Below are 57,671 nucleotides of genomic sequence, written 5' to 3'. Positions count from 1 at the left end.
AGGTAAATAGATAAAATCCAAGTAATTGAACCGACCAGAAGAGAGAGGGCGTAGAGCCAACCGTAACCGAGATAAGGAGAGATAAATCGATAGAGGAGAGGCAAATCTTTCACTACAGGGGTGAGTGAGAAGATAATAATGATACTCAAGATAAAGACGATATAGCTTAAGATGGACCAGACAAGACCTCCTAAGAGTTTTGCGATGATGATTTGGTGCTCAGAGACAGGCAAGGTCAGGGTCAAGTACCCTTGGCGGTCATAAACACTCCCCTTGAATCTTCGGATGATTAAAAAGATTGTTGCAATCCAAAGAGTGACGCTGAGTCCTCCAAAGACTAGTACTAAAAAGAAGATGAAATAAACAGCATTGTTAGAATTGTAACTCTGGCTAAGGCTACCAAGAAAAGCTCCAATCAAAACCGAAATTGCAAGCACAGCACCGTAGAGAGCTAGATACCATTTGTTAACATTTTTAAATTCATAACGAACTAAATTCCAAAACATAATAATCTCCTTTGTCTAAGCTTTGAACTCCTGGCGGAAGAGCTGGTCAATGGATTCACCTGACTCGTAACGAATATCATCCACATTTCCTTGACGAACAACTTTTCCGTTATTTAGGAAGATGATTTCGTCCAAGATCGGCTCAATATCTGAAATCAAGTGGGTAGAAATCAAGACAGTTGAAGTTGGTGAGTAGTTGTTGATGATGGTGTTCAAGATATAGTCACGGGCAGCTGGATCCACACCACCAATCGGTTCGTCGAGCACGTAGAGACGAGCTTCACGGCTCATAACCAGGATGAGCTGAACCTTTTCCTTGTTTCCTTTTGACAATTTCTTGAGACGACTGTTTTCATCAATGCCAAGATCTGCTAAAAGGTGCTGAGCCCGCTCAAGATTGAAATCTTGGTAGAAAGTTTTAAAGTAGGTCAGTGCTTCTTTGATTTTCATCTGTTCATTCAGATAAGTCGTGTCTGGTAGATAAGAGACAATGGCTTTGGTAGCAGGACTTGGGTCCATGTTGTTAATGAGGACACGACCTTGGTCTGGTTGGAGAAGTCCGTTGATCAGCTTGATCAAGGTTGTTTTTCCAGATCCGTTTGGACCGAGAAGCCCGACGATTTTTCCAGCTGAGATCTCTAGTGAGATATTGTCAAGTGCCGCAGTTGCTCCATATGATTTTGATACATTTTCAAGTGCTAGTAGTGTCATAGTCTTAAACTCCTTTAATATAGTCGCTTAATACATTTGGCAGTTCTTCTTTTTTGTAGCCAAATTGAAGCATGCAAGAGACGAAGTGTTGCAGTTGCTCCTCGGAAAGTTGTTTGCGGGACTGAACGATGAGGTCCAAATCCTCGGTGACAAAACGACCAGTTGTTCGCTTGCTATAAACGAAGCCCTCGCGCTCAAGATCAGACAAAGCGCGCTGAATGGTATTGGGATTGACCCCAGCCTCACTCGCTAGTTCCCTTACGGTTGGGAGCTGTTGGTTGGGTTCCAGTTCATGGGAAACAATCTGTAATTTGATTTTTTCCATAATCTGCAAATAAATGGGTTTTGTATTATCAAATGACCAGGACATCATAGTCTCCTTTCTTTCTCTTTATTGTTCTAATTAAATAATACAATAAAACAAAAAACTTGTCAAGTAAAAATAAGAATTGTTTTGGGAATTGCTCAAAAAATGGTATAATGAAAAGAAAACGACAAGGAGGAAAAGCATGCGTTGTCCAAAATGTGGGGCTACCAAGTCTAGTGTTGTTGATAGTCGACAAGCCGAAGAAGGAAATACCATCCGCCGAAGACGTGAGTGCGACGAGTGTCAGCATCGTTTTACAACCTATGAACGAGTAGAAGAAAGAACGCTGGTTGTCGTCAAAAAAGACGGTACGCGAGAGCAGTTTTCGAGAGATAAAATCTTTAATGGGATTATCCGCTCAGCCCAGAAGCGTCCTGTGTCAAGTGATGAAATCAACATGGTGGTCAATCGTATCGAGCAAAAACTCCGTAGTCGCAGTGAGAATGAGATCCAAAGTGAATATATTGGGTCTTTAGTCATGGAAGAATTGGCGGAGCTGGATGAGATTACCTATGTTCGTTTTGCCAGCGTTTACCGTAGTTTTAAGGATGTGAGTGAGTTGGAGAGTCTGCTCCAGCAGATCACCCAGTCCTCTAAAAAGAAAAAGGAAAAATAAATGAAGCCAAATGACCGTTTTTCTTTTCTAAAGAATAATCGGGTGTCACAAGATACCTCTTCCCTGGTGCAGTGCTACCTCCCGATTATCGGTCAGGAGGCGCTGAGCCTCTATCTATATTCCATAACCTTTTGGGATGGAGGGCAAAAGGAGCATCTCTTTTCCCATATCCTCAACCACTTAAACTTCGGCATGCCTACCTTGCTCCAATCCTTTAAAATTTTATCTGCTTTGGATTTGTTGACTCTTTATCAGAAGGGGGAAGCTTATGAATTGCAGCTTCATTCTCCCCTCTCCAGTCAGGAATTTCTAAGTCATTCTGTCTATAGCAGATTATTAGAGAAAAAGATTGGGGATACAGCTGTTTCTGCTATGAAGCAGGTTCCAAGTGAGGGAGAAGAACTCTCTGTTTCTTTAAGCCAAGTATTTCCAAACCTGACCGAAGAAGTGACTCCAATTGAGTCTAAAATCAAGATGAAAAATGATTTTGACTTGGAACATTTTCAGCGTCTGATGGCTCGAGATGGTTTGCGTTTTGAAAATGAGCAGGCAGATGTTTTGGAATTGTTTGCCATTGCAGATGAAAAAAAATGGACCTGGTTTGAAACCTATCAATTAGCCAAGGCGACAGCGGTGGCTCAGGTTATTTCAGTCAAACGCATGCGTGAAAAGATTGCGCAAAAGCAGGTTTCTTCTGACTTTAGCCCCAAAGAAATGACCATTATCAGGGAAGCCAAAAATAAAACTCCCCTGCACTTTTTAGCGGAAATCAAGCAAACGCGTAAGGGGAACATCACCCAAAGTGAAAGAGAACTTCTTCACCAGATGGCGTCTTTAGGTTTGTTGGACGAAGTCATCAATATCGTCTTACTTTTAACCTTTAACAAGGTTGATTCGGCCAATGTCAATGAAAAATATGCTATGAAAGTTGCCAATGACTATGCTTACCAAAAAATTCGAACAGCAGAAGAAGCCGTGCTTCGGATTCGAGAACGTCAGCAAAAAGGCCAGGAAGTCCAGAAATCGAAAACTAGCTCAACTAAGACAAATGTTCCCAAGTGGAGTAATCCAGAATATAAAAACCAAACCAGCGAGGAAACTCGTTTGGAACTAGAACGTAAAAAACAAGAAATGTTAGCCCGATTAGAAGAAGGAGGAGACTAGATGGAAAGTGTGGGTGACGTAATCAAACGTCAGACAAGTCGTTTTCAGTATCAGGACCTAGTCCAGCAGATTATGAAAGACCCAGATGTAGCGGCTTTTATCCTGAAAGAATCCCTCAGCCCAGAGGAGTTGAATCGTAGCATCTCCAAGTTCAACCAATATATCACAGAGCGGGATAAGTTTCTTCGTGGGGATGCGGACTATATAGCGCGAGGATACAAGCCTATCTTGGTCATGAATCACGGTTATGCGGATGTATCTTATGAAGAAACACCAGAGCTGATCGCGGCTGAAAAAGAGGCGGCCATCAAGAATCGACTGAAGTTGATCAATCTACCAGCAAGTCTCAAGAAAGCGAAATTGGCTCAGATTGACCTAGATGATCTAGGACGGTTGCCAATTTTTGAGAGACTCTATGCCTTTGTTGACCTTTACCCAAGTATCCGAAAAGGTCTCTATCTTTACGGAGATTTTGGTGTCGGTAAGAGTTTCATGATGGCAGCTTTGGCTCACGACCTATCTGAAAAACGTGGCGCTTCAACAACGATTCTCCACTATCCAAGTTTTGTCATTGATGTGAAAAATGCCATCGGTGAAGGATCTGTGAAGACCTTGGTGGATGAGATCAAATTAGCAGAAGTCTTGATCTTGGATGATATTGGTGCAGAACAGTCGACCCCTTGGGTGCGTGATGAGATTCTCCAAGTTATTCTCCAGTATCGCATGCAGGAAGATTTGCCGACCTTCTTTACTTCCAACTTTAATTTCCAAGATTTGGAAAAACATTTTGCCAAAGGAAAGAATGGAAATGATGAGACCTGGGAAGCTAGACGGGTTATGGAACGAATCCGTTATTTGGCTGAGGAAACGAGACTAGAAGGAGAAAATCGCCGATGACAGAAACCATTAAACTGATGAAAACTCATACTTCGGTTCGTCGCTTTAAGGAGCAAGAGATTCCTCAGGCAGACTTGGAAGAGATTTTGACTGCTGGGCAAATGGCGTCATCTTGGAAAAATTTCCAATCCTACTCTGTGATTCTTGTACGTAGTCAGGAGAAAAAAGATGCTCTTTATGAATTGGTTCCGCAGGAAGCCATTCGCCAGTCAGCAGCTTTCCTACTTTTTGTAGGTGACTTGAATCGAGCTGAAAAGGGAGCAAGCCTTCATACGGACACTTTCCAACCTCAAGGGGTAGAAGGTCTCCTTATCACGTCTGTAGACGCGGCGCTTGCTGGGCAAAATACCTTGCTTGCAGCTGAAAGTCTGGGATATAGTGGTGTTATTACCGGTTTGGTCCGTTACAAGTCAGAAGAAGTGGCAGAGCTTTTTAACTTGCCTGACTATACCTATCCCGTTTTTGGGATTGCACTCGGTGTGCCAAATCAACAACATGATGTCAAACCAAGACTGCCTTTGAACCAAGTAGTTTTTGAAGAAGAATACCAAGAACAGCCAGTTGAAGCGATTTTGGACTATGACCAAGTACAGGCAGACTATGCTGGTGCGCGTGCGACGACCTCTTGGAGTCAGCGTTTGGCAGAGCAGTTTGGTCAAGCCGAACCTAGTTCAACTCGGAAGAATCTAGAACAGAAAAAGTTATTGTAGAAAGTGAGAAAACATGGCCTTACCAACTGTTGCCATTGTAGGACGTCCCAATGTTGGGAAATCAACCCTATTTAACCGAATCGCTGGTGAGCGAATCTCAATCGTAGAAGATGTCGAGGGTGTGACACGTGACCGTATCTATGCAACGGGTGAGTGGCTCAACCGTTCTTTCAGTATGATTGATACTGGAGGGATTGACGACGTCGATGCTCCCTTCATGGAGCAAATCAAACACCAGGCAGAAATTGCCATGGAAGAAGCAGATGTTATCGTTTTTGTGGTGTCTGGCAAAGAAGGAATTACGGATGCGGACGAGTACGTGGCTCGCAAACTCTATAAAACCCATAAACCTGTTATCCTTGCCGTTAACAAGGTTGACAACCCTGAGATGCGAAATGATATTTTTGATTTCTATGCGCTAGGATTGGGTGAACCGCTGCCAATTTCGTCCGTTCACGGTATCGGGACAGGGGATGTGCTGGATGCCATTGTGGAAAATTTGCCGCATGAAGTTGAAGAAGAAAATCCAGACGTGATTAAATTCAGCTTGATTGGCCGTCCTAACGTTGGAAAATCAAGTTTGATCAATGCTATTTTGGGAGAAGACCGCGTGATTGCTAGTCCAGTGGCTGGAACAACGCGTGATGCCATTGATACCCATTTTACAGATGCGGATGGTCAAGAGTTTACCATGATTGATACAGCTGGTATGCGTAAGTCTGGTAAAGTCTATGAAAATACAGAGAAATACTCTGTCATGCGTGCCATGCGTGCCATTGACCGTTCTGACGTGGTCTTGATGGTCCTCAATGCAGAAGAAGGAATCCGTGAGTACGACAAGCGTATCGCAGGTTTTGCCCACGAAGCAGGTAAAGGGATGATTATCGTGGTCAACAAGTGGGATACCCTTGAGAAAGACAACCACACCATGAAAAAATGGGAAGAAGATATCCGTGAGCAGTTCCAATATCTGCCTTATGCACCGATTGTCTTTGTATCCGCTCTTACCAAGCAGCGTCTCCATAAACTGCCTGAAATGATCAAGCAAATCAGTGAAAGTCAAAACACGCGTATCCCATCAGCTGTCTTGAATGATGTGATTATGGATGCCATTGCTATCAACCCAACACCGACAGACAAAGGGAAACGCCTCAAGATTTTTTACGCGACCCAAGTGGCAACCAAACCACCAACCTTTGTCATCTTTGTCAATGAAGAAGAACTCATGCACTTCTCTTACCTGCGTTTCTTGGAAAATCAAATTCGTAAGGCCTTTGTCTTTGAGGGGACACCGATTCACTTGATCGCAAGAAAACGGAAATAAACAAGAAGATCTGGGAAGACATTTCCAGATCTTTTTGATAGAATGAAGTCAAAGAAAACGTTATCAAAAAGAGGTGTGTGATGGAAAAATTTTTTATATTATTACTATTATCACCTTACTTTTACTTTTTCCATTGGATTGAGAAGGCGGATAAAGACAGTAAATATTTCGCATTAGTTTATTACTTTTACTGGATTTATCTTTCTCTTTTTGCTGTATTTAGTCTAGCTTTTACCGTTTTTTCATTCTTAATTTTCAATATTGTCTTGAAAAATCCTGCTGATTTAACAATTTGGGGGATAGGGATTCTTTTAGTCTTTTTGTCTCTTGTGAATGACTGGAAAGTCTATGACTGTCTAAAAAGAATGGTCAAGCTGAAACAGAAGAACAAAATGGGGTCAACTATCAATAGCTAGAGTTTATAGGAGGTTCCGAATGCTCAAAATAAAGCAGTTCATTCATCAATACTACAAAACCTACATTCTTACGATTTGCTTGTTATGGATGCTGGTCTTTTGTCTTCCATGGGATTTGCAAATAGGAGGAGTTTCGATTTATTTCTTCATCATGAAAAAACTCTTTGTCGTCTTTGGTGTATTGGCAATCTTTTTCTCAGTACTGACTAAAAAGATGAGTCTCTTCCTCTTTGGAGTGCTATTTTGCATGGCCTTCTGGATCAATTTTTTCCTGATTTTTGGAATTTTGCCAGCTCTGCTTGGCAATTAACTATTTGTGTGAAATGTAGTCCATAAAAAGCCAAGAGACTGACCTAGAAGTTAGCCTCGTTTCCCTGTTGAAACGCGGATTCTTTCTTGAAAAATAATAGTAAATATGCTAAAATTAAAAGAACATTCTAAAATATTCAGAATCTAAAGTAAGGAAAATAATGGCTAATATTTTAAAAACGATTATCGAAAATGATAAAGGAGAACTTCGTCGTCTGGAAAAGATGGCAGACAAGGTTCTCAAATATGAAGATCAGATGGCAACCTTGACGGATGACCAGCTAAAAGCAAAAACAGATGAATTTAAGGAACGTTACAATAAGGGTGAATCGCTGGATTCATTGCTCTATGAGGCTTTTGCAGTAGTACGTGAAGCTGCCAAGCGTGTTCTTGGACTTTTCCCATATAAAGTTCAGGTCATGGGTGGGATTGTCCTCCACCATGGAGATGTGCCAGAAATGCGTACAGGTGAAGGAAAAACCTTGACAGCGACGATGCCTGTATACCTCAACGCTCTAGCAGGTGAGGGGGTTCACGTAGTAACGGTCAACGAGTATCTAACCGAACGTGATGCGACTGAGATGGGTGAATTGTACTCATGGCTTGGTTTGTCAGTAGGGATTAATTTGGCTGCTAAGTCACCAATGGAGAAGAAAGAAGCCTATCTCTGTGATATTACCTACTCAACCAACTCAGAGATTGGTTTCGACTACCTTCGTGACAACATGGTTGTTCGGGCAGAAAACATGGTACAGCGTCCGCTCAACTATGCTTTGGTCGATGAGGTTGACTCGATCTTGATTGATGAGGCTCGTACTCCTTTGATCGTTTCAGGAGCCAATGCTGTGGAAACTAGTCAGCTGTATCATATGGCGGATCACTTTGTCAAATCTTTGGACAAAGATGACTATATCATTGACATCCAGTCTAAGACTATTGGTTTGTCTGATTCAGGGATTGACAAGGCTGAAGGCTACTTCAAACTGGAAAATCTCTACGATATTGAAAATGTGGCTCTTACTCACTTTATCGATAATGCCCTTCGTGCCAACTATATCATGATTCTCGATATTGACTATGTGGTTAGTGAAGAGCAGGAAATCTTGATTGTCGATCAATTTACAGGTCGTACCATGGAAGGTCGTCGTTATTCTGATGGCTTGCACCAGGCGATTGAAGCCAAGGAAGGTGTGCCAATTCAAGACGAAACTAAGACTTCAGCTTCTATTACCTACCAAAACCTCTTCCGTATGTATAAGAAATTGGCAGGTATGACGGGTACTGGTAAAACAGAAGAAGAAGAATTCCGCGAAATCTACAACATTCGTGTCATCCCAATCCCAACCAACCGTCCAATCCAACGTATTGACCACTCAGACCTTCTCTATGCAAGTCTTGATGCAAAATTCAAGGCTGTAGTTGAAGATGTGAAGGCACGTTATCAAAAAGGTCAGCCAGTCTTGGTAGGTACGGTTGCCGTTGAAACCAGTGATTTTCTTTCTAAGAAACTGGTCGAAGCAGGTGTTCCTCACGAAGTCTTGAATGCGAAAAACCACTACAGAGAAGCGCAAATCATCATGAATGCTGGTCAACGTGGCGCAGTTACCATCGCTACCAACATGGCCGGTCGTGGTACTGACATCAAGCTTGGTGAAGGGGTTCGTGAACTTGGTGGACTTTGCGTCATTGGTACAGAACGCCACGAAAGTCGCCGGATCGATAATCAGCTTCGTGGACGTTCAGGACGTCAAGGAGACCCAGGTGAGTCACAATTCTACTTGTCTCTTGAAGATGATTTGATGAAACGTTTCGGTTCAGAACGTTTGAAAGGTATCTTTGAACGACTCAACATGTCTGACGAAGCCATCGAATCCCGTATGTTAACGCGTCAAGTGGAAGCAGCTCAAAAACGCGTTGAGGGGAATAACTACGATACACGTAAACAGGTCCTTCAATACGATGATGTCATGCGTGAACAACGTGAGATTATCTATGCACAGCGTTATGATGTCATTACTGCCGACCGTGATTTGGCACCTGAGATTCATGCTATGATCCGTCGTACCATTGGCCGTATCGTGGATGCACATGCTCGTTCGAAAGAAGATGAAAAACTGGAAGCAATCCTGAACTTTGCTAAGTATAATTTGCTTCCAGAAGATTCAATCAGTCGTTCAGATCTTGCAGGTTTGTCAGACCAAGCTATCAAAGATGAGCTTTTCCAACGTGCCTTGAAAGTCTATGACAGCCAAGTTGCTAAACTTCGTGATGAAGATGCAGTGAAAGAATTCCAGAAGGTCTTGATCCTACGTGTTGTAGACAACAAGTGGACAGACCATATCGATGCTCTTGACCAGTTGCGAAATGCTGTTGGTCTTCGTGGATATGCTCAAAACAACCCGGTTGTAGAATATCAAGCAGAAGGTTTCCGCATGTTTAACGACATGATCGGATCGATTGAGTTCGATGTGACCCGCTTGATGATGAAAGCACAAATCCACGAACAAGAACGTCCTCAAACTGAACACAATATCAGTACAACTGCGACTCGTAATATTGCAGCACAGCAGACTCATCTTCCAGCAGATGTGGACTTGAGCCAAATCAGACGAAATGACCAATGTCCATGTGGATCTGGTAAGAAATTCAAGAACTGTCATGGTAAGAGACAATAATATGTGATAAGATACAGGCGGATACCTGGTGAAAATCATTTTTTACTTGGTGTCCGTTTGCTTTATAAGGAGATGAATCATGGTATTTACAGCTAAAAGTCCTAAAATTAACATTGAAGAAGTTCGTGCCTTGTCTAAATTAGAAGGAGCAGCTCTTGCAAGAAAAAACCAACGTGATCAGGAATTGGAAGCCATCATCCGTGGAGAAGATCAGCGTATTCTTTTGGTCATTGGACCATGTTCATCTGATAATGAAGAGGCAGTCCTCGAGTATGCCAAGCGTCTGTCTGCTTTGCAAGAAGAGGTCAAAGACCGTATTTTTATGGTCATGCGTGTCTATACAGCCAAACCTCGTACCAATGGAGATGGCTATAAGGGCTTGATTCATCAACCAAATGCGACAGAAGCACCTAGCTTGATCAATGGGATCAAGGCTGTTCGTCAGCTCCACTACCGTGTGATTACCGAGACTGGTATGACAACTGCTGACGAAATGCTCTACCCGGAAAATCTTCCTTTGGTGGATGATTTGATTTCTTATATGGCTGTTGGAGCTCGTTCTGTAGAGGATCAACAGCACCGTTTTGTAGCGAGCGGAGCAGACTTTTCAACAGGATTTAAAAATCCAACATCTGGAAATCTCAATGTTATGTTTAACGGGATTTACGCAGCGCAAAATAAACAGAGTTTCCTTTTCCTCGGTAAAGAGGTGGAAACAACAGGGAATCCATTGTCCCACGCCATTCTTCGTGGTGCCTTGAATGAATACGGGAAAAATATTCCCAACTACTACTATGACAATTTGATGGATACCATTGCCCAGTATGAAAAGATGGGCTTGGAAAATCCCTTTATCATCATCGATACCAATCATGATAATTCAGGCAAGCAGTACATGGATCAAATCCGTATCGTTCGTCAGACCTTGATCAACCGTGACTGGAATGAGAAAATCAAGAAATATGTTCGTGGTTTTATGATCGAGTCCTATCTAGAAGATGGACGTCAAAATGAACCAGAGGTTTTTGGTAAGTCCATTACAGATCCGTGTCTAGGATGGGACAACACAGAAGCACTTGTTCGTGAAATTTACCAAACGCTAGGAGAGTAAGATGGCATTTATCGAAAAAGGTCAAGAAATTGACATTGAAGCAATCAAGGCTGCGACCCAGTTGTCACCTGAAGCCTTGCGAAAGAAAGAAGCCCGCGATAGAGAGTTGGCAGCCATCATCTCAGGTGAGGACGACCGAATCCTTTTGGTGATGGGACCTTGCTCTTCGGACAATGAAGAAGCAGTGCTCGAATATGCTCGTCGCTTAGCAGACTTGCAGAAAAAAGTTGCGGATAAAATATTTATCGTGATGCGTGTCTATACGGCTAAACCTCGTACCAATGGAGATGGCTATAAGGGTATGATTCATCAGCCAAATACCAGCGAAGCGCCTAGTCTCATCAATGGTTTGCAGGCTGTTCGTCAACTTCACTACCGTGTGATTACGGAGACTGGTTTGACGACAGCTGATGAGATGCTTTATCCGTCAAATCTCGTTTTGGTAGATGATTTGGTCAGCTACCATGCGGTAGGGGCTCGTTCAGTGGAAGATCAAGAACACCGCTTTGTAGCCTCTGGGATTGATGCTCCGGTTGGGATGAAAAATCCAACATCTGGGAACCTTGGGGTCATGTTTAATGCCATCTATGCGGCTCAAAACAAGCAAACCTTCCTTTACCATGGGCAAGAAGTGGAAACTTCAGGAAATCCCTTGACCCACGTTATCCTTCGTGGCGCCATGAACGAATATGGAAAAAATGAACCGAATTTCTACTATGAAACCCTCTTAAATGCCATCAATCGCTATGAGACTATGGGGCTTGAAAATCCCTTCATTATCATCGATACCAATCATGACAATTCAGGTAAGCAGTATATGGAACAAATTCGCATTGTTCGCCAAGCCTTGCTGAATCGTGACTGGAATGAAAAGATTAAAAAGACGGTTCGAGGCTTTATGATCGAATCTTACCTAGCAGATGGCCGCCAAAATCAACCAGAGGTCTTTGGTTGCTCCATTACTGACCCTTGTCTAGGTTGGGAGAATACAGTAGCCTTGGTAGAAGAAATTTATACTACCTTAACAAAATAAGTGAAAAGGATGGAGTTGGGGGAATCTCAGCTCCTTTTATGAGTATGATAGTTGGACACGGAATTGACATCGAAGAATTGGCTTCGATAGAAAACGCAATTACACGACGTGAGGGCTTTGCTAAGCGCGTGCTGACTGCTAAAGAGATGGAACGCTTTACCAGTCTCAAAGGGCGCAGGCAGATCGAATACTTGGCAGGCCGCTGGTCGGCTAAGGAGGCTTTTTCCAAGGCTATGGGTACAGGAATTGGCAAGCTGACTTTTCAGGATTTGGAAGTCCTGAGCAATGAACGCGGGGCTCCCTATTTTAGTCAGTCACCATTTTCAGGAAAGATTTGGCTGTCTATTAGCCATACAGATCAGTTTGTGACAGCCAGTGTCATTTTGGAGGAAAATCATGAAAACTAGTCCGCATAGACCAACTAAGGCTCTGATATATCTGGAAGCCATTCGACAAAATATACAACAAATGGGGGCTCATATCCCTGAAGGGACGCTCAAGTGGGCAGTGGTCAAGGCCAATGCCTATGGTCATGGGGCTGTTGCCGTTACAACGGCAATCCAGGATGATGTTGATGGATTTTGCGTTTCGAATATTGATGAAGCCATTGAACTCAGACAGGCTGGGGTCAGCAAGCGAATCCTTATTTTAGGAGTTTCTGATCTAGAAGCTATTGACCTTGCTAAAGAATACGACATCACCTTGACTGTGGCTGGGTTGGAGTGGGTTCAAGCGCTGTTAGATAAGGAAGCAGATTTAACTGGATTGACAGTCCACCTCAAGATTGACTCAGGAATGGGACGGATTGGTTTTAGAGAGGCCAGTGAGGCTGATCTGGCTCAAGACTTGCTCCAACAACACGGTGCTCGTGTTGAAGGGATTTTTACCCACTTTGCGACTGCAGATGAAGAATCAGATGCCTATTTTAATGAGCAGTTAGAACGCTTTAAAGCTATTTTGGCAAGTATGAAGGAAGTCCCAGAACTGGTTCATGCCAGCAACTCTGCAACGACTCTCTGGCATGCAGAGACTATTTTTAACGCCGTTCGTATGGGAGATTCCATGTATGGTCTTAATCCAAGTGGAGAGGTCTTGGACTTGCCTTATGCCTTGACACCAGCCTTGAGTTTGGAATCTGCCCTGGTTCATGTCAAGACAGTTCCAGCTGGAGCTTGCATGGGCTATGGAGCCACCTATCAGGCGGATAGTGAGCAAGTCATTGCGACCGTGCCAATCGGCTATGCGGATGGTTGGACACGAGATATGCAAAATTTCGCTGTTTTGGTAGATGGGCAAGTTTGTCCAATCGTCGGACGGGTTTCTATGGACCAAATCACCATTCGTCTGCCTAAGGTATACCCGCTCGGAACAAAGGTAACCTTGATTGGTTCCAATGGGGACAAGGAAATCACAGCAACTCAGGTAGCGACCTACCGTGGAACCATTAATTATGAGGTGGTTTGTCTCCTCAGCGATCGCATTCCGAGAGAATATCATTAACCTAAAGAAAGGAGTGGAGCATGAATCTACATCAACCCTTGCATGTCTTGCCTGGTGTGGGACCAAAGTCAGCAGAGAAATACGCTAAACTAGGAATTGAAAACTTGCAAGACCTCTTGCTCTACTTTCCTTTCCGTTATGAAGATTTTAAGACCAAGCAGGTCTTAGATCTGGAAGATGGCGAAAAGGCTGTTCTTTCTGGTCAGGTAGTAACTCCTGCCAGTGTCCAGTATTATGGTTTTAAGCGTAATCGCTTGCGTTTTAGCCTCAAGCAGGGAGAAGTCGTTTTTGCGGTGAATTTCTTTAACCAACCCTATCTAGCTGATAAGATAGAGTTGGGAGCAACCCTTGCTGTCTTTGGGAAATGGGACCGTGCCAAGGCCAGTCTGACTGGGATGAAGGTTCTGGCTCAGGTGGAAGATGACCTCCAGCCTGTCTATCGTCTGGCTCAGGGAATCAGTCAGGCCAGTCTGGTCAAAGTCATCAAGACGGCCTTTGATCAGGGACTGGACCTCTTGATAGAGGAAAATCTTCCCCAGTCTTTGCTGGACAAATACAAACTCATGTCTCGTTGTCAGGCAGTCCGCGCCATGCATTTTCCTAAGGACTTGGCAGAATACAAGCAGGCGCTTCGCCGTATCAAGTTTGAGGAACTCTTTTATTTTCAAATGCAGTTACAGACGCTCAAGTCTGAAAATAGAGTTCAGGGAAGCGGTTTGATTCTGAATTGGTCTCAGGAAAAAGTGATGGCTGTCAAAGAAAATCTGCCTTTTGCCCTGACCCAAGCTCAGGAAAAGAGTTTGCAGGAAATTTTGGCTGACATGAAGTCTGACCATCACATGAATCGTCTCCTACAAGGAGATGTGGGGAGCGGGAAAACAGTGGTCGCTGGCTTGGCCATGTTTGCGTCGGTGACGGCTGGTTACCAAGCTGCTCTCATGGTACCAACAGAAATCCTAGCAGAGCAACACTTTGAGAGTTTGAGGAGTATTTTTCCGGATTTGAAATTGGCTCTTTTGACAGGTTCCTTGAAAGCTGCAGAAAAAAGAGAAGTCTTGGAGATCATTGCCAAGGGTAAGGCTGATTTGATTATCGGAACCCACGCTCTGATACAAGATGGGGTGGATTATGCTCGCCTTGGTTTGATTATCATCGATGAGCAGCATCGTTTTGGTGTGGGACAAAGGCGTATTTTACGGGAAAAAGGGGACAATCCTGACGTTCTCATGATGACGGCGACGCCCATTCCACGAACCTTGGCTATCACAGCCTTTGGTGATATGGATGTTTCCATTATCGACCAGATGCCAGCAGGACGAAAACCTATTGTGACACGCTGGATCAAGCATGAGCAATTGCCTCAGGTCTTGACTTGGTTAGAGGGAGAAATTCAAAAAGGTTCGCAAGCCTACGTCATCTCTCCCCTGATAGAGGAATCTGAAGCTCTGGATTTGAAAAATGCCATTGCCTTATCAGAAGAGTTGACAGCTCATTTTGCAGGCAAGGCCGAAGTAGCTCTTTTACACGGTAAGATGAAGAGTGACGAAAAAGACCAGATTATGCAGGAGTTCAAAGAGAGAAAGACAGATATTCTGGTTTCGACGACAGTTATTGAGGTTGGGGTTAATGTCCCCAATGCGACCGTCATGATTATCATGGATGCCGATCGCTTCGGTCTCAGCCAACTTCACCAGCTCAGAGGTCGAGTTGGTCGGGGAGACAAGCAGTCCTATGCTGTTCTCGTTGCCAATCCCAAGACTGAGTCAGGGAAGGACCGCATGCGCATCATGACAGAAACGACCAATGGATTTGTTCTTGCTGAGGAGGATTTGAAAATGCGCGGTTCTGGTGAGATTTTTGGAACCAGACAGTCAGGACTCCCAGAGTTCCAAGTGGCTGATATTATCGAAGATTTTCCGATTTTAGAAGAAGCCAGAAAGGTTGCCAGCTACATTAGTTCTATAGAAGGCTGGCAAGAGGATCCAGAATGGCGGATGATTGCTCTCCATCTAGAAAAGAAAGAACATCTAGATTAATACTCTTCGAAAATCAAATTCAAACCACGTCAACGTCGCCTTGCCGTAGATATATGTAACTGACTTCGTCAGTCTTATCTACAACCTCAAAGCAGTGCTTTGAGCAACCCACGGCTAGTTTCCTAGTTTGCTCTTTGATTTTCATTGAGTATAAGTTTTCTCTAAGGAAAACTTAAGCTAGCTTTTAGGTTTGGGTCTTATACTAGAGTCATCAAAAAGAAACGAGGACTCTCACATGACTATTAAAGTGACCTACCAAAAGAAATTCCAAACCGTCAAACTAGAGAAAGGAGCTAGCACCTATTGATACACAAAGAGCGGAAACGCTCTTTTTATTTTAAAAACTACTTTTAGATGATAGGTTTGAGGAAAGAGAATCTAAATTCACTTTCTGTTTACCGTTCATTCTTGCATTGCCTTCCTAGATATGCTACAGTTATGATAGCGATTACAAAACTAAAGGAGCATGCTATGAAAAATCCAGCTTTGTTAGAAGAAATCAAGACCTATCTAGGACGGGATGAGATTCCAGTAGACTTTGATGCTTTCTGGGATGAAGAAGTCAAAAAAGTTTCATCTCTTCCAGCCTACCAGTTGGAGGAAAGGGATTTTCATATTCCTCAAGTCAAGTGTTATGAACTGACCTTTGAAGGAACTAATGAAGGCAAGGTCTATGCACGAATCGTCCTTCCAAAAAGTGAAGGGAAAGTTCCAATAATTTTCCATTTCCATGGTTATATGGGACGTGGCTGGGACTGGGCTGATATGTTGGCCTATACTGTGTCTGGTTACGGTGTTGTTTCCATGGATGTGCGAGGCCAGTCGGGCTATTCGCAAGACGGCTTGCGCTCTCCACTAGGAAATACGGTGAAGGGGCATATCATCCGTGGTGCTGTGGAAGGTCGGGAGCATCTCTTTTATAAGGAGGTTTATCTGGATATTTACCAGTTGATCGAAATTATTGCCAGTCTGCCTCAGGTAGATGAGAAAAGACTTTCTAGCTATGGTGCCTCACAAGGAGGGGCTTTAGCTTTGGTTGCAACAGCGCTCAATCCTCGGATTCAGAAAACAGTTGCCATCTATCCCTTCCTGTCAGACTTTAGACGAGTGCTTGAGATTGGCAATACCAGTGAAGCCTATGACGAACTTTTCCGTTATTTCAAGTTTCACGATCCCTTCCATGAAACAGAGGAAGAAATCATGGCGACCCTTGCCTATATTGATGTGAAAAATCTTGCCCATCGTATCAAGGGTGAGGTCAAGATGATTACGAGCTTGGATGACGATGTTTGCTATCCTATTACCCAGTTTGCAATTTACAACCGTCTAACTTGCGACAAGGGCTATCGCATCATGCCTGAGTATGTTCACGAAGCCATGAAGATCTTTGTCAATGACTAAGCCTACAACAGGCTCTGTGGTAGTGAGATTCCTTTTAAGTACGTAAGATAATGAATGAGAGAGCTCGCGAGCTCTCTTTTTATATCAAAATCCTGAAAGTACTTTCTATAAAATTACAATATTAAAATAGTTTTAAAAGTAGAATCTATTCTATATCAATTTAGCTATGAAGTTCAAAGTTTATTGTATAATGAGGGAAAGACATTATGCGAAAGGAGGAAACTTTCCGCTGTTTGGTCAGAGAGTAAGAGCAGTGGACGTTTGAAGAATGGGAGGTCTCATTCAGTCGGTTATTTTCTTTTCACTTGTTTAGTTGGAGGAACTAAAAATTTTAAGAAAAAAAGAAAGCGCTTTATTTTTGTGAAAAATGAAAGGACAAACATGAATTATAAATCTTCACATCGGAAACAGCGATATGGCATTAGAAAATTTGCAGTTGGGACAGCTTCTGTACTAATTGGCACAGTTGTATTTGGAGTTTCGCCAGTTTTAGCCCAAGAACAGGGAAATGTAGTGGCGCCAAGTACTGAAAATGTGGAAAAAGGCAAAGACCAATCATCAGAAGAGGTACCCAAAGAAGCCGCGGTAGCAAATGCATCTGATGCTGATAAGAACGCTGTTGGGACTGAACTAGATCAAGATAAGCTCAAGAAGCAGGTAGAAGAAAAGATAGTAAATGCAACGGAAACAGCCCTAAAGGAAGAAGAAAAATCAACAGACTCGAATGCTATTCCTCGTGATTATTATTCAAGGGATTTGCAGAATGCCACTCCAGTCCTAGAAAAAGAAGATGTTGAAACTAATGCTTCAAATGGTCAGAGAGTTGATCTTTCAAGCGAATTAGAAAAGCTAAAGAAACTTGAAAACGCAACAGTCCACATGGAGTTTAAGCCAGATGCCAAAGCTCCAGCATTCTACAATCTCTTTTCTGTGTCAAGTGCTACTAAAAAAGATGAGTACTTCACTATGTCAGTCTACAATCAAGTAGCCTTGATTGAGGGGCGCGGTGCCAAAGGGGAACAGTTCTATGATAAGTATACGGATGCTCCTTTACAAGTACGCCCTGGACAATGGAATTCAGTGACTTTCACAGTTGAAAAACCGACAGCAGAATTACCAAATGGGCGAGTGCGCCTCTACGTGAACGGGGTATTATCTCGAACAAGTCTGAAATCAGGCAACTTCATCAAAGATATGCCAGATGTAACGCATGCTCAAATTGGAGCAACCAAGCGTGCCAGCAATACAGTTTGGGGATCCAATCTACAAGTTCGAAACCTAACCGTCTATAATCGTGCCTTAAGCCCAGAAGAAGTTCAGACGAGAAGTCAACTATTTGAAAGAGGTGATTTGGAGAAGAAACTTCCTGAGGGTGCGAAAATCTCAGAGAAAGAAGACGTCTTTGAAGGCGGAATGAACAACCAACCAAATAAAGATGGCATCAAGAGTTATCGTATTCCAGCTCTTCTCAAGACAGATAAAGGAACTCTCATTGCAGGTGCAGATGAACGCCGTCTTCATTCGAGTGACTGGGGCGACATCGGTATGGTCATAAGACGTAGTGAAGATAATGGTAAAACTTGGGGGGATCGAGTAACTATTACTAACTTACGTGACAACCCAAAAGCCTCTGATCCATCGATCGGTTCACCGGTGAATATTGATATGGTGTTGGTTCAAGATCCTGAAACCAAACGAATCTTTTCCATCTATGACATGTTCCCAGAAGGAAAAGGAATCTTTGGTATGTCTTCGCAAAAAGAAGAAGCCTACAAAGAAATCAATGGCAAAACCTATCAAATCCTCTATCGTGAAGGAGAAAAGGAAGCTTATACCATTCGAGAAAATGGTACTGTCTACACACCAGATGGCAAGGCAACGGACTACCGCGTTGTTGTAGATCCTGTCAAACCGGCCTATAGCGATAAGGGTGATCTATACAAGGGTGACCAGCTACTAGGCAATATTTACTTCACAACAAACAAAACGTCTCCATTTAGAATTGCCAAGGATAGCTACCTATGGATGTCTTATAGTGATGATGACGGGAAGACCTGGTCAGCGCCTCAAGATATTACTCCGATGGTCAAAGCCGATTGGATGAAATTCTTGGGTGTAGGGCCTGGAGTGGGATAACCCTTCGTACTGGACCGCATAAAGGTCGAATCGTAGTTCCAGTCTATACGACCAACCGAGCTAACCACCTCAATGGTTCCCAATCATCTCGAATCATCTACTCAGACGATCATGGTAAAACATGGCATATGGGTGGTGGTGTCAATGACAATCGTAAACTTTATGATGGTACCGTGGTTGATTCAAGCACCATGAACAATTATTATGCTCAAAATACCGAGGCTTCAGTTGTTCAGTTAAACAATGGAGATCTCAAACTCTTTATGCGTGGATTGACAGGAGATCTACAGGTTGCAACCAGTCATGACGGTGGTCTCACTTGGGATAATCATGTTGATCGCTACGATGTACCAGATGTTTATGTTCAAATGGCTGCGACTCATACGGTTCAAAATGGTAAAGAGTATATTCTCTTGGCAAATGCGAACGGTCCAGGTCGTAAAAATGGTTATATTCGAGTGGCTCGTGTAGAAGAAGATGGCCAGTTGACTTGGTTACACCACCATTTGATTCAAGAAGGTGAGTATGCTTATAACTCACTCCAACAGATCGGGCCAGATGAATTTGGGCTTTTATATGAACACCATGCTCCTGGAGGTGTTCCATATACACTCTCCTTCAAGAAATTCAACTGGGATTTCTTGGCCAAGGATTGGATTTCTCCTAAGGAAGCAAAAGTGAAATACGCGATTGAAAAATGGCCAGGCATCCTTGCTATGGAGTTTGATTCGGAAGTATTGGTCAACAAGGCACCAACCCTTCAATTGGCAAATGGTAAAACAGCACGTTTCATGACCCAGTATGACACAAAAACTCTCCTATTTACAGTAGATTCAGAGGATATGGGTCAAAAAGTTACAGGTCTGGCAGAAGGTGCTATTGAAAGTATGCATAATTTACCAGTCTCTGTAGCGGGCACTAAGCTTTCGAATGGAATGAATGGAAGTGAAGCCGCTGTTCATGAAGTTCCAGAATTCACAGGCGGTGTAAATGGTGAAGAGGCAGCTGTTCATGAAATTCCAGAGTATACAGGTCCATTAGGTACAGCAGGTGAGGAACCAGCACCAACAGTTGAAAAACCAGAATTTACAGGTGGGGTTAATGCTGTTGAGGCCGCAGTCCATGAAGTACCAGAGTATAAAGGTGGTGTCAATGGCGCTGAGGCAGCTGTACATGAAATCGCAGAATACAAGGAAATTGATTCACTTGTAACTCTTACTAAAAAAGAAGATTACACTTACAAAGCTCCTCTTGCCCAGCAGACACTTCCTGAAACAGGGAACAAGGAGAGTGAACTCCTAGCCTCACTAGGACTAACAGCTTTCTTCCTTGGCTTGTTTGCAATGGGGAAAAGGAGAGAACAATAAGAGAAGAATTCTAATCATTTGGCTTTGTAAAAATAGAAGGAGATAGCAGGTTTTTCAGCCTACTATCTTTTTCTTTCGACTCAAGATGTGCTAATAAGGAATTCTAAGAGGCCTGAAACTACTTTCAGGAACAGCTGTTCTATAAAATAGTTTTGAAACTGAAATCTATTCTACCACAAGCTATTGAAAGCGCTTAATAAATGATATATAATAAGCCTATAAGAACAAGAAAGGGAGGAAAGAGGATGCCACAGATCAGCAAAGAAGCCTTGATTGAACAAATCAAAGATGGAATCATTGTCTCTTGCCAGGCACTTCCTCACGAACCGCTTTATACAGAAGCGGGAGGAGTCATTCCCTTGCTAGTCAAAGCGGCTGAGCAAGGAGGAGCAGTTGGTATCCGAGCAAACAGTGTTCGCGATATCAAGGAGATCAAGGAGGTTACAAAACTCCCGATTATCGGGATTATCAAACGTGACTACCCGCCACAGGAGCCATTTATTACAGCTACTATGAAAGAAGTTGATGAACTGGCTGAACTAGATATTGAGGTCATTGCTCTGGATTGTACCAAACGTGAACGTTACGATGGTTTGGAAATCCAAGACTTTATCCGACAAGTCAAAGAAAAATATCCGCATCAACTCTTGATGGCTGATACCAGTACATTTGAAGAAGGAATTGCAGCAGTTGAAGCAGGTGTTGATTTTGTTGGAACAACCCTATCAGGTTATACCTCTTACAGTCCGAAAGTAGATGGTCCAGACTTTGAACTGATCAAAAAACTGTGTGAAGCGGGGGTGGATGTCATCGCTGAAGGGAAAATTCATACACCAGAACAAGCCAAACAAATCCTTGAATATGGGGTGCGAGGTATCGTTGTTGGTGGAGCTATTACTAGACCAAAAGAGATTACGGAACGCTTTGTTGCCGGTCTTAAATAATACAATCTCAAAACAGAGGAGAGTGGTCGATGCGTCGAATGAAATGAAAACGTATACAAATAGAAGGTTACTCACTATCCAATATGGACACGCTTAACAATTAGGAGAATACAAATGAAATTTAGAAAACTAGCTTGTACAGTACTTGCGAGTGCTGCGATTCTTGGTCTTGCTGCTTGTGGTAATTCTGGTGGAAGTAAAGATGCTGGAAGTTCTAGTAGCGATAGCGGAAAAACAGAAATCACTTGGTGGGCATTCCCAGTCTTTACACAAGAAAAAACGGGTGACGGTGTTGGAACTTATGAAAAATCAATCATCGAAGCTTTCGAAAAAGCAAATCCAGATGTAAAAGTGAAATTGGAAACCATCGACTTCAAGTCAGGTCCTGAAAAAATCACAACAGCCATCGAAGCAGGAACAGCGCCAGACGTACTCTTTGACGCACCAGGACGGATTATCCAATACGGTAAAAATGGTAAATTGGCTGAGTTGAACGACCTCTTCACAGACGAATTCGTCAAAGATGTGAACAACGAAAACATCGTACAAGCAAGTAAGGCTGGAGATAAAGCTTACATGTATCCAATCAGTTCAGCTCCATTCTACATGGCCATGAACAAGAAAATGTTGGAAGATGCTGGCGTTGCAAACCTTGTCAAAGAAGGTTGGACAACTGATGACTTTGAAAAAGTTTTGAAAGCGCTTAAAGATAAAGGATATACACCAGGTTCATTGTTCAGTTCTGGTCAAGGGGGAGACCAAGGAACACGTGCCTTCATCGCAAACCTTTATGGCGGTTCTGTAACAGACAAAGACGTAACCAAATATACAACCGACGATCCTAAATTCGTCAAAGGTCTTGAAAAAGCTGCTAGCTGGATCAAGGACGGTTTATTGAACAATGGTTCACAATTTGATGGTGGGGCAGATATCCAAAACTTTGCGAACGGTCAAACTTCATACACAATCCTTTGGGCACCAGCTCAAAACGGTATCCAAGCGAAACTCTTGGAAGCAAGTAAGGTAGAAGTGGTAGAAGTACCATTCCCATCAGACTCTGGTAAACCAGCTCTTGAATACCTTGTAAACGGATTTGCAGTATTTAACAACAAAGATGACAAGAAAGTTGCAGCAGCTAAGAAGTTCATCCAATTCATCGCAGATGACAAAGAATGGGGTCCTAAAGACGTAGTTCGTACAGGTGCCTTCCCAGTTCGTACTTCATTTGGCAAACTTTATGATGACAAACGTATGGAAACAATCAGTAGCTGGACTAAATACTACTCACCATACTACAACACTATTGATGGATTTGCTGAAATGAGAACACTTTGGTTCCCAATGTTGCAATCTGTATCAAATGGTGACGAAAAACCAGCGGATGCTTTGAAAGCCTTCACTGAAAAAGCTAACGAAACAATCAAAAAAGCTACAAAACAATAAGCACTAAGTCAGATTGATTCCCCCTTTTCCCTGAGCACTACGGTGTAAGAAAAGGGGGACTTTTGTTTGAAATGGTAGGAACTGTCACGAAATTAAAATGAAGTTCTTACATAAGCAAATCTTAAAAAATTTCATTTTGATTTTAAAACAGTTCAAAAAAATCAAAAACTATTCTATTTGAAAGAGAGGTGCCGACTGTGAAAGTCAATAAAATTCGTATGCGGGAAACAGTGATTTCCTATGCTTTCCTAGCACCAGTATTATTCTTCTTTGTGATCTTTGTCTTGGCTCCTATGATTATGGGATTCATTACAAGCTTCTTTAACTACTCCATGACCAGTTTTGAGTTTGTGGGATTGGACAACTACATTCGCATGTTTAAAGACCCTGTCTTTACCAAGTCTTTGATCAATACCGTTATTCTGGTTATTGGATCAGTACCGATTGTGGTTCTCTTCTCGCTCTTTGTAGCATCTCAAACCTATCATCAAAATGCCATTGCCCGTTCTTTCTATCGTTTCGTCTTCTTCCTTCCTGTAGTTACAGGTAGTGTTGCCGTAACGGTTGTATGGAAATGGATCTATGACCCTCTATCAGGGATTCTAAACTTTGTCCTTAAGTCAAGCCACATCATCAGCCAAAACATTTCTTGGCTGGGTGACAAAAACTGGGCTTTGCTAGCGATTATGATTATCCTTTTGACAACATCTGTTGGTCAACCGATTATCCTTTATATCGCTGCTATGGGGAATATTGATAACTCACTTGTTGAAGCGGCGCGTGTTGACGGTGCGACTGAATTTCAAGTCTTCTGGAAGATCAAATGGCCTAGCCTTCTTCCAACAACTCTTTACATCGCGATTATTACAACCATCAACTCTTTCCAATGTTTCGCCTTGATTCAGTTGTTGACTTCTGGTGGTCCAAACTATTCAACAAGTACCTTGATGTACTACCTTTACGAAAAAGCCTTCCAATTGACAGAATACGGCTATGCAAATACCATCGGTGTATTCTTGGCAGTGATGATTGCCATTGTCAGCTTTGCTCAATTCAAGATCCTCGGAAACGACGTAGAATACTAAAGAAAGGAGACAGTTATGCAACCTACACAAAAGAAACCCTTAACAGCTTTCACTGTTATTTCAACGATTATCTTGCTCTTGTTGACCGTACTGTTCATCTTTCCATTCTACTGGATCTTGACAGGGGCCTTCAAATCACAGCCTGATACCATTATGATTCCGCCACAATGGTTCCCTAAAATGCCAACCATGGAAAACTTCCAACAACTCATGGTGCAAAACCCTGCTATGCAGTGGATGTGGAACTCAGTATTTATCTCACTAGTAACCATGTTCCTAGTCTGTGCAACCTCATCTCTAGCAGGATATGTCTTGGCTAAAAAACGTTTCTATGGTCAACGCATCCTCTTTGCAGTCTTTATCGCTGCCATGGCTCTTCCAAAACAAGTTGTCCTTGTACCATTGGTACGTATCGTCAACTTCATGGGAATTCACGATACACTTTGGGCAGTTATCTTGCCTTTGATCGGATGGCCATTCGGGGTATTCCTTATGAAACAATTCAGTGAAAATATCCCAACAGAATTGCTTGAATCAGCTAAAATCGACGGTTGTGGTGAGATCCGTACCTTCTGGAGCGTAGCCTTCCCTATCGTGAAACCAGGATTTGCAGCTCTTGCGATCTTTACCTTCATCAATACTTGGAATGACTACTTTATGCAGTTGGTTATGTTGACTTCACGTCAAAACTTGACTATCTCACTCGGGGTTGCGACCATGCAGGCCGAAATGGCGACCAACTATGGCTTGATCATGGCGGGTGCAGCCCTTGCAGCAGTGCCAATCGTAACCGTCTTCCTTGTCTTCCAAAAATCCTTCACTCAGGGTATCACTATGGGAGCTGTTAAGGGATAAGAAAAATAAACTAGTATATCAAGGTTACGGAAGTGGTCTTGACATGCTATGGAAATAGAGAGTTATAAGTGTCTACAAAATGTTGGGTATTTTCTTGCCTTAGAGATTTTGTCAGACACTTATAAACTTAATCTATGATTTTAGTTAACTATCAGAAACGAAGGAAACAGTATGATTTTTGACGATTTAAAAAATATCACCTTTTACAAAGGGATTCATCCCAATTTAGATAAGGCTATCGACTATCTCCACCAGCACCGTAAGGATTCTTTCGAACTCGGTAAGTATGAGATTGACGGGGACAAGGTCTTTCTAGTTGTGCAGGAAAATGTCCTCAATCAAGCTGAAAATGATCAATTTGAGCATCATAAGAACTATGCAGATTTGCATTTGCTGGTAGAAGGGCATGAATATTCGAGCTACGGTTCACGTATCAAAGACGAGGCGGTAGCATTCGATGAAGCGAGCGACATTGGTTTTGTCCATTGTCATGAACGCTACCCACTATTGTTGGGCTATCACAATTTTGCGATTTTCTTCCCAGGAGAACCGCACCAGCCAAATGGCTATGCAGGTATGGAAGAGAAGGTTCGCAAATATCTCTTTAAAATTTTGATTGATTAAAAGAATCAGGAGGAGCAAACATGGCACAAAAAGGAGTAAGCCTTATCAAGGCAGCATTTGATACAGACAATTTTCTCATGCGTTTCAGTGAGAAGGTTTTGGATATCGTGACAGCCAATCTTCTTTTTGTCGTCTCTTGTTTGCCCATCGTGACGATTGGAGTGGCAAAAATCAGCCTCTACCAAACCGTGTTTGAGATTAAGAGAAGCAGGCGAGTACCTGTTTTCAGAACCTATCTGAGAGCTTTCAAGCAAAATTTGAAACTGGGGCTTCAGTTGGGTTTGCTAGAGTTGGGTATTGTTTTGCTGAGTCTTTTAGACCTCTATCTCTTCTGGGGACAGACAGCTTTGCCTTTCCAGCTTGTGAAAGCAATTTGTTTGGGGATTCTCATCTTCCTCACTCTGGTGATGCTGGCTAGCTATCCCATCGCTGCGCGCTATGATTTGTCTTGGAAAGAAGTGCTGCAAAAAGGGCTTATCTTGGCAAGTTTTAACTTTCCATGGTTCTTCCTCATGTTAGCCATTCTCTTCCTCATAGTGATGGTTCTTTATCTATCCGCCTTCACTCTCCTTTTGGGTGGATCGGCCTTTATCCTCTTTGGTTTTGGTTTGCTAGTCTTTCTCCAAACAGGATTGATGGAGAAAATATTCGCCAAATACCAGTAGGATGGCTTGTTTCTGAAACTACTTTCAATCGTTACAGTTTCTAAAATACAAGTAGAAACTAAAATCTAAGTGTATACAAGATATTGAAAGCGATTTTCACAAGGTGTATACTAAACTTGTAAAAAATAGAACTGCTCTCAGCAGAAAAAAAGAAATCTTAGGAGAAAATCTATGTCAGATTTGAAAAAATACGAAGGTGTCATTCCAGCCTTCTACGCATGTTATGATGATCAAGGAGAAGTTAGTCCAGAGCGTACGCGTGCCTTGGTTCAATACTTCATTGATAAGGGTGTTCAAGGTCTCTATGTCAATGGTTCTTCTGGTGAATGTATCTACCAAAGTGTAGAGGACCGCAAGTTGATTTTGGAAGAAGTCATGGCAGTTGCCAAAGGGAAATTGACCATCATCGCTCACGTAGCTTGCAACAATACCAAAGATAGTATGGAGCTTGCTCGCCACGCGGAAAGCTTGGGTGTAGATGCCATTGCAACAATTCCACCGATTTACTTCCGCTTGCCAGAATACTCAGTTGCCAAATACTGGAATGACATTAGTGCTGCAGCACCAAACACAGACTATGTTATTTACAACATTCCTCAGTTAGCAGGTGTTGCTTTGACTCCAAGTCTCTATACTGAAATGTTGAAGAATCCACGTGTTATCGGTGTTAAGAACTCTTCTATGCCAGTTCAAGATATTCAAACCTTTGTCAGCCTTGGTGGAGAAGACCACATCGTCTTTAATGGTCCAGATGAACAGTTCCTAGGTGGCCGTCTCATGGGTGCCAAAGCTGGTATTGGTGGTACTTATGGCGCTATGCCAGAACTCTTCTTGAAACTCAATCAGTTGATTGCTGAGAAAGACTTGGAAACAGCGCGTGAATTGCAATACGCTATCAACGCAATCATTGGCAAACTCACTTCTGCTCATGGAAATATGTACGGTGTCATCAAAGAAGTCTTGAAGATCAATGAAGGCTTTAACATTGGATCAGTTCGTTCACCATTGACACCAGTGACTGAAGAAGATCGTCCAGTTGTAGAAGCAGCTGCAGCCTTGATTCGTGAAACCAAGGAGCGCTTCCTCTAAATCCATAAGGAGGTATTTATGACACACTATGTTACAATTGATATTGGTGGAACCAACATCAAATATGGTTTGATTGACCAAGAAGGCCAACTGGTTGAATCGCATGAAATGCCAACTGAGGCGCAAAAGGGTGGACCCCATATTTTACAAAAGACAAAAGATATCGTTTCCAGCTATTTAGAAAAAGGCCCAGTAGCAGGTGTTGCCATTTCTTCAGCGGGAATGGTCGATCCTGACAAAGGTGAGATTTTCTATGCTGGACCGCAAATCCCTAACTATGCAGGAACCCAGTTCAAGAAGGAAATTGAGACGAGCTTTGCGATTCCTTGTGAAATTGAAAATGACGTCAACTGTGCAGGTCTTGCTGAGGCAGTATCTGGTTCAGGAAAGGGAGCGAGTGTGACACTTTGCTTGACCATTGGAACAGGTATCGGTGGTTGCTTGATTATGGATGGGAAGGTTTTCCATGGATTTAGCAATTCGGCCTGCGAAGTCGGTTACATGCACATGCAGGATGGAGCTTTTCAGGATCTTGCTTCTACGACAGCCTTGGTTGAGTATGTAGCAACAGCTCATGGAGATTCAGTTGATCAGTGGAATGGCCGACGCATTTTCAAGGAAGCCACTGAAGGAAATAAAATCTGTATGGCAGGTATTGACCGTATGGTAGACTATCTAGGAAAAGGTCTGGCAAATATTTGCTATGTGGCCAATCCAGAAGTGGTCATTCTCGGTGGCGGTATCATGGGGCAAGAGGCTATCCTCAAGCCTAAGATCCGCGCAGCCTTGAAGGCGGCCTTGGTACCAAGCTTAGCTGAAAAAACACGATTAGAATTTGCCCATCACCAAAATACAGCAGGGATGTTGGGAGCCTATTATCATTTCAAAACAAAACAATCCTAGTTTGGAATTAGAGAATTAAGAAAAACACTTAATCACCACTGGAGTGAAAACTGTTTTGCTTAATTCTTTTTTTGATGATATAAAAACTATCGAGGTATATGAAAAGTAGCGGAGATATCCTTTAAGATAGCCTTAGAAGACGGCGCAAGCTCTCTAAATACTAACCTAAGCCAAGAAGAAAAAAATGATATAATGAGATGGACTAAAATTGATAAATTAGAATTTGTAGAGGTGAAAAAACTGTAATGGCAACCTGTTCACATTAAATCGAAATCATATAAAATTACGAGGAGATTGTAAGATGAATAATTATATAAAATTAAATCAAGATAGATGGAATAATGTAAAAAATGACTATACTGAGCCATTGACACAGGAAGAATTAGAAGAAGTTAGAAAACATCAAATTTCTGTTGCTTTAACTGTTGGGAAAAAAGTTCCAAAAGAATGGTTTGAAAAAGCAAATGGGAAAAAGATATTAGGTTTAGCTTGTGGTGGTGGTCAGCAGGGTCCCGTTTTTGCTGCAAAAGGTTATGATGTCACCATCATGGATTTTTCTACATCACAATTAGAAAGAGACGAGATGGTTGCTAAAAGAGAAGGCTTAAAGATCAATACTGTTCAAGGCGATATGACAAAACCTTTTCCATTTGAAGATGAAACTTTTGATATTGTTTTTAATCCAGTTTCAAATGTATATATAGAAGATTTAGAAAACATGTATAAAGAAGCCGCTCGAGTATTGAAAAAGGGTGGACTGTTAATGGTCGGATTTATGAATCCTTGGATATACATGTATGATGCTGACATTGTATGGGACAAACCCGATGAGGAATTACTTTTAAAGTTTTCACTACCTTTTAATTCAAGAGAGCTTGAAGAGGAAGGCGAAATCACCATCAATCCAGAATATGGATATGAATTTAGCCATACCTTAGAAACTCAGATTAGAGGACAACTAAAAAATGGTCTCGCTATGATCGATTTTTATGAATCGTGTGACAAAAGACATCGATTGTCACGTTATGGAAATGATTATATAGCTACACTTTGCATTAAACTATAATCTTATAGAACACATTTCAGGAGAATAGCCCGTTTTATTTTCTGTAAGGGTTAAAATCTAAATCCCAGTTTGTCGAAGCAAAACAATTAAATAAAATTAGAGAAAGGAAGTAAAAGCAAATAGCCGATACTTCCTTTTTGTTGTCAAACATTCAAAAACGGAAAGGAGAATTTATGGAAAAACTAAAAAACACAGATAAAAAAGCATCAGCACAAAGGGAAAAATTGGAAAAACCACCTATTAGCCAATTATCATTTCAAAACAAAAGAATCCTAGTTTGGTTGAGCCAAACTAGGATTTTCTAACACGTTTTTGTCTACGATAGCCGTTGAGTTTTTTATTTTCCCAATAGCTGTTAAAGATTTTTTCCTTGCTATCTCGATTGATTTCTAAAAAGTAGGCATAAATCAAATCTATTAAAATGAGCATAGGGAGCTGAGCGGAAATACGCTGAATGTAAGAAGATTGGCTATGATTTGCGACGAGGACTGTTTCGGTATAAGCATGACTATTTTTGTTTGGAGCGCTGGTAAAGAGAATGGTCTTAGCCCCCATTTCCTTGGCATCCAACAAACTATCTAGGACGGATTGGGTAGTGCCTGATAGGGAAAAGCCAAGTACCAAACAGTTTTCATCCATGATACTGGTCGTCCAAGCAAAGCCATCCTGATCGGTCAAAGCTTCACAGACAACACCTAGACGCATAAAGCGCAGTTTCATCTCACGGGCAATCAGACCAGAACTTCCCGTTCCAAAAAAGTAAACTCGTTCTGCGTCATCGATTAACTGAGCTACACGTTCAAGCTGCGCTTCATCGATTAAATCCTGTGTTTGTTCCCGTAGGTTGCTGTAGCTTCGTAAAACACGTTTGGTCAAAGGGCTGTGTTTGTGCGAATGAGTGTCCGGTTTACTAGCCTGGTGCTGGTATTGAAAGACAAATTCTCGATAGCCAGTAAAGCCACATTTTTTTGCAAAACGGGTAAGAGCAGCTTGGGAAACATGCAGTTTTTGAGTAACCTGTTGCGATGATAGATCATCCACAATCGTATCTACCTGCAAGAAATAACGAGCGATTTCCTGTTCTAACTCTGTTAATTCTTCAAAATGAAGATCAATAATAGTTGCGATATCCTGCTTTTTCATGGAGCTCCTTTTCATGAGTCAAACTCTTAAAAGTTGACGATTGCCTGCTTATTAACATCATTATATCATAGAAGTTAGGATAACTAAATAAAAAGGCATTTTCGATTAAAAGTCAAAAAATGCTTCGACTTTTCCAAGAGTTTCTCCGTAAAATATGGTACAATGAAAAGTACCGAGCTTCACCCGTTTGCTCTATTATTTTAGCTGAAAATGAAGGTGAAAATCGGGAATTTTTCTAGAAAAGAGTCTTAGTTGTATGAGAAAATTTAATAGCCATTCGATTCCGATTCGGCTTAATTTACTGTTTGCGATAGTTATCCTGCTGTTTATGACCATTATCGGTCGATTGTTATACATGCAGGTACTGAATAAAGATTTCTATGAAGCAAAGTTGGCATCAGCCAGTCAGACCAGGGTGACAACCAGCTCAGCTCGAGGGCAGATTTATGATGCAACAGGGAAACCCTTGGTAGAAAACACACTTAAACAAGTTGTTTCTTTCACACGAAACAATAAGATGACGGCGGCAGAGTTAAAGGAGACGGCTAAAAAACTGCTGACTTACGTGAATGTCACTTCCCCTGAACTCACAGACCGTCAGATTGCAGACTACTACTTGGCGGACCAGGACGTATACAAAAAAACAGTCGAGGCTCTGCCAAGTGATAAACGTCTGGATTCCGATGGGAATCGCTTATCTGAAGCGACTCTCTACAATAATGCGGTTGAAAGCATAGACGTGAGTCAACTTAATTATACAGATGACCAGAAAAAGGAAATCTATCTCTTTAGTCAGCTCAATGCTGTTGAAAATTTTGCAACGGGCACCATTTCAACAGATGCTTTAGATGATACTCAGGTTGCTCTTGTGGCTTCTGCATCCAAGGAATTACCGGGCATTAGTATTTCAACCTCATGGGACCGAAAAGTACTGGACACTTCTCTATCGTCTATCGTCGGTAGCGTTTCAAATGAAAAGTCAGGACTTCCAGCTGAGGAAGTTGATGCTTATCTCAAGAAAGGATACTCTCTCAATGACCGAGTGGGAACTTCTTATCTTGAAAAGCAATATGAAGATGTACTCCAAGGCAAACGCTCTGTCAAGGAAATCCATCTCGACAAACATGGAAACATGGAAAGTGTGGAAAATGTCGAGGAAGGAAGCAAAGGAAACAATATCAAACTAACGATTGACCTAGCTTTCCAAAATGGAGTGGATGATCTACTCAAGAGCTACTTTAACTCCGAGTTGGGTAATGGTGGCGCTAAATATTCTGAAGGGGTCTACGCAGTCGCTCTCAATCCTAAAACAGGTGCAGTTCTAGCCATGTCTGGTATCAAGCATGATGTTGAATCAGGGAAATTAAGTCCAGACTCCCTAGGGACAGTTACCAATGTCTTTGTACCAGGATCTGTCGTCAAGGCAGCAACCATCAGCTCTGGCTGGGAAAATGGAGTTTTGTCAGGCAATCAAACCTTGACAGACCAGCCGATTGTTTTCCAAGGTTCAGCTCCTATCAATTCATGGTACACCTTGTCCTATGGCTCCTTCCCTATTACAGCTGTTGAGGCTTTGGAATACTCATCCAATACCTACATGGTGCAAACAGCTTTGGGAATTATGGGACAGACCTATAAACCCAATATGATGGTAGCAACGAGTCAATTAGATACAGCTATGGGCAAATTGCGGTCAACCTTTGGGGAATATGGACTCGGAGCTTCAACGGGAATTGATCTTCCAGATGAATCAACAGGATTTATACCAAAAGAATTTGATTTGGCCAACTATCTAAATAATGCTTTTGGTCAGTTTGATAACTATACTCCGATGCAGTTAGCCCAGTATGTCGCAACAATCGCAAACAATGGTGTGCGTCTGGCTCCCCATATCGTTGAAGGGGTTTATGGAAACAATGACCAAGGTGGCTTAGGCAGTCTGGTTCAAGAAACAGCCACCAAGGAAATGAACAAGGTTAATATCTCAGAAGCAGATATGGCTATCTTGCAACAAGGTTTCTATCAAGTTTCGCATGGAACGAGTGCTCTGACAACTGGTCGTGCCTTTTCAAATGGCGCAGCCGTTTCCATCAGCGGGAAAACGGGTACTGCCGAAAGTTATGTTAATGGTGGTCAAAAAGCCAATAATACCAACGCAGTCGCCTATGCACCGACCGAAAATCCCCAAATCGCGGTCGCAGTCGTCTTTCCTCATAACACCAACCTTACAAACGGTGTCGGACCTTCGATTGCGCGTGATATCATCAATCTTTATAATCAACACCATCCAATGAATTAGAAAGGAACATATGCTGTATCCAACACCTATTGCCAAGCTAATTGATAGCTATTCAAAGTTACCAGGTATCGGGATCAAAACGGCTACCCGCTTAGCCTTCTACACCATTGGAATGTCCGATGACGATGTCAATGAATTTGCCAAAAACCTACTGTCTGCTAAGCGGGAATTGACCTATTGTTCCATCTGTGGTCGCTTGACCGATGATGACCCTTGCTCGATCTGTACAGATCCGACTCGTGACCAGACAACCATCTTGGTGCTAGAGGATAGTCGCGATGTGGCTGCTATGGAAAACATCCAAGAATACCACGGACTCTATCATGTCTTGCATGGACTCATTTCTCCGATGAATGGTATCAGTCCAGACGATATCAATCTCAAGAGTCTTATGCCCCGTCTCATGGATAGTGAGGTTTCAGAGGTGATTGTGGCAACCAATGCGACAGCAGATGGGGAAGCGACATCTATGTATCTCTCTCGTCTTCTCAAGCCAGCTGGTATCAAGGTTACTCGCTTGGCACGAGGTCTAGCAGTGGGAGCAGATATCGAGTATGCGGATGAAGTCACACTCTTACGAGCTATTGAAAATCGAACAGAGTTGTAGGAGTAAACAAATTTACGAACTCAATTCATTTATACAAGAACGGGGAGACCGAGTTTGTCGTTATCGGTCTCTTTTTATATTTCTTTACTACCAGTACCATGTTCAAGTTTCAAAAAAGAAACAAATATGATATACTAAGGTGCGAGTATTCTATTAGAAAATAGGACAGTAATATGAAACAAACAATTATTCTTTTATACGGTGGGCGGAGTGCAGAGCGTGAAGTCTCTGTCCTTTCAGCTGAGAGTGTCATGCGTGCGGTCAACTACGACCGTTTTACAGTCAAGACTTTCTTTATCAGTCAGTCAGGTGACTTTATCAAAACGCAGGAATTTAACCAGACTCCAGGTCAAGAGGATCGTCTCATGACCAATGCGACCATTGACTGGGACAAGAAAATTGCGCCAAGTGCTATCTATGAAGAAGGTGCTGTAGTCTTTCCAGTTCTTCATGGTCCGATGGGTGAAGATGGCTCTGTCCAAGGATTTCTTGAAGTTTTGAAAATGCCTTATGTCGGTTGCAATATCTTGTCATCCAGCCTTGCTATGGACAAAATCACGACTAAGCGTGTTTTAGAATCAGTAGGAATTGCTCAAGTTCCTTATGTGGCCATCGTTGAAGGCGATGATGTGACCTCTAAAATCGCTGAAGTTGAGGAAAAGTTGACTTATCCAGTCTTTACTAAGCCATCAAACATGGGTTCTAGTGTCGGTATTTCTAAGTCTGAAAATCAAGAGGAACTCCGTCAAGCATTGAAACTTGCCTTCCAATATGACAGCCGTGTCTTGGTTGAGCAAGGAGTAAATGCCCGTGAAATCGAGATTGGTCTCTTGGGCAACTACGATGTCAGGAGCACTTTGCCAGGTGAAGTGGTCAAGGATGTTGCCTTTTATGACTATGATGCCAAATATATCGATAACAAGATTACCATGGACATCCCAGCCAAGATTAGTGATGATGTGGTAGCTGTCATGCGTCAAAATGCAGAAACTGCCTTCCGTGCGATTGGTGGACTAGGTCTATCTCGTTGTGATTTTTTCTATACAGATAAGGGCGAGATTTTCCTAAACGAGCTTAATACCATGCCAGGTTTTACCCAGTGGTCTATGTATCCACTGCTATGGGACAATATGGGAATCAGCTACCCAGAACTAATTGAGCGTTTGGTTGACCTTGCAAAGGAAAGCTTTGACAAGCGCGAAGCCCATTTGCTATAAAAATGAAAGAGAGGGTAGGAGTCAGAACCATCACTGCTAGGTGATTAGAGTTCTCGGACTTCAACCCTTTTTAAAGGAGTAGAAATGAAATTAACAATACATGAAGTCGCCCAAGCTGTTGGAGCTAAAAATGATGTTAGTCTCTTTGCAGATGTTCAGTTAGAAAAGGCTGAGTTTGACAGTCGTTTAATCACTGCTGGAGATTTGTTTGTTCCGCTCAAGGGTGCGCGTGATGGTCACGACTTTATCGAAACAGCTTTTGAAAATGGTGCAGTAGTAACCTTATCCGAGAAAAAGGTTGCAAATCATCCCTACATTCTAGTAGACGATGTCTTGACTGCTTTTCAAACTCTCGCAGCCTACTATCTTGAAAAAACAGCGGTTGATGTCTTTGCTGTTACGGGTTCAAATGGCAAGACAACGACCAAGGATATGTTGGCGCACTTACTGTCAACAACCTACAAGACCTACAAAACTCAAGGCAATTACAATAACGAGATTGGCCTTCCCTACACAGTTCTCCATATGCCTGAGGGGACAGAAAAGTTGGTCTTGGAGATGGGGCAGGATCACTTGGGGGATATCCATTTCTTGTCTGAATTGGCTCATCCAAAGACAGCCATCGTGACCTTGGTTGGAGAAGCCCATTTGGCCTTTTTCAAAGACCGTTCGGAGATTGCTAAGGGAAAAATGCAAATTGCAGACGGTATGGCTTCAGGTTCTTTGCTTTTGACACCAGCCGACTCCATTGTAGAGGACTATTTGCCCGCTGATAAAAAGTTGGTTCGTTTTGGGCAAGGAGCAGAGCTGGAAATCACAGGCTTAGTTGAGCGCAAGGACAGTCTGACTTTTAAGGCTAATTTCTTGGAGCAAGCCCTTGATTTGCCGGTGACTGGCAAGTACAATGCCACCAATGCTATGATTGCTGCTTATGTGGCTCTACAAGAAGGAGTTTCAGAGGAGCAAATTCGTCAAGCCTTTCAGAACCTAGAATTGACCCGTAATCGTACTGAGTGGAAGAAAGCAGCCAATGGAGCAGATATTCTGTCTGACGTATACAATGCCAATCCAACTGCTATGAAGTTGATTTTGGAGACATTCTCTGCCATCCCAGCCAACAAAGGAGGTAAGAAAATTGCGGTCTTGGCAGACATGAAGGAACTTGGTGACCAATCTGTTCAGCTCCATAACCAGATGATTTTGAGTCTTTCCCCAGATGTGCTTGATACGGTTATTTTCTACGGGGAAGACATTGCTGAATTGGCCCAACTTGCCAGTCAAATGTTCCCAATCGGTCATGTATTCTACTTTAAGAAAACTGCGAGCGAAGATCAATTTGAAGACCTTGTCAAGCAGGTCAAGGAAAGCCTCGGTGCCAATGACCAAATTCTGCTCAAAGGCTCGAACTCTATGAATCTAGCTAAGTTGGTAGAAAGTTTAGAAAATGAATGCAAGTGATTTTACCAAGTATCTGCAAAGAATGCTAGCTATTACGGATACTGGATTAACCTTTACAAAAGATCCTTTTGACTGTGAGCGATACGAGGACTTGCGAAGTTTGTTTAGCGAAATGTTGAATCAGGTATCAGACCTCGATGCAGAAGAAGTGGCAGAAGTCTTGAAACCAACTTCCGCTTACGCGACTCCTCTGATGGACGTCCGTGCTTGGATTGTTGAGGATGAAAAAGTCTGTTTAGTTAGAGGAAAAGGAGAGGATAGTTGGGCTTTGCCAGGTGGATTTGGTGAAGTCGGCTATTCTCCAACTGAAAATATTCTCAAGGAAATTGAAGAAGAAACCGGTTTTACAGCAAAAGCTGAAAGGTTACTTGCAGTTTTTGATACCAATCGTTTCCAACTACAGAGCAAACAATATGCAAAGTTTGTGTTTGAATGCCAACTTTTTGACGGACAATTTCAAGAGAATCAAGAAATTGCCGACCTTCAATTTTTTGCCATTAACCAACTGCCAGTCTTATCTGAAAAACGCATTACCAAGGAGCAGATGGAGATTCTTTGGCAGGTTTATCAGGGACAAAGAGAGCAATATATTGATTAGGTTATGCTAGAGAAGTCTGCAAATCAAAAAAGGGTGTCTGCAAGGTGCATTTCTGCGAGACAAATGATATAATAGGTTGCGAATTTAAGTCGCAAGTATTCTATGCATGGTATAGAATCAAGCTTTTTCAAAAAAATTAAAAAGGTCGAGCAGTGACTTTTCTACTGCTCTGGCTAGATGAACGAGGAATAGAATATGAATTTGTGGGAACAATTATTTACCACACAGATATCAGAACCGCCCCAGTTTGAACTCCACTGGTATATTGGTTTGTTATGTTTATTGGCTCTTACTTTCTATGCTTCTTATCGCTTTCGCGACAAAGTGACTTACCAGCGCTTTATTCAGATCCTTCAGTCTCTTCAACTGATTGTTCTGTATAGCTGGTATTGGGGGAATCAAATGCCCTTATCAGAAAGTTTGCCCTTCTATCATTGTCGTATCGCCATGTTTGTCATGCTCTTGATTCCAGGGACTTCCAAGTACAAGCAATACTTTGCCCTTCTAGGAACCTTTGGAGCAACAGCAGCTCTGGCTTACCCACTCTTTGACCCTTATCCGTTTCCGCATGTGACCATCCTGTCCTTTATCATCGGGCACGTGGCACTTTTGGGGAATGCGCTCCTATACTTGTTTAAGAATTATGAAGCTTCCCTGCTCAATTTGAAAAATGTGACAGTGATTACATTTTCTCTAAATGCCTTGATAGGAATTGTCAACTTGGTTGTAGGTGGAGATTATGGATTTTTAAATAAACCACCACTAGTGGGAAATCACGGACAATTGGCGAACTACCTCATCGTGTCCAGTGTGTTGGTAGCAGCAATCAGCTTGACTGCAAAAGTAGTAGAGGTCTTTTTGCAACAAAGAGCAGAAAAAATTATTCAAGAGAAAGCTTAAAAAGGCCTTCTCTTTTTTTGATTAAATATGCAAAATATAGCTGTAAGGATATAAAAATAATGATTGCTCCTGAGAAAATTGTTTAAAAGACTTTTACAAAAAACCTAGAGGAAATTTATGAAAAACTAAGCACGATTGGATTTTTTGTGTTATAATATTTTGTGAATAGCTGTGTCCGTCACAGTTATTGAAAATAGAAGTGAGAAACTTGGAAGACAGAGAGGATGCAATGTAATGACTAGAGATGGTTTTTTTACAGGCTTAGATATCGGAACTAGCTCCATCAAAGTGCTGGTTGCCGAACATAGAGATGGTGAAGTAAATGTAATTGGCGTTAGCAATGCCAAGAGTAAAGGTGTCAAAGACGGGATTATCGTTGATATTGAGGCTGCTGCTTCAGCAATTAAATCCGCAATTTCCCAAGCAGAAGAGAAGGCAGGAATTTCAATCAAGTCTGTCAATGTTGGTTTACCAGCAAACCTCTTGCAGGTTGAACCAACTCAAGGAATGATTCCTGTAACATCAGATACAAAAGAAATTACAGATCAAGACGTAGAGAATGTTGTCAAATCGGCTTTGACAAAGAGCATGACGCCTGATCGTGAAGTGATTACGTTCATTCCAGAAGAATTTATCGTAGATGGCTTCCAAGGTATTCGTGACCCTCGTGGCATGATGGGGGTGCGTTTGGAAATGCGTGGTTTACTTTACACAGGACCTCGTACCATTCTTCATAACCTTCGTAAAACCGTGGAGCGTGTGGGAATCCATGTTGACAACGTCATCATCTCACCATTAGCGATTGTCAATTCAGTTCTCAATGAGGGAGAACGTGAGTTTGGCGCGACAGTGATTGATATGGGTGGTGGGCAGACTACAGTTGCAACTATTCGCAATCAAGAATTGCAATTTACAAATATCTACCAAGAAGGTGGAGAATATGTTACTAAAGACATTTCCAAAGTCTTAAAAACTTCCCAAAAAATCGCAGAAAGTTTGAAACTAAACTATGGTGAAGCTTATGTTCCACTAGCAAGTAACGAGACTTTCCAAGTAGAAGTCATTGGTGAAGTAGAGCCTGTTGAAGTGACAGAAAGCTACTTGGCAGAAATTATTTCAGCACGTATCAAACATATTTTTGATCAAATTAAACAGGAGTTAGACAGAAGACACTTGTTGGATCTGCCGGGTGGTATCGTTCTGATCGGCGGAAATGCGATTTTACCAGGAGTTGTCGAATTGGCGCAAGAAGTGTTCGGTGTTCGAGTGAAACTCTATGTGCCAAATCAAGTGGGAATTCGCAACCCTGCTTTTGCACATGTAATCAGCTTGTCTGAGTTTGCAGGTAAATTGACAGAAGTGAATCTTCTGGCTCAAAAGGCAGTCAGAGGAGATGAATTCCTTCGTCAAAAACCAATTAATTTTGGTGTTTCAAATCAAAGTGTGACACCGATTATACAAACAACTCCAGTGCAACCAGCTACTGCAGCAACTGAAATCACACCTGACAGTGGCCTTGCTCCAAGAGACGAATTCCAAGTAAGTTCTCAAGATAAACCGAAATTAACAGACCGTTTCCGCAGCTTGATCGGAAGCATGTTTGATGAATAAAAGAGGAAAAGAAATTATGACATTTTCATTTGATACAGCAGCTGCTCAAGGTGCAGTTATTAAAGTAATTGGTGTCGGTGGAGGCGGTGGTAATGCTATTAACCGCATGATCGACGAAGGTGTTTCAGGCGTAGAATTCATTGCAGCGAACACAGACGTACAAGCCTTAAGTAGTACAAAAGCTGAAACAGTTATCCAACTCGGACCAAAGTTGACTCGTGGTTTGGGTGCTGGAGGTCGACCTGAGGTTGGTCGTAAGGCTGCTGAAGAAAGCGAAGAAGCATTGACAGCAGCGATCAGCGGGGCAGACATGGTTTTCATCACTGCTGGTATGGGTGGAGGATCTGGAACAGGTGCTGCCCCAGTTATTGCCCGCATTGCAAAAGATCTTGGAGCTCTTACAGTTGGTGTTGTGACACGTCCTTTCGGATTTGAAGGAAGCAAACGTGGTCAGTACGCTGTAGAAGGAATCAACGAACTTCGCGAGCATGTTGATACTCTATTGATTATCTCAAACAACAACTTGCTAGAGATTGTTGACAAGAAAACACCACTTCTTGAAGCTCTTAGCGAGGCAGATAACGTCCTTCGCCAAGGTGTTCAAGGGATTACAGACTTGATTACCAACCCAGGTTTGATCAACCTTGACTTTGCTGACGTGAAAACGGTTATGGCAAACAAAGGGAATGCCCTCATGGGTATCGGTATTGGCAGTGGAGAAGAGCGTGTCGTTGAAGCGGCTCGTAAAGCGATTTACTCACCACTTCTTGAAACAACCATTGACGGTGCTGAAGATGTCATTGTCAACGTTACTGGTGGTCTTGATTTGACCTTGATTGAAGCGGAAGAAGCTTCAGAAATCGTCAACCAAGCAGCTGGTCAAGGAGTGAATATCTGGCTTGGAACATCAATCGACGAAAGCATGAAAGATGAAATCCGTGTAACAGTTGTAGCGACTGGTGTTCGTCAAGAACGTGTAGAAAAAGTTGTTGGTTCTCCAGTAAAACAAGCAGCTCGTCGTGAAGCCTCAAGACAACCGCACCCTCAAAATTTTGATCGTCATTTTGACCTGGAAGATACAGCAGAATTACCAAAACAAAGCCAACGACGCTTTGAAACAAGTCAATCTTCTGCTTTTGGTGATTGGGACTTGCGTCGTGAATCAATCGTTCGTCAAACTGATTCAGTCGTATCACCTGTAGAACGTTTCGAAGCACCGACTTATCAGGACGAAGATGAGTTGGACACACCTCCATTCTTCAAGAATCGTTAATCAATGGATTTGAAAAAAATACAGAGTTCGTTATTCAGCAGGTCGCTGAAGCTAGCCGAGAAGCCAATCGTGATCCAGCTTCTGTTTCAATTATTGCAGTGACGAAATATGTGGACGTAAAAACAGCGGAAGCCTTGCTTCCCCTGGGTGTTCATCATATTGGTGAAAATCGTGTTGATAAATTTTTAGAAAAATATCAGACGTTAAAAGAATTCCCTGTCACTTGGCATTTGATTGGAACGCTACAAAGACGGAAGGTCAAAGAAGTAATCCCTTTTGTGGATTACTTTCATGCTTTAGATTCCTTAAAATTGGCACAGGAGATTCAAAAGAGGACAGATCATGTTATCAAGTGTTTCCTACAGGTCAATATTTCAGGAGAAGAAAGCAAGCACGGTTTTTCAAAAGAAGAATTACTAGAACTTTTGCCGAACTTGGCTCAGCTAGATCAGATTGAGTATGTTGGTTTGATGACCATGGCTCCTTTTGAGGCAGATTCTGATGAATTGAAACAAATTTTCAAGAAAACTCAGGAACTGCAAGCAGAAATTAGGGAAAAACAAATTCCTAATATGCCGATGACAGAGTTGAGCATGGGCATGAGTCGTGACTATAAGGAAGCGATTCAATTTGGTTCGACCTTTGTTCGAATTGGCACAGCATTTTTTAAATAGGAGAGATCTATGTCTTTAAAAGATAGATTTGATAAATTTATAGATTATTTTACAGAAGATGGGGAAGAAACAACTGCGACTTATCAACCTCAGGATGAACAGATGATTGCTTCATCGAGTAGTTCAGCTTCTAAAGAACTGCCAGCGCAGTTTCAATCAACCACTTCAAAAGATGCCAACATCACTCGCTTACATGCTCGTCAACAAGAATTGGCTATGCAAAGTCATCGTACAGATGAAAAAGTAACGATTGATGTTCGTTATCCTAGAAAATATGAGGATGCAACAGAGATTGTGGATTTATTGGCTGGAAATGAAAGTATCTTGATTGACTTCCAGTACATGACAGAGGTTCAGGCTCGTCGTTGTCTAGACTATCTGGACGGTGCCCGTCATGTTTTGGCAGGTAATCTGAAAAAAGTTGCGAGTACAATGTATTTGTTGACACCAGTCAATGTGGTTGTGAATATTGAAGATATCAAGTTGCCTGATGATTCTCAAAGTGCAGAATTTGGTTTTGATATTAAACGAAGTAGAGCGAAATAATGATTTTTCTAATTCGTCTGATCCAAAATGCAGTGAATATCTATTCCCTGCTTTTGTTAATCTATGCACTCCTCTCTTGGTTTCCAAATTCTTACGGTAGTTCACTAGAACGTTTACTGGAAAAGCTTGTTAGACCGATTGTTGATCCACTTCGCCGTTTACCTTTACAATTTGGAGGTTTGGATTTATCCATTTGGCTGGCAATCTTAATCGTCCGTTTTTTGGGTGACAGCTTGATTCGTTTCTTGTTGATAATATGATGACAAATAAAGCGATTTACCAGCACTTTTCCCTTGCTGATGCTCCCTTTATTGATAAGGGATTAGAGTGGATCAAGCGGGTGGAAGATACTTATACTCCTGTCCTCACTGCTTTTGTCAACCCGCATCAGGAACATATATTGAGGGTTTTGGCTGGGACCTATGGACTGGGCTGTGTGAGTAGCGGAGAATATATCCATACGGAATTTGTCCGTGTCCTTCTGTATCTGGACTATTTCAGTCCGACACTGTCAGATTTTGAAATGGCATTGCTAGAGATCCGTTATCCAAGTAGATTTGAACAGCTAACACATGCAAAGATTTTGGGGACAATCATCAATCAACTAGGAATTGATCGTAAGCTCTTTGGTGATATCTTGGTAGATGAAAAGAGAGCACAGATCTTTGTAAATCGTGATTTTATCCCTCTGTTTCAGGATGGGATACAAAAGATTGCCAGACTACCTGTGTCGCTGGAGGAATGTCCTTTCACCGATAAAATTATATCTGAGATCAATTATCAAGAACAAGAGATTTTGATTTCCAGTTTTCGTTTGGATGCCCTCTTATCAAGTGCCTTGAAATTATCCAGAAAGCAGGCTAGTCAACTCATAGAGAAAAAATCTGTTCAGGTAAACTACCACCCCATTGAAAAATTAGATTATCTAGTAGCTGTAGGGGATTTGATTAGTGTGAGAAAGTTTGGTCGTCTGAAGATTGTCAAAGAAAATGGGCAAACTAAAAGGGATAAGATAAAACTGACTATCCAATTATTATTAAGTAAGTGAGGAAAAGTATGCCAATTACATCATTAGAAATTAAAGATAAAACCTTTTCTACGAAATTCAGAGGGTTTGATCCAGAAGAAGTAGATGAATTTCTTGATATTGTTGTTCGTGATTACGAGGACTTAGTTCGCAATAATCACGAAATGGAAAGACACATTAGAAGTTTAGAAGAGCGCTTGTCTTACTTTGATGAGATGAAGGATTCGTTGAGCCAGTCTGTTTTGATTGCTCAAGATACGGCTGAACGTGTAAAGCAAGCTGCTCAAGAGCGCTCAAACAATATTATTCAACAGGCTGAGCAAGATGCCCAGCGCCTCCTTGAAGAGGCAAAATACAAGGCTAATGAAATCCTACGTCAGGCAACAGATAATGCTAAGAAAGTAGCTGTTGAGACAGAGGAATTGAAAAACAAAAGCCGTGTATTTCATCAACGTCTCAAATCTACGATTGAGAGCCAGTTGGCAATTGTCGAATCTTCAGATTGGGAAGACATTCTTCGTCCGACTGCGACTTATCTCCAAACAAGTGATGAAGCCTTTAAGGAAGTTGTAGGAGAGGTCTTGGGAGAAGCTGTTCCTTCGCAACCAGAAGAAGAGCCGATTGATGTGACTCGCCAATTTTCACCTGAAGAAATGGCTGAGTTACAAGCCCGCATCGAAGCAGGTAACAAAGAATTAGCTGAGTTTGAAGCTCAGCAGGCTAACAGTCAAGCGGAAAATCATGTGTTAGACATCGATACGCTTGTAGAAGAGATACAGTCTCATTCAGTTGAGCCACAACATGAGGATTCAGAAATCGTGACAGAGTATTTCTCAGTATCGCCATCAGCAACTGGAACTGCTTCTTCAACTACTAGCCATGGAGCACAACAAGAATCCGTTACAATATTATAAGAAATAAATGTGAGAACAAAATCTAACCAACTATATTTTCAGCGAGCGGGAGATGGTGTGAGCCCTGCAATCCCTAGTGGATAGTTTATCCTCTCAACGAATCCAGTCTGAAAACAGTAAGACTGGACGTTCCCCACGTTACGGGAAAAGAGGAAAAGAGACACTGTCTTTTTTCGAACAAAGGTGGTACCACGATTTTCGTCCTTTTTGGAAGTCGTGGTTTTTAATTTGTTAATATTTATAAAGGAGATACCATGAAACTCAAAGATACCCTTAACCTTGGGAAAACAGCTTTCCCAATGCGTGCAGGACTTCCTACCAAAGAGCCACTCTGGCAAAAGGAATGGGAAGATGCAAAACTTTACCAACGTCGTCAAGAATTGAACCAAGGAAAACCGCATTTCACCTTGCATGATGGACCTCCATATGCAAACGGAAATATCCACGTTGGACATGCCATGAACAAGATTTCCAAAGATATTATTGTTCGTTCTAAGTCTATGTCAGGATTTTACGCTCCTTATATTCCTGGTTGGGATACACATGGTTTGCCAATCGAGCAAGTCTTGGCAAAACAAGGCGTGAAACGTAAAGAAATGGACTTGGTTGAGTACTTGAAACTTTGCCGTGACTATGCTCTTTCTCAAGTAGATAAACAACGGGAAGACTTTAAACGTTTGGGTGTTTCTGGTGACTGGGAAAATCCTTATGTGACCTTGACTCCAGACTATGAAGCGGCTCAAATCCGTGTCTTTGGTGAAATGGCTAAAAAAGGCTATATCTACCGTGGTGCCAAGCCAGTTTATTGGTCATGGTCATCTGAGTCAGCCCTTGCTGAAGCGGAAATTGAATACCATGACTTGCTTTCAACTTCCCTTTACTATGCTAACCGTGTCAAAGACGGAAAAGGTGTGTTAGATACTGATACTTACATCGTTGTTTGGACAACAACCCCATTTACCATTACAGCTTCTCGTGGTTTGACAGTTGGAGCAGATATTGATTATGTATTGGTACAACCTGCTGGTGAAGCTCGTAAGTTTGTGGTTGCTGCAGAATTATTGACTAGCTTGTCTGAGAAATTTGGCTGGGTTGATGTTCAAGTTTTGGCAACTTACCGTGGTCAAGAATTGAACCACATCGTAACAGAACACCCATGGGATACAGCTGTAGATGAGCTGGTAATCCTTGGTGACCACGTTACGACTGACTCAGGTACTGGTATCGTCCATACAGCCCCTGGTTTTGGTGAGGACGACTACAATGTCGGTGTTGCCAACGGTCTTGAAGTTGCTGTAACGGTTGATGAACGTGGGATCATGATGGAAAATGCTGGTCCTGATTTTGCGGGTCAATTCTATGACAAGGTAGTTCCAACTGTTATCGAAAAACTTGGTAATCTTCTCCTTGCTCAAGAAGAAATCTCTCACTCATATCCATTTGACTGGCGTACCAAGAAACCAATCATCTGGCGTGCAGTGCCACAATGGTTTGCTTCTGTATCAAAATTCCGCCAAGAAATCTTGGATGAAATTGAAAAAGTGAAGTTCCATTCAGAATGGGGTAAAGTGCGTCTTTACAACATGATCCGTGACCGTGGTGACTGGGTTATCTCTCGTCAACGTGCTTGGGGAGTTCCTCTTCCTATCTTCTACGCTGAAGACGGAACACCAATTATGACAGCTGAAACTATCGAGCATGTGGCTCAACTCTTTGAAGAGCACGGTTCTATTGCATGGTGGGAACGTGATGCTAAAGACCTCTTGCCAGAAGGATTTACCCATCCAGGTTCACCAAATGGCGAATTCAAGAAAGAAACAGATATCATGGACGTATGGTTCGACTCCGGTTCTTCATGGAATGGAGTTGTAGTAAACCGTCCAGAACTCAAATATCCAGCTGACCTCTATCTGGAAGGTTCTGACCAGTACCGTGGTTGGTTCAACTCATCTCTTATCACATCTGTTGCCAACCATGGCGTGGCTCCTTACAAACAAATCTTGTCACAAGGTTTTGCCCTTGACGGTAAAGGTGAGAAGATGTCTAAATCTCTTGGAAATACGATTGCGCCAAGCGATGTTGAAAAACAATTTGGTGCGGAAATCTTGCGTCTCTGGGTAACCAGTGTAGACTCAAGTAACGACGTGCGTATCTCTATGGACATCTTGAGCCAAGTCTCTGAAACTTACCGTAAGATTCGTAACACCCTTCGTTTCTTGATTGCCAATACCTCTGACTTTAATCCAGCTGTGGATGTCGTAACTTATGAAGAACTTCGATCTGTTGATAAGTATATGACCATCCGCTTTAACCAACTTGTTAAGACCATTCGTGATGCTTATGCGGACTTTGAATTCTTGACAATCTACAAGGCCTTGGTGAACTTTATCAACGTTGACTTGTCAGCCTTCTACCTTGACTTCGCCAAAGATGTTGTCTACATCGAGGGTGCTAAATCACTGGAACGTCGTCAAATGCAGACTGTCTTTTATGACATCCTTGTGAAAATCACGAAACTCTTGACACCAATCCTTCCTCACACAGCGGAAGAAATCTGGTCATATCTTGAGTTTGAAGCTGAAGACTTCGTTCAATTGTCAGAATTACCAGAAGCGGAAACTTTTGCGAACCAAGAAGAAATCTTGGATACATGGGCTGCCTTCATGGACTTCCGTGGACAAGCTCAAAAAGCCTTAGAAGAAGCTCGTAATGCAAAAGTAATCGGTAAATCACTCGAAGCACATTTGACGGTCTATCCAAATGAAGTGGTGAAAACTTTGCTCGAAGCAGTAAACAGCAATGTAGCCCAACTTTTGATCGTGTCAGAATTAACCATCGCAGATGGTGCAGCTCCAGAGAGTGCAGTTAACTTTGAGGATGTGGCTTTCACAGTTGACCGTGCGGCTGGTGAGGTTTGTGACCGTTGCCGTCGTATCGATCCAACAACGGCAGAACGCAGTTACCACGCAGTTATCTGTGACCACTGTGCAAGCATCGTAGAAGAAAACTTTGCGGATGCAGTTGCCGAAGGATTTGAAGCGAAATAATTTACCAAAAATACAGGAGGTTCTCCTGTATTTTTTTAAAAAATAAAAAACTTTGGTAAAAATATGGTATAATATACCTTATTAACATAAAAGGAGATATTTATGAAGACAAAAACACTAGCGCAAGTAGATGGCTTTATTGGTGTTATTGCAGGAGCTTTTTTAGCTTTATCACCTATTTTTATGCTTGTTCTTATAACTATTTCTCGAGATGAAGATGTTGTAGGATTTGTATTAGGCGTTATTTTCATTGTGTTTTCTTTAGTGAAAATTGCAACCCTTATTCTTGGAATCCTCTCGCTTGTCTATTATAAGGACGATAATCGTATTTCATTAGCGCCATCCATTCTATTTATTGTTGGATCTGTAGTTGGCTTGATTCCTTTGCTTGGATGGATTGGTGGAATCGTCCTTGTCATCGGAGGAGCTTTGTACCTGTCAAGTTTGAAACAGTTCAAAATTGAAGGATAAGAGATATTTTAGGAGGAAGAGTCAGAGAGCCCTTCTCTTTTTCGTTGATTTTAACTAGCTTTTTTGTGAAAAATTGTGTAAAATAGAATAGATAAACGAGGGCAACCTCGAAAAATTAAAGGAGAATCCATCTAATGGTAAAATTGGTTTTTGCTCGCCACGGTGAGTCTGAATGGAACAAAGCTAACCTTTTCACTGGTTGGGCTGATGTTGATTTGTCTGAAAAAGGTACACAACAAGCGATTGACGCTGGTAAATTGATCAAAGAAGCTGGTATCGAATTTGACCAAGCTTACACTTCAGTATTGAAACGTGCGATCAAAACAACAAATTTGGCTCTTGAAGCTGCTGACCAATTGTGGGTTCCAGTTGAAAAATCATGGCGCTTGAACGAACGTCACTACGGTGGTTTGACTGGTAAAAACAAAGCTGAAGCTGCTGAACAATTTGGTGATGAGCAAGTTCACATCTGGCGTCGTTCATACGATATATTGCCTCCTGCAATGCCTCGTGATGATGAATACTCAGCTCATACTGACCGTCGTTACGCTTCACTTGACGACTCAGTCATTCCAGATGCTGAAAACTTGAAAGTGACTTTGGAACGTGCCCTTCCATTCTGGGAAGACAAAATCGCTCCAGCACTTAAAGATGGTAAAAACGTATTCGTAGGAGCTCACGGTAACTCAATCCGTGCCCTTGTAAAACACATCAAACGCTTGTCAGACGACGAAATCATGGACGTGGAAATCCCTAACTTCCCACCATTGGTATTCGAATTTGATGAAAAATTGAACGTAGTTTCTGAATACTACCTTGGAAAATAATTATAAAAGATAAAAGGCGGGATTTATTCCGCCTTTTTTTTGAGAAGTGACTCTTGGTTCGTCTCACTTTGTAAGGTGAGATGAACCGAGGAGATAATTAGTTTAGAATTTCGATATACTCCAGTCCCCAACTTTCAATGGCATCTAGGACACCTTGAAATTTTCTACCCATTTCAGTTAGACTGTATTCGACCCGTGGGGGAACTTCAGCATAGACTTTACGCTCCACGATTTTATCCTTTTCGAGCTGTCTGAGGTGTCGTGTTAGAATGGTTTGGGTAATGCCAGGAATCAGCCGTTGTAGTTCATTAAACCGCTTAGTTCCCGTACTGAGTTGATAGATGATGACTAGAGCCCATTTGCCTGTTAGTACACGCTGTGTCGTGGCAAAAGGACAAATTCCGTATTCACTGACTTTGGTTACCATAATTCCTCCAAATTTTTTAAAATTATTCTCTTATTTGACAATAATAGTATCGTATTTGATACTAGATAACAATAAAGTGCCTACTTGTCTTTTTTTTTAGTAAGTGATAAAATTATATCATAAATAAAAGAAACGAGGAGTAACTCATGTCAGTAAATTTAGAAATTTTTAATGCATATAACAGTGGTCTTATAACAGGTGATTTTCCAGCTGTTTTTGAGACTATGGCAGATGATATCATCTGGCACCAGCCAGGTCAGCATAGTAATTCCGGTACAGTTGTTGGAAAAGAAGCACTTGGAGCACACTTGGCTCAATTTTCAGAAAAAACAAACGGTACCTTCAAAGTATTGACTAACTGGGTGTCTGAAAATATTGACCTTGTAGCAGCCAATGTGACCTTTGTCGGAACTCGCCCAGACGGCGAGGAACTCAACATGAACGGTATTGATCTTTTCCGCATGGAAGAAGGAAAAATCAAGGAAGTTTGGCTCTTTTCATCAGATCAAGCAGTAGAAGATGCTTTCTGGGGTTAGACAGTAAATTAATCTAGAATCTGAAATGAAATTTGATTTATGGATCGTGATGATGAGCACTCAGCTCACACTGACCGTCGTTACGCTTCACTTGACGACTCAGTTATCCCAGATGCTGAAAACTTGAAAGTGACTTTGGAACGTGCCCTTCCATTCTGGGAAGACAAAATCGCTCCAGCACTTAAAGATGGTAAAAACGTATTCGTAGGAGCTCACGGTAACTCAATCCGTGCCCTTGTAAAGCACATCAAACGCTTGTCAGACGACGAAATTATGGACGTGGAAATCCCTAACTTCCCACCATTGGTATTCGAATTTGACGAAAAATTGAACGTGGTTTCTGAATACTACCTTGGAAAATAATCTATAAACAGAAAGCTTAGGATTCCTAGGCTTTTTTGTATCTAAGTTAAAAATAAAGGCAACTTAGCTAATTGAAAAAGTATAAAATGAGAGGAAACAGTTTATGCTGTAGCAGGTTGGATGAATTAAGTTTCTTTTAATTCGTAGCTCCAGTGTTCGTAGTTATAGGTTGATAAAATTATATCAGTGATTTCTTCTGGTTCTTCTTGAGCTCCCCCAGCAATCCAAAGAGAAATAATTCCCTCAACGCTAGATAGGAAGATTTCCAAGGCGTATTTCTGAGGGATGTGAAAGTTCTCCTCTAAAAAACGCTGGGTAGCAGTCTCTTGCTTGTCACTCAGAATAATAGTGGTTATGTACTCCCGAATAGCCTCTCGAAAGTCAATATAATGGCTTTTGGTCAGGGCGTTGATAAGACGCTCATTAGCACGCAGTATATGAAATTTTGCTATCATTAACTTTTGGGGATATTCGTTCTCCGCTTCAAACAAGCTATAACTAGAAAGTTGGGAAATAATTTCGCTTTTGAGACTATCAACCATCTGATACTTATCTTGGTAGTGGAGGTAGAAGGTGCCGCGATTAATCCCTGCCCGTTTACAGAGCTTACTGATAGAGATATTATCAAATCTTTCCTCTGATAGCAGCTGGATTAAGGCTTCTTTGATGTCTTCTTTAGTAGTAGTTTTTCGTTTCTGGGCCATTTTTCTTCCTTTTTGCTTAAATCAACACTTTGTTGATTTTTGATTATTGATTTTTATCTAAGCTCATTATATAATATCTGTGATTTGGAATCAACACCTTGTTCATTTAAGAAAACGAGTTTTGAAAAGGAGATAAACGATATGGCTTACATTGAATTGAAACACAGCTACAAGCGTTACCGAGTTGGGGATACGGAGATTGTGGCCAATAGTGATGTGAATTTTGAGATTGAAAAGGGAGAGCTGGTTATTATTCTTGGTGCTTCTGGTGCTGGAAAGTCAACGGTTCTTAACCTCCTTGGGGGAATGGATACCAATGATGAGGGGGAGATTTGGATTGATGGTGCCAATATCGCCGACTACAATTCCCACCAACGAACAAACTATCGTCGAGATGATGTGGGCTTTGTTTTTCAGTTTTACAATCTAGTCTCCAATCTGACAGCCAAGGAAAACGTGGAGTTGGCCTCAGAAATTGTAGCGGATGCCTTGGATCCAGAGGAGGTGCTCAAAGATGTGGGACTAGATCATCGCCTCAATAACTTTCCAGCCCAGCTTTCTGGAGGGGAGCAACAACGAGTTTCCATCGCACGCGCAGTAGCCAAAAATCCTAAAATTCTTCTCTGTGATGAGCCGACAGGTGCCTTGGATTATCAGACGGGGAAGCAAGTCTTGAAGATTCTCCAAGACATGTCTCGTCAAAAGGAGGCAACAGTGATTATCGTGACCCACAATAGCGCGCTAGCTCCTATTGCAGATCGGGTGATTCATATGCGTGATGCTACGGTTAAGAGCGTAACAATCAATGAGCATCCACAGGATATTGATACATTGGAGTATTAGCATGAAAAAAACATACCGAAAAGACTTGCTCCAGTCAGTGACGACTTCAAAGGGACGCTTTGTTTCTATCTTAACCTTGATGATGCTGGGTTCTTTAGCTCTAGTTGGCCTCAAAGTGGCCAGTCCAAATATGGAACGTACAGCAGAAGATTATCTCCGTAAAGCCAATACTCTGGATTTTGCCGTGATAGCTGATTATGGCTTGGACAAAGAAGACCAAGACGAACTAAAGACACTTCAAAGAGCAAGTGTTGAGTTTGGCTATATGGCAGACCTAACAGTTGAAAATAGTGAAGAAGCGGTTCGACTTTATTCCAAACCAGAGAGCATTTCAACCTTTCAAGTGACAGAAGGTCGATTGCCAGAGGTTGATGGGGAAATTGCCTTGGCTGATTTCTGGAAAGACCGCTATCAGATTGGGCAGACTATCGCCTTTAGCAAGAAAGAAGAAAAGTCCGTTCTAAAATCCCAAACTTTCACAATTACTGGATTTGTTCAGTCGGGTGAGATTCTTTCTAAAGATGATTTAGGAAGTGCTAGTAGTGGAAATGGAAGCTTGGCTGGCTATGGAGTAATTTTACCTAGTCAGTTTGATTCAGATGTTTATAGTATTGCGCGTGTGCGCTATGACGATTTAAAAAATCTGGATGCTTTTTCATCAGACTATAAGACCAAACGAACCCAACACCAGGAAGAGTTGCAAGACTTACTTGCCGATAATGGTCAAAAAAGATTGGCAACTATCAAAGCAAATGGGCAAAAGAGCCTAGAAGAGGGCAAAGAACAGCTCCAAACTGCTGAAAGTAACCTTCAAAAAGGCAAGAGTCAGCTAGAGCAGGCTGAAAATCGCTTGAAAACGCAAGAAGAACAAGTGCCTACTTTACCAGAACCGCAAAAGAGTCAAATCGAGGGACAGCTGACAAAAGCTAAGGAAGAACTGGCGACAAAAAAAGAAAAACTGGCTCAGACAGAGAGTGATCTAACTAAGGAAAAAGAGAAGCTTGAACAGCGTCAGAAAGAGCTTGATGAACTGGCAGAGCCGAAATACCACGTATACAATCGCCAAACCATGCCAGGTGGTCAAGGCTACCTCATGTACAGCAATGCATCGTCAAGCATTCGTTCAGTCGGGAATATCTTCCCCGTTGTGCTTTATATGGTCGCTGCAATGGTGACCTTTACAACGATGACTCGCTTTGTAGATGAGGAGCGCACCAATGCTGGTATTTTCAAGGCCTTGGGTTACCGGAATCAAGATATTGTTGCCAAGTTTGTCCTCTATGGTTTTCTTGCAGGAACTGTGGGAACCATTATAGGAACACTTCTTGGACATTATCTCCTTGCAGGAGTGATTTCGGATGTTATAACAACTGGAATGGTCGTTGGTAAAAGTCAGGAGTATTTTTACTGGTCTTATAGTCTTATTGCCCTAGCTTTAAGTTGGGTATCCAGTGTCTTGCCGGCTTATCTGGTGGCGTGGAGGGAATTGCACGATGAAGCAGCCCAACTTTTGCTTCCCAAACCTCCCGTTAAGGGATCAAAGATTTTGCTGGAACGCCTGAGCTTTATATGGAGTCGTTTGAGCTTCACTCATAAGGTTACGGCGCGAAATATTTTCCGTTATAAGCAACGGATGTTGATGACCATTTTTGGAGTTGCGGGTTCGGTTGCTCTCCTATTTGCAGGTCTTGGTATTCAGTCTTCTGTGGGAGGAGTTTCCGAGCGTCAATTTGAACAAATCCAGCAATACCAGATGATTGTAGCGGAAAAGAGCAGTGCGACGGAGCAAGAAAAAGCAGATCTAGAGAGTAGCTTACAAGCTGAACCTATCCATGCTTATCAAAAGATTTACTCAAAATCCATTGAAAAAGATTTCAAAGGAAAAGCGGGACTTCAAACGATTACCATGATGGTTACTAGTGGAGAAGACTTTAAGCCTTTTATCACATTAGAGGAAAATGGGCGAGAGTTGCAGGTCACTGATGGAACGGTCGTGAGTCAAAAACTAGCCCAACTAGCAGGGGTTACGGTTGGGGATAAGCTGGAGCTTGACGGGAAGGAAATCAAGGTCGCAGCTATTTCTGAAAACTATGTTGGACACTTCGTTTATCTCAACCGAGCGACTTATGAACAAATCTACGGCACCAGTCCGCAAGACAATACCTACCTAGTAAAATTAAAAGAGCCAACACCTTCCAATACGGAGAAAGAAGCGGCTACTTTCATGGAAAAAGCTGCTGTTTCTGGGGTCGTCCAAAATGCGACGGCCATCCATCTCTTTGAATCTGTAGCTAGTTCGCTCAATAAAACCATGGCAATCCTTGTCCTTGTTTCCGTTTTACTAGCCATTGTCATTCTTTACAATCTCACTAACATCAATGTGGCAGAACGTATTCGTGAACTTTCGACTATCAAGGTTCTCGGTTTCCATAATAAAGAAGTGACCCTCTATATCTACCGCGAGACCATGGTGTTGTCCCTTGTGGGGATTGCTCTCGGTTTGGTAGCTGGCCACTATTTACATCAATTTTTGATTCAAATGATTTCACCAGCCGCCATACTCTTTTATCCACAAGTCAGCTGGGAAGTCTATGCTCTTCCAATCGTCGCAGTGACTGTGATTTTGACTTTACTAGGTCTCTTTGTCAATCGCCACTTGAGAAAAGTGGATATGCTTGAAGCCCTGAAATCAGTAGAGTAATTCAAACTTTTAAACAGTAAATCAGTTGACAAAGTCCCTGCTTCTTGGTAGAATAAGAACTGTCGTAAAGACAAATAACTTCTTCTTGGTTACAGGCATGCCAACCTGTCACTCGGATGAAGCCAAATAAAAAGGAGAAACATCATGGCAATCTCAAAAGAGAAAAAAAATGAAATCATCGCACAATATGCACGTCACGAAGGTGATACAGGTTCAGTAGAGGTTCAAGTTGCTGTCCTTACTTGGGAAATCAACCACCTTAACGAACACATCAAACAACACAAAAAAGACCACGCTACTTACCGTGGATTGATGAAGAAAATCGGTCGCCGTCGTAACTTGCTTGCATACTTGCGTAAAAACGACGTTAACCGTTACCGTGAGTTGATCAACTCTCTAGGACTTCGTCGTTAATCTGCTTTATTTTTCACTTACATTGCGTTGTCACCTTACCTCGATATACTCAAGTATAATCTTCGGTTGCGGTTCCTAGCACTGTAAGGTAAAATAAACCAGATTATCTCCCTTCGGGGAGATTTTTTTGTTTTACTAAAAATTTTGTACAATCTTCGGCTTGTCGTCTAGTCTATAAACGTTTTATCCAGCAAGAATTATGATGCTAAGGGCGTTAAAAAAACGTATGAAAATAGAGAAACGACACAGTCTTCGATGAACACAAGGAGTTTCATCTTTTTCACTAGGATTTTAGCCCGAGCTCAAATCAAGCTCTCTGATTTCAGAGGGCTTGATTTGAGGTTTTATCGGTCACAATTTTGGAGATTACAAAAACAACTTGGAGGTTGGGAGGCAGAGAGCGAAGGTTTTATCGGTCACAATTTTGGAGATTACAAAAACCTAGCATGGCATCTGCTAACTCTGGAGCAGGGTTTTATCGGTCACAATTTTGGAGATTACAAAAACTCAACTCAGTTTCAGTTGCAGCTCCGACCTGTTTTATCGGTCACAATTTTGGAGATTACAAAAACAGAATATCGTTGCAGCAGGCCTTGCTAAGTTTTATCGGTCACAATTTTGGAGATTACAAAAACCTCAAATGGTATCAGCTACTCGGCTTGAAAAGTCGAGTAGCTGTCTGCAAGCCCCCTCGGAGAGCCCACACTTTACGAAGTAAAGTATAGTATGTTATACTTTACATGGAAGTAGTCACCGAATTTCAGTTAGAAATTACTTTGTAACTACATTTTGAGGAGGAGTAAAATGCTTTCCTACGTTCGACATTACCCACTAGCGATAGCTAAATTAATGTGTCTGTGCTCTCCTAAAATCTGATGATTTATTACTAACTAATACAGGAGGTTTTTATGGGACAGACAATCATATCTGCTATTGGTGTTTATATTTCCACCAGTATCGATTATTTAATTATTTTAATTATTTTATTTGCACAGCTATCACAGAATAAACAGAAATGGCATATTTATGCGGGGCAATATCTAGGAACAGGCTTACTTGTAGGGGCGAGTTTAGTTGCTGCTTATGTCGTTAATTTCGTGCCTGAAGCATGGATGGTTGGATTGCTTGGTTTAATCCCTATCTATTTAGGGATTCGCTTTGCAATTGTTGGAGAAGGTGAGGAAGAAGAGGAAGAAATTATTGAAAGATTAGAACAAAGCAAGGCAAATCAACTGTTTTGGACAGTTACATTGCTGACAATTGCGTCTGGCGGAGATAATTTAGGTATCTATATACCTTATTTTGCTTCGTTAGATTGGTCACAGACCCTCGTGGCGTTGCTTGTGTTTGTAATCGGCATAATTATCTTTTGCGAGATTAGTCGGATGTTATCCTCTATTCCGTTAATATTCGAGACAATTGAAAAATACGAGCGAATCATTGTGCCCATAGTATTCATTCTACTTGGACTATACATCATGTATGAAAATGGCACGATAGAGACTTTTCTGATCGTGTAGATTTTTTTGTTTCACTAGGATTTTAGCCCGGGCTCAAATCAGCTCTCTAATTTTAGAGGGCTTTTTATGTTGTCACTTTACCTCGATATACCCAAGTATAATCTTCGGTTACGATTATTAGCACTGTAAGACCAACTATATTTATTTTTCTCATCTTGTTCCATTGTTGAAAATATGGTATACTTTTCATGAGAATTTTCTAAATTTTTAATTTTGTCTAAGGAGGTTTTCATGCTTTCCAAACTTTCTGGAAGCCGACAAGATTTGCAATTTGTGTTGTTTTTGGTTATTTTGCTAAGCGTTTTAGGAATTTCCCTCTTTCTAGCTGTTTCTATGGGGTCTGTTGCGATTGATCTAGGAGATACCTATCGGATCATTTTGAGCAGATTGGGATTTCCTCTTGAGATAGGAGAGGTTTCCAAGTCCACTCTTGCCATTGTATGGAACATGAGATTCCCCCGAGTATTGTTAGGTCTGATAGTAGGGGCTGGACTTTCTATGTGTGGTAGCGTGATGCAGTCTACAGTTAACAATCCCATCGCAGAGCCTTATGTCTTAGGAATTTCTGCGGGTGCAACTCTAGGGGCAACTTTGAGCATCATTCTTGGTTTAAAATTGGTGATTAGCCTTGGAGCTTTCCTTGGAGCTATTTTGGCAACAATCGCTGTCCTCATCATTGCCTCTATGCAGGGAAGGATGACGACTTCCAGTCTGATCTTATCAGGAACGGTGGTCAATGCTCTCTTTTTAGCTTTTTCAAACTTTATTATTTCAGTCGGCGCTAATGCGGACAGTGTGATGACCATTAAGTTTTGGACTATGGGCTCGCTTGCCGGGACTACCTGGTCTGACTTAGTCCTGCCAACTATAGTAGTAGGATTGGCCTTTCTATTTTTCGCTACCCAGTATCGTGTTTTCAATGCGATGATGATGGGAGATGAGGCTGCTTTAACTTTGGGAATTCCCTTACGCTTCTATTGGTATCTTTACGTGACCGTGGTGGCTGTGCTGACAGCTGTCTTGGTGGCGACTTGTGGGATTATTGGATTTGTTGGTCTCATTACTCCTCACTTAGCTCGAGGGTTAGTAGGAACGAATTACAGGAGACTTTTTCCTGTTGCGACCATACTGGGTGCCCTCTTTGTCATCTGGGCAGATGTACTCTCTCGTATCACCATTCCAAACGCAGAGTTGCCTATTGGTATTTTTACAGCCTTAGTAGGTGCTCCCTTCTTTATCTACATTGTTGGAGGAAGGCGAAGGGAGGTGAGGGCCTGATATGGACTTGATTTGTCAGGATATCCATTTTGGACTAGGAGAGAAAAAAATCCTCAAAGGAGTTTCTCTAAAGGTTGAGGGGCATCAATTTCATACGATATTAGGGCCAAATGGAAGTGGAAAAACCAGCCTGCTTAAACTCCTCTATCGTCAGGAAAAGGTAGACAAAGGCTTGATAAGACTAGATGGAAAGCCACTGGAGCATTGGTCACTCAAAGAAACAGCCAAGCAAATGGCAGTTGTAACCCAGTTTAACCAACTGCAGTTTGATTGTACAGTTGAGGAAATCGTCTTGCTGGGAAGAACTCCCCACCTCTCTTTTTTACAGAAGGAAAAGGAAAGGGATTATGTCCTCGTTCAAGATGCTCTCGTCAAGGTAGATATGCTTGAGAAGAAAACTCGTCTCTATTCGTCTCTGTCAGGGGGGGAGAAACAACGAGTCTTATTAGCCCGCGCCTTGGCGCAAGAACCGACTCTCTTGCTCCTGGACGAACCAACCAATCACCTGGATATCAAGTATCAGCTAGACTTGTTGGCCATTGTGAAGAATCTCAAGGTCAATGTTTTAGCTGTCCTACATGATATTCAACTTGCTTGTCGCTATTCGGATTATCTCTATCTGATGAAAGAGGGAGAAATCCTTTACCAAGGGACTCCAAAGGAGACCATCACCCCTGAGTCATTGCAAACTGTATATGGAGTTCAAAGTCAGGTGACTTGGACTGAGGATCAGCAAGCCATGATTCACTATTTATAAAAATGAAAAGGAAAACAAGATGAAAAAAACACTAAGCATTTTACTCGTGACAGTAGCTACCTTAACCATGGCAGCTTGTGGCAATACTACTACAGAAAAAACAACCACACAATCTAGCACAGAAACAAGTCAAAAGGCAAGCGCAGAGACGACTTATCCGTTAACGGTCAAGACCTATGATGCTAAGGGAAATGAAGTCGAACAAGTCTTTGACAAGGCACCTGAAAAAGTTATCACCAACAATCTTTCAACCACTGAAATCTTATTGGAGTTAGGCTTGAAGGATAAAATTGCTGGCATGCTTAACCCGGACAATGCTGTAACAGGTAAATACAAAGACGCGATTGCGACGATTCCTCAAATTGGGGATAAAAAAACAGTCTCACAAGAGACAGTCCTTTCATATGAGCCAGATGCTGTGATGGGTCGAAACATGATGTTTTCTGAAAAATCCTTGGGAACAGTTAGCACTTGGAATGAAAACAAAATCCCAGTCTATACGCAAAAAGCTTCTCTCTCAACGATTCAGCAAGATTTGGGGAATATTGTAGAAGATGTCAAAA

General features: G+C 41.9%; 56 protein-coding genes, 1 pseudogene and 1 CRISPR repeat array (2 of these 58 cut by a window edge). Of the genes and pseudogenes, 51 read left to right on the top strand and 6 right to left on the bottom strand.

All coding sequences use genetic code 11. The annotated features are described in order from the left end of the window. The 3 genes in view from SORDD05_RS04220 to SORDD05_RS04210 are tightly spaced (at most 15 nt apart) and all read right to left on the bottom strand, a layout consistent with a single transcriptional unit that may run on beyond the window. Window positions 1-506: the 5' portion of a hypothetical protein gene (locus tag SORDD05_RS04220; RefSeq protein WP_061417216.1), read on the bottom strand. 223 nt of this gene lie to the left of the window's left edge; only the first 506 of its 729 coding nucleotides appear in the window; the start codon lies at window positions 504-506; its stop codon lies off the left edge, out of view. A gap of 15 nt (window positions 507-521) precedes the next feature. Next, window positions 522-1,217: an ABC transporter ATP-binding protein gene (locus SORDD05_RS04215; protein ID WP_061417214.1), complete on the bottom strand. Its 696-nt coding sequence runs from the start codon at window positions 1,215-1,217 to the stop codon at window positions 522-524. 4 nt (window positions 1,218-1,221) lie between these two features. Next, on the bottom strand, window positions 1,222-1,587 hold the full coding sequence (locus SORDD05_RS04210) for a GntR family transcriptional regulator (protein ID WP_000119122.1): 366 nt from the start codon (window positions 1,585-1,587) through the stop codon (window positions 1,222-1,224). A 139-nt stretch (window positions 1,588-1,726) separates the two neighbouring features. Here SORDD05_RS04210 and nrdR point away from each other — a divergent pair, with 139 nt between their 5' ends. The 26 genes from nrdR to SORDD05_RS10330 all read left to right on the top strand — a co-directional run bounded on the left by nrdR (window position 1,727) and on the right by SORDD05_RS10330 (window position 29,258). Then, on the top strand, window positions 1,727-2,200 hold the full coding sequence (nrdR, locus tag SORDD05_RS04205) for a transcriptional regulator NrdR (protein WP_001203678.1): 474 nt from the start codon (window positions 1,727-1,729) through the stop codon (window positions 2,198-2,200). Next, the gene (locus SORDD05_RS04200; RefSeq protein ID WP_061417213.1) at window positions 2,201-3,364 is read left to right on the top strand and encodes a DnaD domain protein; all 1,164 of its coding nucleotides are present in this window, start codon (window positions 2,201-2,203) and stop codon (window positions 3,362-3,364) included. Continuing rightward, the gene (gene dnaI / locus SORDD05_RS04195; protein WP_061417212.1) at window positions 3,365-4,261 is read left to right on the top strand and encodes a primosomal protein DnaI; all 897 of its coding nucleotides are present in this window, start codon (window positions 3,365-3,367) and stop codon (window positions 4,259-4,261) included. After that, window positions 4,258-4,971 carry an NADPH-dependent oxidoreductase gene (locus SORDD05_RS04190; RefSeq protein ID WP_061417211.1) on the top strand — a complete coding sequence of 238 codons (714 nt, stop codon included), beginning with the start codon at window positions 4,258-4,260 and terminating at the stop codon, window positions 4,969-4,971. Before dnaI ends, SORDD05_RS04190 begins: the two co-directional genes overlap by 4 nt. Window positions 4,972-4,984: 13 nt before the next feature. Then, entirely contained in the window at window positions 4,985-6,295 is a 1,311-nt protein-coding gene (gene der, locus SORDD05_RS04185; protein ID WP_061417210.1) for a ribosome biogenesis GTPase Der, read from the top strand. A gap of 77 nt (window positions 6,296-6,372) precedes the next feature. Then, entirely contained in the window at window positions 6,373-6,711 is a 339-nt protein-coding gene (locus SORDD05_RS04180) for a hypothetical protein (protein ID WP_081102453.1), read from the top strand. A gap of 19 nt (window positions 6,712-6,730) precedes the next feature. Further along, window positions 6,731-7,021 (top strand): hypothetical protein, encoded by a 291-nt coding sequence (locus tag SORDD05_RS04175; RefSeq protein ID WP_061417208.1) that lies wholly within the window; start codon window positions 6,731-6,733, stop codon window positions 7,019-7,021. A 160-nt stretch (window positions 7,022-7,181) separates the two neighbouring features. Beyond that, window positions 7,182-9,695 (top strand): preprotein translocase subunit SecA, encoded by a 2,514-nt coding sequence (gene secA / locus SORDD05_RS04170; RefSeq protein ID WP_061417207.1) that lies wholly within the window; start codon window positions 7,182-7,184, stop codon window positions 9,693-9,695. Window positions 9,696-9,774: 79 nt separating this feature from the next. Beyond that, the gene (locus SORDD05_RS04165; RefSeq protein WP_000232182.1) at window positions 9,775-10,806 is read left to right on the top strand and encodes a 3-deoxy-7-phosphoheptulonate synthase; all 1,032 of its coding nucleotides are present in this window, start codon (window positions 9,775-9,777) and stop codon (window positions 10,804-10,806) included. Between the two features lies 1 nt (window position 10,807). After that, window positions 10,808-11,839: a 3-deoxy-7-phosphoheptulonate synthase gene (locus tag SORDD05_RS04160; RefSeq protein ID WP_061417206.1), complete on the top strand. Its 1,032-nt coding sequence runs from the start codon at window positions 10,808-10,810 to the stop codon at window positions 11,837-11,839. Window positions 11,840-11,883: 44 nt separating this feature from the next. After that, window positions 11,884-12,246: a holo-ACP synthase gene (acpS, locus tag SORDD05_RS04155; protein ID WP_061417205.1), complete on the top strand. Its 363-nt coding sequence runs from the start codon at window positions 11,884-11,886 to the stop codon at window positions 12,244-12,246. Then, a complete protein-coding gene (gene alr / locus SORDD05_RS04150; protein WP_061417204.1) occupies window positions 12,236-13,339 on the top strand; it encodes an alanine racemase in 1,104 nt (367 codons plus the stop codon). Before acpS ends, alr begins: the two co-directional genes overlap by 11 nt. 20 nt (window positions 13,340-13,359) lie before the next feature. Continuing rightward, window positions 13,360-15,375 (top strand): ATP-dependent DNA helicase RecG, encoded by a 2,016-nt coding sequence (gene recG / locus SORDD05_RS04145; protein WP_061417203.1) that lies wholly within the window; start codon window positions 13,360-13,362, stop codon window positions 15,373-15,375. Window positions 15,376-15,846: 471 nt separating this feature from the next. Continuing rightward, window positions 15,847-16,776: an acetylxylan esterase gene (locus SORDD05_RS04140; RefSeq protein WP_061417202.1), complete on the top strand. Its 930-nt coding sequence runs from the start codon at window positions 15,847-15,849 to the stop codon at window positions 16,774-16,776. Window positions 16,777-17,157: 381 nt separating this feature from the next. After that, a complete protein-coding gene (locus SORDD05_RS10390; RefSeq protein WP_419579799.1) occupies window positions 17,158-18,912 on the top strand; it encodes a sialidase domain-containing protein in 1,755 nt (584 codons plus the stop codon). Then, on the top strand, window positions 18,873-20,279 hold the full coding sequence (locus SORDD05_RS10385) for an SIALI-17 repeat-containing surface protein (RefSeq protein WP_419579798.1): 1,407 nt from the start codon (window positions 18,873-18,875) through the stop codon (window positions 20,277-20,279). Before SORDD05_RS10390 ends, SORDD05_RS10385 begins: the two co-directional genes overlap by 40 nt. 245 nt (window positions 20,280-20,524) lie before the next feature. Then, window positions 20,525-21,223: an N-acetylmannosamine-6-phosphate 2-epimerase gene (locus tag SORDD05_RS04130; protein ID WP_061417201.1), complete on the top strand. Its 699-nt coding sequence runs from the start codon at window positions 20,525-20,527 to the stop codon at window positions 21,221-21,223. Between the two features lie 114 nt (window positions 21,224-21,337). Further along, window positions 21,338-22,666: an ABC transporter substrate-binding protein gene (locus SORDD05_RS04125; protein WP_061417200.1), complete on the top strand. Its 1,329-nt coding sequence runs from the start codon at window positions 21,338-21,340 to the stop codon at window positions 22,664-22,666. 218 nt (window positions 22,667-22,884) lie between these two features. Beyond that, window positions 22,885-23,751: a carbohydrate ABC transporter permease gene (locus SORDD05_RS04120; RefSeq protein WP_001209417.1), complete on the top strand. Its 867-nt coding sequence runs from the start codon at window positions 22,885-22,887 to the stop codon at window positions 23,749-23,751. Between the two features lie 15 nt (window positions 23,752-23,766). Continuing rightward, window positions 23,767-24,606: a carbohydrate ABC transporter permease gene (locus tag SORDD05_RS04115; protein WP_001183243.1), complete on the top strand. Its 840-nt coding sequence runs from the start codon at window positions 23,767-23,769 to the stop codon at window positions 24,604-24,606. Window positions 24,607-24,777: 171 nt separating this feature from the next. Further along, a complete protein-coding gene (locus SORDD05_RS04110; RefSeq protein WP_061417199.1) occupies window positions 24,778-25,230 on the top strand; it encodes a NanQ anomerase/TabA/YiaL family protein in 453 nt (150 codons plus the stop codon). Window positions 25,231-25,250: 20 nt separating this feature from the next. Beyond that, entirely contained in the window at window positions 25,251-25,895 is a 645-nt protein-coding gene (locus SORDD05_RS04105) for a DUF624 domain-containing protein (protein ID WP_061417198.1), read from the top strand. Between the two features lie 171 nt (window positions 25,896-26,066). Beyond that, window positions 26,067-26,984, top strand: a complete 918-nt coding sequence (locus tag SORDD05_RS04100; RefSeq protein WP_061417197.1) for a dihydrodipicolinate synthase family protein — start codon at window positions 26,067-26,069, stop codon at window positions 26,982-26,984. An 18-nt stretch (window positions 26,985-27,002) separates the two neighbouring features. After that, on the top strand, window positions 27,003-27,887 hold the full coding sequence (locus SORDD05_RS04095) for an ROK family protein (protein ID WP_061417196.1): 885 nt from the start codon (window positions 27,003-27,005) through the stop codon (window positions 27,885-27,887). A gap of 301 nt (window positions 27,888-28,188) precedes the next feature. Continuing rightward, a complete protein-coding gene (locus SORDD05_RS04090; RefSeq protein ID WP_061417195.1) occupies window positions 28,189-28,953 on the top strand; it encodes a class I SAM-dependent methyltransferase in 765 nt (254 codons plus the stop codon). Between the two features lie 173 nt (window positions 28,954-29,126). Further along, entirely contained in the window at window positions 29,127-29,258 is a 132-nt protein-coding gene (locus SORDD05_RS10330; RefSeq protein ID WP_269139509.1) for a hypothetical protein, read from the top strand. Here SORDD05_RS10330 and SORDD05_RS04085 read toward each other — a convergent pair. Then, window positions 29,245-30,096: a MurR/RpiR family transcriptional regulator gene (locus SORDD05_RS04085; protein WP_061417194.1), complete on the bottom strand. Its 852-nt coding sequence runs from the start codon at window positions 30,094-30,096 to the stop codon at window positions 29,245-29,247. The two genes, SORDD05_RS10330 and SORDD05_RS04085, sit on opposite strands and share 14 nt — an antisense overlap. Window positions 30,097-30,352: 256 nt before the next feature. Between SORDD05_RS04085 and pbp2b the strand changes: the two genes are divergently transcribed. The 16 genes from pbp2b (at window position 30,353) to SORDD05_RS04000 (ending at window position 47,565) form a co-directional block, all read left to right on the top strand. After that, on the top strand, window positions 30,353-32,395 hold the full coding sequence (gene pbp2b, locus SORDD05_RS04080) for a penicillin-binding protein PBP2B (RefSeq protein WP_061417193.1): 2,043 nt from the start codon (window positions 30,353-30,355) through the stop codon (window positions 32,393-32,395). Between the two features lie 10 nt (window positions 32,396-32,405). After that, window positions 32,406-33,002, top strand: coding sequence for a recombination mediator RecR (gene recR, locus SORDD05_RS04075; protein ID WP_061417192.1), 597 nt, complete (start codon window positions 32,406-32,408; stop codon window positions 33,000-33,002). Between the two features lie 173 nt (window positions 33,003-33,175). Further along, window positions 33,176-34,219: a D-alanine--D-alanine ligase gene (locus tag SORDD05_RS04070; protein ID WP_061417191.1), complete on the top strand. Its 1,044-nt coding sequence runs from the start codon at window positions 33,176-33,178 to the stop codon at window positions 34,217-34,219. A gap of 84 nt (window positions 34,220-34,303) precedes the next feature. Beyond that, window positions 34,304-35,677 (top strand): UDP-N-acetylmuramoyl-tripeptide--D-alanyl-D-alanine ligase, encoded by a 1,374-nt coding sequence (locus SORDD05_RS04065; protein WP_061417190.1) that lies wholly within the window; start codon window positions 34,304-34,306, stop codon window positions 35,675-35,677. Continuing rightward, window positions 35,664-36,275, top strand: coding sequence for an NUDIX hydrolase (locus tag SORDD05_RS04060; protein ID WP_061417189.1), 612 nt, complete (start codon window positions 35,664-35,666; stop codon window positions 36,273-36,275). The genes SORDD05_RS04065 and SORDD05_RS04060 overlap by 14 nt, the downstream gene beginning before the upstream one ends. Before the next feature lie 195 nt (window positions 36,276-36,470). Then, window positions 36,471-37,175 (top strand): YwaF family protein, encoded by a 705-nt coding sequence (locus SORDD05_RS04055; RefSeq protein WP_061417188.1) that lies wholly within the window; start codon window positions 36,471-36,473, stop codon window positions 37,173-37,175. A gap of 234 nt (window positions 37,176-37,409) precedes the next feature. Then, window positions 37,410-38,786: a cell division protein FtsA gene (gene ftsA, locus SORDD05_RS04050; protein WP_061417187.1), complete on the top strand. Its 1,377-nt coding sequence runs from the start codon at window positions 37,410-37,412 to the stop codon at window positions 38,784-38,786. A 16-nt stretch (window positions 38,787-38,802) separates the two neighbouring features. Continuing rightward, window positions 38,803-40,059, top strand: coding sequence for a cell division protein FtsZ (gene ftsZ / locus SORDD05_RS04045; RefSeq protein WP_004243484.1), 1,257 nt, complete (start codon window positions 38,803-38,805; stop codon window positions 40,057-40,059). Then, window positions 40,059-40,733, top strand: a complete 675-nt coding sequence (locus SORDD05_RS04040) for a YggS family pyridoxal phosphate-dependent enzyme (RefSeq protein ID WP_061417186.1) — start codon at window positions 40,059-40,061, stop codon at window positions 40,731-40,733. Before ftsZ ends, SORDD05_RS04040 begins: the two co-directional genes overlap by 1 nt. 9 nt (window positions 40,734-40,742) lie before the next feature. Then, window positions 40,743-41,279, top strand: a complete 537-nt coding sequence (locus SORDD05_RS04035) for a cell division protein SepF (protein WP_061417185.1) — start codon at window positions 40,743-40,745, stop codon at window positions 41,277-41,279. Next, a complete protein-coding gene (locus SORDD05_RS04030) occupies window positions 41,279-41,539 on the top strand; it encodes a YggT family protein (protein ID WP_000576498.1) in 261 nt (86 codons plus the stop codon). The genes SORDD05_RS04035 and SORDD05_RS04030 overlap by 1 nt, the downstream gene beginning before the upstream one ends. Next, entirely contained in the window at window positions 41,536-42,327 is a 792-nt protein-coding gene (locus SORDD05_RS04025) for a YlmH family RNA-binding protein (protein WP_061417184.1), read from the top strand. The genes SORDD05_RS04030 and SORDD05_RS04025 overlap by 4 nt, the downstream gene beginning before the upstream one ends. 8 nt (window positions 42,328-42,335) lie before the next feature. Continuing rightward, complete coding sequence (locus SORDD05_RS04020) at window positions 42,336-43,220, top strand: DivIVA domain-containing protein (protein ID WP_061417183.1); 885 nt, start codon at window positions 42,336-42,338, stop codon at window positions 43,218-43,220. Window positions 43,221-43,474: 254 nt separating this feature from the next. Continuing rightward, complete coding sequence (gene ileS / locus SORDD05_RS04010; RefSeq protein WP_061417182.1) at window positions 43,475-46,267, top strand: isoleucine--tRNA ligase; 2,793 nt, start codon at window positions 43,475-43,477, stop codon at window positions 46,265-46,267. 102 nt (window positions 46,268-46,369) lie between these two features. After that, a complete protein-coding gene (locus SORDD05_RS04005; RefSeq protein WP_061417181.1) occupies window positions 46,370-46,738 on the top strand; it encodes a hypothetical protein in 369 nt (122 codons plus the stop codon). 134 nt (window positions 46,739-46,872) lie between these two features. After that, entirely contained in the window at window positions 46,873-47,565 is a 693-nt protein-coding gene (locus SORDD05_RS04000) for a phosphoglycerate mutase (protein WP_061417180.1), read from the top strand. Between the two features lie 97 nt (window positions 47,566-47,662). Here the strand turns inward: SORDD05_RS04000 and SORDD05_RS03995 are convergent, their stop codons facing one another. Further along, entirely contained in the window at window positions 47,663-47,992 is a 330-nt protein-coding gene (locus SORDD05_RS03995; RefSeq protein ID WP_061417179.1) for a winged helix-turn-helix transcriptional regulator, read from the bottom strand. 146 nt (window positions 47,993-48,138) lie between these two features. On the opposite strand from SORDD05_RS03995, the gene SORDD05_RS03990 reads away from it, so the two are divergent. Next, window positions 48,139-48,528 carry a nuclear transport factor 2 family protein gene (locus SORDD05_RS03990; RefSeq protein ID WP_061417178.1) on the top strand — a complete coding sequence of 130 codons (390 nt, stop codon included), beginning with the start codon at window positions 48,139-48,141 and terminating at the stop codon, window positions 48,526-48,528. 39 nt (window positions 48,529-48,567) lie between these two features. Then, window positions 48,568-48,891 (top strand): annotated as a pseudogene (locus tag SORDD05_RS03985) (2,3-bisphosphoglycerate-dependent phosphoglycerate mutase); the annotation flags it as partial. Between the two features lie 125 nt (window positions 48,892-49,016). Here the strand turns inward: SORDD05_RS03985 and SORDD05_RS03980 are convergent. After that, a complete protein-coding gene (locus SORDD05_RS03980; RefSeq protein ID WP_061417177.1) occupies window positions 49,017-49,595 on the bottom strand; it encodes a TetR/AcrR family transcriptional regulator in 579 nt (192 codons plus the stop codon). Between the two features lie 141 nt (window positions 49,596-49,736). Between SORDD05_RS03980 and SORDD05_RS03975 the strand changes: the two genes are divergently transcribed. The 7 genes from SORDD05_RS03975 to SORDD05_RS03945 all read left to right on the top strand — a co-directional run. Next, the gene (locus SORDD05_RS03975; protein WP_061417176.1) at window positions 49,737-50,438 is read left to right on the top strand and encodes an ABC transporter ATP-binding protein; all 702 of its coding nucleotides are present in this window, start codon (window positions 49,737-49,739) and stop codon (window positions 50,436-50,438) included. Window position 50,439: 1 nt separating this feature from the next. Beyond that, window positions 50,440-53,139, top strand: coding sequence for an FtsX-like permease family protein (locus tag SORDD05_RS03970; RefSeq protein WP_061417175.1), 2,700 nt, complete (start codon window positions 50,440-50,442; stop codon window positions 53,137-53,139). Between the two features lie 144 nt (window positions 53,140-53,283). Further along, window positions 53,284-53,553, top strand: a complete 270-nt coding sequence (gene rpsO / locus SORDD05_RS03965) for a 30S ribosomal protein S15 (protein WP_001018251.1) — start codon at window positions 53,284-53,286, stop codon at window positions 53,551-53,553. 341 nt (window positions 53,554-53,894) lie between these two features. Further along, window positions 53,895-54,188: direct repeats of the CRISPR family, unit length 35 nt; unit sequence GTTTTATCGGTCACAATTTTGGAGATTACAAAAAC. A gap of 273 nt (window positions 54,189-54,461) precedes the next feature. Continuing rightward, window positions 54,462-55,073, top strand: coding sequence for a CadD family cadmium resistance transporter (locus SORDD05_RS03960; protein ID WP_000531720.1), 612 nt, complete (start codon window positions 54,462-54,464; stop codon window positions 55,071-55,073). 231 nt (window positions 55,074-55,304) lie between these two features. Then, window positions 55,305-56,351 (top strand): FecCD family ABC transporter permease, encoded by a 1,047-nt coding sequence (locus tag SORDD05_RS03955; RefSeq protein WP_061417174.1) that lies wholly within the window; start codon window positions 55,305-55,307, stop codon window positions 56,349-56,351. Window position 56,352: 1 nt separating this feature from the next. Continuing rightward, complete coding sequence (locus SORDD05_RS03950; RefSeq protein ID WP_061417173.1) at window positions 56,353-57,108, top strand: ABC transporter ATP-binding protein; 756 nt, start codon at window positions 56,353-56,355, stop codon at window positions 57,106-57,108. 19 nt (window positions 57,109-57,127) lie between these two features. After that, a protein-coding gene (locus SORDD05_RS03945) for an ABC transporter substrate-binding protein (RefSeq protein ID WP_061417172.1) crosses the window boundary here: on the top strand, window positions 57,128-57,671 show its 5' portion. 467 nt of this gene lie beyond the right edge of the window; only the first 544 of its 1,011 coding nucleotides appear in the window; the start codon lies at window positions 57,128-57,130; its stop codon lies beyond the right edge, outside the window.

The organism is Streptococcus oralis, from assembly GCF_001578705.1.
Taxonomy (GTDB): domain Bacteria; phylum Bacillota; class Bacilli; order Lactobacillales; family Streptococcaceae; genus Streptococcus; species Streptococcus oralis_J.
This window is presented reverse-complemented; position numbering and strand designations above follow the sequence as displayed.

Coding starts and splice junctions, on each gene's coding strand:
- SORDD05_RS04215 (WP_061417214.1), bottom strand. CDS start 1,217: ATGACACTACTAGCACTTGAAAATGTATCAAAATCATATGGAGCAACT.
- SORDD05_RS04210 (WP_000119122.1), bottom strand. CDS start 1,587: ATGTCCTGGTCATTTGATAATACAAAACCCATTTATTTGCAGATTATG.
- nrdR (WP_001203678.1), top strand. CDS start 1,727: ATGCGTTGTCCAAAATGTGGGGCTACCAAGTCTAGTGTTGTTGATAGT.
- SORDD05_RS04200 (WP_061417213.1), top strand. CDS start 2,201: ATGAAGCCAAATGACCGTTTTTCTTTTCTAAAGAATAATCGGGTGTCA.
- dnaI (WP_061417212.1), top strand. CDS start 3,365: ATGGAAAGTGTGGGTGACGTAATCAAACGTCAGACAAGTCGTTTTCAG.
- SORDD05_RS04190 (WP_061417211.1), top strand. CDS start 4,258: ATGACAGAAACCATTAAACTGATGAAAACTCATACTTCGGTTCGTCGC.
- der (WP_061417210.1), top strand. CDS start 4,985: ATGGCCTTACCAACTGTTGCCATTGTAGGACGTCCCAATGTTGGGAAA.
- SORDD05_RS04175 (WP_061417208.1), top strand. CDS start 6,731: ATGCTCAAAATAAAGCAGTTCATTCATCAATACTACAAAACCTACATT.
- secA (WP_061417207.1), top strand. CDS start 7,182: ATGGCTAATATTTTAAAAACGATTATCGAAAATGATAAAGGAGAACTT.
- SORDD05_RS04165 (WP_000232182.1), top strand. CDS start 9,775: ATGGTATTTACAGCTAAAAGTCCTAAAATTAACATTGAAGAAGTTCGT.
- SORDD05_RS04160 (WP_061417206.1), top strand. CDS start 10,808: ATGGCATTTATCGAAAAAGGTCAAGAAATTGACATTGAAGCAATCAAG.
- acpS (WP_061417205.1), top strand. CDS start 11,884: ATGATAGTTGGACACGGAATTGACATCGAAGAATTGGCTTCGATAGAA.
- alr (WP_061417204.1), top strand. CDS start 12,236: ATGAAAACTAGTCCGCATAGACCAACTAAGGCTCTGATATATCTGGAA.
- recG (WP_061417203.1), top strand. CDS start 13,360: ATGAATCTACATCAACCCTTGCATGTCTTGCCTGGTGTGGGACCAAAG.
- SORDD05_RS04140 (WP_061417202.1), top strand. CDS start 15,847: ATGAAAAATCCAGCTTTGTTAGAAGAAATCAAGACCTATCTAGGACGG.
- SORDD05_RS10390 (WP_419579799.1), top strand. CDS start 17,158: ATGAATTATAAATCTTCACATCGGAAACAGCGATATGGCATTAGAAAA.
- SORDD05_RS04130 (WP_061417201.1), top strand. CDS start 20,525: ATGCCACAGATCAGCAAAGAAGCCTTGATTGAACAAATCAAAGATGGA.
- SORDD05_RS04125 (WP_061417200.1), top strand. CDS start 21,338: ATGAAATTTAGAAAACTAGCTTGTACAGTACTTGCGAGTGCTGCGATT.
- SORDD05_RS04120 (WP_001209417.1), top strand. CDS start 22,885: ATGCGGGAAACAGTGATTTCCTATGCTTTCCTAGCACCAGTATTATTC.
- SORDD05_RS04115 (WP_001183243.1), top strand. CDS start 23,767: ATGCAACCTACACAAAAGAAACCCTTAACAGCTTTCACTGTTATTTCA.
- SORDD05_RS04110 (WP_061417199.1), top strand. CDS start 24,778: ATGATTTTTGACGATTTAAAAAATATCACCTTTTACAAAGGGATTCAT.
- SORDD05_RS04105 (WP_061417198.1), top strand. CDS start 25,251: ATGGCACAAAAAGGAGTAAGCCTTATCAAGGCAGCATTTGATACAGAC.
- SORDD05_RS04100 (WP_061417197.1), top strand. CDS start 26,067: ATGTCAGATTTGAAAAAATACGAAGGTGTCATTCCAGCCTTCTACGCA.
- SORDD05_RS04095 (WP_061417196.1), top strand. CDS start 27,003: ATGACACACTATGTTACAATTGATATTGGTGGAACCAACATCAAATAT.
- SORDD05_RS04090 (WP_061417195.1), top strand. CDS start 28,189: ATGAATAATTATATAAAATTAAATCAAGATAGATGGAATAATGTAAAA.
- SORDD05_RS10330 (WP_269139509.1), top strand. CDS start 29,127: ATGGAAAAACTAAAAAACACAGATAAAAAAGCATCAGCACAAAGGGAA.
- SORDD05_RS04085 (WP_061417194.1), bottom strand. CDS start 30,096: ATGAAAAAGCAGGATATCGCAACTATTATTGATCTTCATTTTGAAGAA.
- pbp2b (WP_061417193.1), top strand. CDS start 30,353: ATGAGAAAATTTAATAGCCATTCGATTCCGATTCGGCTTAATTTACTG.
- recR (WP_061417192.1), top strand. CDS start 32,406: ATGCTGTATCCAACACCTATTGCCAAGCTAATTGATAGCTATTCAAAG.
- SORDD05_RS04070 (WP_061417191.1), top strand. CDS start 33,176: ATGAAACAAACAATTATTCTTTTATACGGTGGGCGGAGTGCAGAGCGT.
- SORDD05_RS04065 (WP_061417190.1), top strand. CDS start 34,304: ATGAAATTAACAATACATGAAGTCGCCCAAGCTGTTGGAGCTAAAAAT.
- SORDD05_RS04060 (WP_061417189.1), top strand. CDS start 35,664: ATGAATGCAAGTGATTTTACCAAGTATCTGCAAAGAATGCTAGCTATT.
- SORDD05_RS04055 (WP_061417188.1), top strand. CDS start 36,471: ATGAATTTGTGGGAACAATTATTTACCACACAGATATCAGAACCGCCC.
- ftsA (WP_061417187.1), top strand. CDS start 37,410: ATGACTAGAGATGGTTTTTTTACAGGCTTAGATATCGGAACTAGCTCC.
- ftsZ (WP_004243484.1), top strand. CDS start 38,803: ATGACATTTTCATTTGATACAGCAGCTGCTCAAGGTGCAGTTATTAAA.
- SORDD05_RS04035 (WP_061417185.1), top strand. CDS start 40,743: ATGTCTTTAAAAGATAGATTTGATAAATTTATAGATTATTTTACAGAA.
- SORDD05_RS04030 (WP_000576498.1), top strand. CDS start 41,279: ATGATTTTTCTAATTCGTCTGATCCAAAATGCAGTGAATATCTATTCC.
- SORDD05_RS04025 (WP_061417184.1), top strand. CDS start 41,536: ATGATGACAAATAAAGCGATTTACCAGCACTTTTCCCTTGCTGATGCT.
- SORDD05_RS04020 (WP_061417183.1), top strand. CDS start 42,336: ATGCCAATTACATCATTAGAAATTAAAGATAAAACCTTTTCTACGAAA.
- ileS (WP_061417182.1), top strand. CDS start 43,475: ATGAAACTCAAAGATACCCTTAACCTTGGGAAAACAGCTTTCCCAATG.
- SORDD05_RS04005 (WP_061417181.1), top strand. CDS start 46,370: ATGAAGACAAAAACACTAGCGCAAGTAGATGGCTTTATTGGTGTTATT.
- SORDD05_RS04000 (WP_061417180.1), top strand. CDS start 46,873: ATGGTAAAATTGGTTTTTGCTCGCCACGGTGAGTCTGAATGGAACAAA.
- SORDD05_RS03995 (WP_061417179.1), bottom strand. CDS start 47,992: ATGGTAACCAAAGTCAGTGAATACGGAATTTGTCCTTTTGCCACGACA.
- SORDD05_RS03990 (WP_061417178.1), top strand. CDS start 48,139: ATGTCAGTAAATTTAGAAATTTTTAATGCATATAACAGTGGTCTTATA.
- SORDD05_RS03980 (WP_061417177.1), bottom strand. CDS start 49,595: ATGGCCCAGAAACGAAAAACTACTACTAAAGAAGACATCAAAGAAGCC.
- SORDD05_RS03975 (WP_061417176.1), top strand. CDS start 49,737: ATGGCTTACATTGAATTGAAACACAGCTACAAGCGTTACCGAGTTGGG.
- SORDD05_RS03970 (WP_061417175.1), top strand. CDS start 50,440: ATGAAAAAAACATACCGAAAAGACTTGCTCCAGTCAGTGACGACTTCA.
- rpsO (WP_001018251.1), top strand. CDS start 53,284: ATGGCAATCTCAAAAGAGAAAAAAAATGAAATCATCGCACAATATGCA.
- SORDD05_RS03960 (WP_000531720.1), top strand. CDS start 54,462: ATGGGACAGACAATCATATCTGCTATTGGTGTTTATATTTCCACCAGT.
- SORDD05_RS03955 (WP_061417174.1), top strand. CDS start 55,305: ATGCTTTCCAAACTTTCTGGAAGCCGACAAGATTTGCAATTTGTGTTG.
- SORDD05_RS03950 (WP_061417173.1), top strand. CDS start 56,353: ATGGACTTGATTTGTCAGGATATCCATTTTGGACTAGGAGAGAAAAAA.